Origin of the sequence: Mesorhizobium sp. WSM4906 (assembly GCF_029674625.1) — a bacterium.
Lineage (GTDB): Bacteria > Pseudomonadota > Alphaproteobacteria > Rhizobiales > Rhizobiaceae > Mesorhizobium.
Genome location: NZ_CP121355.1, coordinates 4,919,096 through 4,975,386 on the forward strand (window position 1 = coordinate 4,919,096; position 56,291 = coordinate 4,975,386).

Consider the following 56,291-nt stretch of genomic DNA (forward strand, 5'->3'; position numbering starts at 1 on the left):
CCGCCATAGGTGTCGAAGCGGGTGACGATGGGCGCATACATGGCATCGGCCGCGGTGAAATGGCCGAACAGGAACGGGCCGCCCTGGCCGTGTTGCTCGCGGCACTGCCGCCAGATTGCCTCGATGCGCGCGCGCTGCGCCTCGCCCTCGGCATCCAGCGGCTTATGGGCCTTCGGCCGGCGCAGATTCATCGGCCAGCCATAGCGGACCTCGCGGAAGCCGGAATGCATCTCGGTCGCCACCGAGCGCGCCAAGGCACGGGCGCCGAGATCGTCCGGCCACAGCTTTTTCTCCGGAAAGAGGTCAGCCAGATATTCAAGTATGGCAAGGGTTTCCCAGACGATCCTGCCGTTGTGATTCAAGACCGGAACCAGGCCAGTCGGCGAGACCTTGGCGAGATTGGCCGCGGTCTCCGGCGTACGCAGCCGCACGAAGCTCTCCTCGAAGGGTATTTCCAGGTGCCGCATCGCCACCCAGGGCCTGAGCGACCAGGACGAAAAGCACTTGTTGCCGATGTATAGGGTGAACTCAGCCACGGTGTCTCCTGATGCCGATTGCGGCGTCAAGCTAGAGCAATTCCAGAAAAAGTGTGAAACGGTTTTCCGCCCGCAATTGCGTAAACAAGAAATAGCTTAGGCTTCCCGCCGAAAGTCCTTGCCGCGAGCCGGCAGGCCGGCGGAACCCGAACGTTGTCGGTTCGTTGTCGTGTCGGATGCGGCCTTCGCATCCATCTCCATTCCAGGCCCAGGAGATGCGGATATGGTGAACAGGGATCAGGTCGTCGGGGTTGCCAAGCAAGTGAAGGGCTCGGTCAAGCAGGCGGCCGGCAAGGCCACGGGCAACCGGCGCATGCAGGTGGAAGGCGTGTCGGAAAAGATCGCCGGCAAGGTGCGCAAGGCCTATGGCGACGTGAAGGACAAGGTCCGCAAGGCGCTCTGATCCCGAAAAAGGCCGCCTTCAGGCGGCCTTTTTCATGCCTCGGATTGCTTCATGCCTCGAACTGCTTGGAGAACGCATTGGTGAAGACGACCTCGCCATGGTCGCCGGCCGCCTCGCCCAGCACGACATCGAGGTTGTCATCGGTCACCCGCGCCAGCGCGAAGCCGCCCATATAGGCGGCCTTCGGCTTGATGAGGTCCAGCCCGTCGCGCCGGTAGATCATCGGCACCTCGTGCTGATGGCCGTGGAAGATGGCAATCACATTGTAGCCTTTCAGCACGCCGACCAGCGCCTGGCGGTCGGCCTCGCCCCACCAATGCGGGCGGCCGATGCCGTCGTCGTCATAGGCGCGTTTTGCCGGATCCCAGCGCTCGATTGAGAAGGGGTCCCAGCCGTAATGCTGGAACAGGATCACCGGGCGGCCGTCGCCGGCATAGGTCGCCAGATCCTGCTTCAGCCAGGGCAGGCTGCTCAGCGCGCCATGGCCGGTATCGCCGGCGAAGCGATGCGTCTGGACGAGGTGCAGGCCGCCCCAGTCCCAGGAATAGCAGTCGGTGTCGACGTCGTAGTTCGTCGCCGGCACCGGCGGCTTGAAGAAGACGCCGGGGCGATGATTGACCTCGACATAGTCGCGCATCTCGCGACGGTACCAGTCGACATGGCGCTTCGGTCCATTCTGGTCGAGATCGTGGTTGCCGAGCCCGACATAGACGGGAATATGGACGCGGTCCGGCCCGACGCCTTGCTGGTAGCGCTGGCTGAACTGCAGGAGTTGGGTGCCCTCGCTCGGCTGGGTGATCTGGCCGCCGCCGTCGTCGGTGATGTCGCCGCCGGTGACGAGGCCGAGCGGCGTGCCGATGCGCCTGCCTGCCGAATGCAGGCCGGTGACAGCGCCGCTGATCTCGACCGGCCACTCTTTGTCCTCGATTGCGTTCAGCGCCGCCACATTGCGCAGCAGCGCGGCATCGGTCTTGCCTTCCTGCTCGCAATTGGGGCTCAGCTTGCGCGCCATGCGGCAGGCATGGATGTCGGCGATGAACAGGAAGGTTGCGCCGATCGGCTGAATGCGCCGGCCGGTCTGGGCGAAAGCCGCGCGCGGCAAGCTGGCGGCCACGGCGAGGCCTCCCACCAGGAAAGCGCGGCGCGAGGTGGTTGCTGGCAAGCGGCGATTCATCGTCACACGATTGAACATCGCCGATCACGCTTCGTCCAGTTTTGCCCTCTGGTTTTGCCCCTGGAGACGTTTCATGCGAGGGCATCAAACGCTCCTAGGTCGACAGGGCGGCCGCTGTCTGCCATTGCTTCAGGAGGCAGCCAGGGCGGGCAGAGGAGGACGCCATGAAGACCATCACGATCGGTTTCGTGTTTGCCATGCTGGCGCTGGCCAGTTCCGCCAAAGCAGCCGACTGCATCGATCCCAAATCGGCCAAGGCCGGCTTCGTGCTGGAGAAACCCGGCATCCGCAGCGAGTTCCGGCCGGCGCCGGGCGGCATGGTCGCGGTCGTCAACGACTACCAGTCGCAATCGCCGCAGACGCAGTTTCTCTATGCCGGGCTGATCGAGGTCTTTCGCGACAGCGATACGGGGCGGCTGTCGATGATCCCGCTCGGCGACATCAAGAAGCTGTTTCCGCTGAAGGCCGGCGCCAAGAGCAAGACCGAGTTCGTGCGGCTCTCGGCGAAGAAGACGCCGAAGGGCACGGAAATGCTGGCGCTAAACGTCAAGGGCAAGGAAACCTACAAGCTCGGCGACTGCAAATACAACGTGCTGGCGGTGAACGAGACGATCACCGGCGATTCCGGCGCGGTGGTCGACAGCTTCACCGCGCTCTATTCGCCGGATCTTCGGGCAGTGCTGGCGCGGCGCTATGACGAAGGGACGAGCGCTGAGAGCGAGGTGGGATTCGAGACGATCAAGCCGCTGAAGGAGTGAGGCGCAAGGCGCGAGGTAGAATACGGCTACGCTGGCGGGACAGCGCCCCCCTCTGTCCTGCCGGACATCTCCCCCACTTGGGGGGAGATTGGCAGCTTCGGCGCCGCGCCCTTCTTTCAACGTCGACAACTAGCGAAAGCGGCGCGACATCTGATCTCCCTCCTTGTGGGGGAGATGTCCGGCAGGACAGAGGGGGGCGCGAAGGAACGGGGCGTCCGCGATGTACCGTCAGAGCCGCGCCAGCCCCTCCAAACACTCCCGCAACACCCCTGCATCCTGCGCCGTCTTGGCCATCGACATAGCGCCGGAGTAAGCCGCGATGGTGAGCGCCGCGAAGCGGTCGGGATCGGTCCCGCCAATCTTCTGATCGTCCCGCACCTTGTCGGCGATCGCCTGCCGCCAGCCGGCGAAGATGTCGGCCAGCGCCAGACGGAAATCGGCGTCGGCGAGCGACAGCTCGTGCGCCAAGTTGTTGAGCGGGCAGCCGCGCACATAGCCCTGCCGTTCGAGCTCGGCCGCTACCGCTTCAAACACTGCGCGAACTCCTTCGAGCGCCGACGGCGCCGCCCGCACCGGATCGATCCAGGTTTCCTGAACCGCCGCCGCCACGCGTTCCTCGATCACCGCCAGCGCCAGCGCCTTCTTGGTTGGGAAATGATGGTGCAGCGCGCCGCCGGTGACACCAGCCGCGGCCATCAGGTCGCCAAGGCTCGAGGCGTGGTAGCCGCGCGCTTGGAAGGAGTCTTCCGCCACGTCGAGCACGCGGCGGCGCATGCCTTCGGGATCGTTGGTGCGCTTCTTGCGCCGCGATCGCGACGGCGCTGCAATCTCTCGTGACATCCCAGCAAGATATCAGATTGACAAAACAGGACAACCGGTTTGTTTTGTCAAACAGGACAATCACCCTGTTTTGGAGTCGACGATGAATCTCGCTCGAAATGCCCCTCGCCTTGCATCGCCGGTCGTCGAGCTCCGCCAATACACGCTGAAGCCCGGCCAGCGCGAAACGCTGATCGCGCTGTTCGACCGGGAGTTCGTCGAGACGCAGGAGGCGACCGGCATGACTATCATCGGCCAGTTCCGCGACCTCGACCGCCCCGACATGTTCGTCTGGCTGCGCGGCTTCGCGGACATGGAGGCGAGGAAGAACGCGCTCACCGCCTTCTACGACGGCCCGGTCTGGGCCAAGCATCGCGACGCCGCCAACGCGACGATGATCGATTCCGACGACGTGCTGCTGCTGAAATCTGCATGGCCGAGTGCGGGCTTCGACCTGTCGAGGTCGAAGCGACCGAGCGTGAGCGAAACCGGAAAACCAAGCCAGGATGCCGGATTAGCCGGAATTGTTGAGATTTCGATTCATCATTTGCGCCCGGGCACCGAGGCCAGCTTCGCGGAACGTTTCCGGACGGAGGCGGTTCCGCAGCTCACGGCAAATGGCGCTCGGCTGCTCGGCGCCTTCGTCAGCGAGCATGCCGAAAACACGTTTCCGCGCCTGCCGGTGCGAGCCGGCGAAAATGTCTTCATCATCGTCGCCGGTTTCTACGACGATGCGGCACAAGCCGGAAGTCGAAGCAACCTCGCTTCGTCCGATCTGGTCCGCACGGAAATCCTGCGGCTTTCACCGACATCACGTTCCCTGCTGCGCTAGTGGTTGTTTCATCCCAGGCTTTAATGGTGCAGTTTTTTCCCCTGATTGGAAGGAGGCACGATCGACGGCGGCTAGAGAGCTTCTTCCTTCTCCCCTTGTGGGAGAAGGTGGCCTCGCGAAGCGAGGTCGGATGAGGGGTGCTCCAGGGAACGCCAGCGTCTCACTCCGCTGGAACACCCCTCATCCGTCTCGGCGCTATCGCGCCGATCCACCTTCTCCCGCAAGGGGAGAAGGAAGAGGCGCGCTCCTTCAACCGATTTGCACCTCGCTCACCTTCAATCTCCGCTTGATGCCATTTGTGCAACGCGATACGCCCTTGCGCAAATCGACAGGAGATTTCCCGTGAGCGCTGAAAAGACCAGAACCGAAACCGACACGTTCGGTCCCATCGAGGTAGCGGCCGACCGCTATTGGGGCGCGCAGGCGCAGCGTTCTCTGGGCAACTTCAAGATCGGCTGGGAAAAGCAGCCCGCCTCCATCGTGCGCGCGCTCGGCATCGTCAAGCGCGCGGCGGCCGAGGTGAACATGGAGATGAAGCGGCTCGATCCGGCCATCGGCAAGGCGATCGTGGACGCCGCGCAGGAGGTCATCGACGGCAAGCTCGACGACCATTTCCCGCTGGTGGTCTGGCAGACGGGTTCCGGCACGCAGTCCAACATGAACGCCAACGAGGTGATCTCGAACCGGGCTATCGAGATGCTCGGCGGCGTCATGGGTTCCAAAAAGCCGGTACATCCGAACGACCACGTCAATATAAGCCAGTCGTCGAACGACACCTACCCGACGGCCATGCACATCGCCTGCGCCGAGCGGGTCGCGCATCATCTGATCCCGGCGCTCCACCACCTGCACAAGGCGCTCGACGCCAAGGCCCGCGCCTTCAACCATATCATCAAGATCGGCCGCACCCACACGCAGGACGCCACGCCGCTCACCCTCGGCCAGGAATTCTCGGGCTATGCCGCGCAGGTCTCCTCGTCGATCAAGCGCATCGAGCAGACGCTGCCCGGCCTGCAGGAGCTGGCGCAGGGCGGCACCGCCGTCGGTACCGGCCTCAACGCGCCGGTCGGCTTCGCGGAGAAGATCGCCGACCGGATCGCGTCGATCACCGGCATCGCCTTCGTCACCGCGCCGAACAAGTTCGAGGCGCTCGCGGCGCACGATTCCATGGTGTTCTCGCATGGCGCGATCAACGCGGCCGCCGCCGCGCTGTTCAAGATTGCAAACGATATCCGCCTGCTCGGTTCAGGCCCGCGTTCGGGCCTGGGCGAGCTCTCGCTGCCGGAAAACGAGCCGGGCTCCTCGATTATGCCGGGCAAGGTGAACCCGACCCAGTGCGAGGCGCTGACGCAGGTCTGCGTGCAGGTATTCGGCAACAATGCGGCGTTGGCCTTCGCCGGCAGCCAGGGCCATTTCGAGCTCAACGTCTACAACCCGCTGATGGCCTACAACTTCCTGCAGTCGGTGCAGCTGCTCGCCGACGCTTGCGTGTCCTTCACCGACAATTGCGTGGTCGGCATCGAGGCGCGGGAAGACAACATCAAGGCGGCGCTCGAGCGCTCGCTGATGCTGGTGACGGCGCTCGCCCCCAGCATCGGCTACGACAACGCCGCCAAGATCGCCAAGACCGCGCACAAGAACGGCACCACGCTACGCGAGGAGGCTCTCGCCACCGGGCTGGTCAGCGAAGCCGACTACGACCGGCTGGTGCGGCCCGAGGATATGACGCATCCGGGGTAGCTTTTGCGGCGCGGGAAGGCCTACGAGGTCGTCATTCCAGGGCGAAGCAGGAGCGAAGCTCCGTCGCGGAGACCTGGAATCCATGCCGTTACCTCAACCAAAGGGCGCAGCGGAGCAGAATTCTGCACCCCCGCAACGCTTGAATGTCACGGCATGGATCCTCGGGTCTGCGCCGCGTCGCTCCGCTCCTTGCTCCGCCCGAGGATGATGAAGTGGGGGGCGTCTCGGCCAATCTCCGAAGCCTGCGACTGCTGAGCCAAACCTCTGACACCTAGCATAGCCATTTGGCGGCAGCATAATTTGCTCCCCGCACGCGATCCGCCGACATGAATTTCGCGTCAGCCGCAAAACCCTAGAATATCAAATCTGTGAACGATGTGTCGCCGCATAAGCGTCTTTGGTGAACAGTCTCCATCGTCTATCTGACTGGGCATTCAACCCCGCTCGGAGACTCGCCATGTCCATCAACACTTCTACCGCCGGCACCGGCACCGCGTCCAACAGTTCCGTCACGATCCTGCTCGGCCGCATCCTGCTCGCCGTCATCTTCCTGCTTTCCGGCTTCGGCAAGCTGACCGCCATTTCCGGCACTGCCGGCTACTTCGGTGCCCTCGGCCTGCCTTTGCCGACCGTGACGGCCGTTGTCGTCGGCCTGATCGAACTGCTCGGCGGGCTTGCCATCCTCGTTGGCTTCCAGACCCGCGTCGCCGCCTGGGTGCTCGCCATCTTCACGATCGCCACCGGGCTGGTCGCTCACACAGGCTGGGCCGACCAGATGCAGATGATTCAGTTCCTCAAGAACCTCGCCATCACCGGCGGCTTCATCCTGCTCGCCTCCTCGGGCGCCGGCGCCTATTCGATCGACGCCAAGCGCGGCTGAAGGTTTGCTTGACGCAATTGTGAACGGAAGGCGACGGCGAAGTCGCCGCGCCTAACCGCTTCACACTTTTCCTGGAATTGCTTGGCCCTCCCAAGCCTGAAAATGAGGGCGGCGCGGAATTTTCCGCGCCGCCTTTTCGTTCTCCAGTGCAGGCGTAGACTGCGCCCGCAGCCGGCATGACGCCGGCAAGGGAGGTGGCAAATGCCCCGCAACGCACTGCTTCTCATCTCGCGGCTCCTGCTTGCCGGGCTTTTCGTGCCTTCCGGCTTCCAGGCGCTCACCAACATCGCCGGCACGACGAGCTATTTCGCCGGCCTCGGCCTGCCGCTGCCGACTTTAGCCGCCTGGGGCACCGGCCTGTTCGAGCTGATCGCCGGATTGCTGATCCTGATCGGCTTCCAGACGCGGATCGCAGCACTTCTGCTTGCCGCCTTCTGCATCGTCGCCGGCTTCATCGGCCATTACGGCCAGGGCGCCGACGACGCGACGCTCGCCTTCCTGCACCAGCAGATGCTGATGAAGGACGTCGCGATTGCCGGAGGGTTCCTGGCGCTCGCCATGGCCGGCGCGGGCGCATGGTCGGCGGACGGGCGCGGCTTCGGTATCGGCGCCGAGGTAACCTGAGGATTTTAACGTCAACAGCCGCTCAGGCGCGCAGGAAATTGGCCAAAATTATCTCGCGCCAGACGCGAGTCGGCGTCACCCAGGCGTCCCAGGCGTTGTATTTCCCGGCATAGATCACCGCCGCAATGTCCGCCTCGGGCATCAGCCAGAGCCGCTGGCCGCCATTACCGAAGCCGCCACGCCACGGCTTCGGCACGGAAAATGCCGGCGCCGGCGCGTCGCCAATGAACCACAGCCGGCCGTAACCGAGGCCGTCGGGCGTCGAGGTTGCCGACGTGAAAGATGCCTCGATCCAATCTTTCGAGATGACCCTCTTTCCGTCCCAAAGGCCGTTGCGAAGAAGCAGCATGCCGATTTTCAAGAGGTCGGGCGCGGTCAGCCTGAGCCCTGAAGCGGCGGAGGCGACGCCGTCGTCACCGGCCGACCAGTGGAACCGGTCGATGCCGAGCGGGCGAAAGAGCGCTTCGCGGGCGAAGTCCGGCAAGGTTTGGCCGCTGCCGCGCTCGATGATCGCGCCGACCAGCGCAACGCAGCCGCCGGAATAGATCCAGCGGCTTCCAGCTTCGGCGACGATCGGCCGATCGAGGATGAAGCGATAGCGGTCGGGTGCGTTCTCCATGGCGATCTCGCTGTTCAGCGGATCGCTGTAGGGGCGGTTTTCGTCCCACTCCATGCCGAGCGTCATCGTCAGCGCATGGCCTATGGTGATCCTGACGCGGGCCGGATCGGCGGCGAGATCGGCATATTCAGGAAACTGCGCGAAAAGCGGCGCCTCGGGCGGCGGCACCAGTCCTTTGTCGAGCGCGATGCCGTAGAGCAGGCTGACGATGCTCTTGGTCACCGAGCGCAGATCATGAGCGTGCCGGCGTCGAAGGTGACATGCCCGAGAGGGCGCCCCCATTCCTGATCGTTGCCCTCCGCATAGTGCTCCAGGAACACCCTTTCGGAGCGGGCAGCGAGAACGATATGCAGGTCATGCAGCAGGCCGGACTCAACGCCGGCAAGCAGCTTGCGGTGGATCGCCGGATCGAAGCCGAGAGATTCGGCCGCGGCGGATCCGGACCGGGTCGGGGACGATTTTGCGATGGCCATGGGTTTTTCGCTCCGCGTTTTGCTTCACCCTCACGAAATCCCACCCGATTCAGCGCGCCTCATACGATCGAGACGCCCTATTTTACCGACATGCTCGGACCGCCTTCGACCGCCAGCACCAGGCGACGGTTGGTGATGCGCGCGAGCTGCGCCAGCCGGCCGGCCGGGCGCTCGCCATAGAGGTCGGCAAGCGAAGCCGGCAGCACGAGCGCCAGCGCGCCGTTGCCGCGGCTCTCCCATTTCAGCCGGGGCATCACGCCCGGCATTGCCGCCGTCAGCAGATAGATGACGCGCATCATCGCTGCCAGCACGCGGGCGCGCTCGAGCATGCGCGGCGGCGCCAGCGCCTTGATCTCCGGGGCGATTCCATCGTTGAAGACGCCGTCATGGCGATAGGCGCTGGCTAAAGCCAGATAGGCGCGGCCGGGGTGGTCGACGCCGATGAAGGAGGCGTGCGCGATGATGTTGAGAGACTGCCTGCCGCGATATTCGGGATGCGCGCGCCAGCCGATATCGGCAAGCAGGCAGGCGGCATGGCGATAGCGCGCCTCGTCCACAGTCTCGTCGATGCCGAAGGCCTTGAAGGCCTTGCCGGTCCATTCGACGAGGTCATGCGCGTGATGGACCGAACGCGAACGCAGCACTGCCAGCTCTTCGGCCGCCGAGATCAGCGGATCGGCCTTCTGCTCGGCCGCGTCGAGCAGCGAATAGAGGAAGCCCTCGCGCACGCCCTGTGCCGAGACGACGATCTTGGAGGGCTGCATCGCCGCCATGATCTCCTGCAGCACGACGGCGCCGTAAGGCAGAAGCGAGCGGCGGTTCTTGGAGACACCCTCGATGCCCCTGACCTTCTCGACCTCGCCCTTGGCCACCTGCCTGAGGAAGTTCTGGGCACTGTCGGCGGCTATCTCGTAATGATGCATAACGCCGAGCGGATAGTTGCTCATCTCCATATGCAGCCGGGCGAGGTTTCGCCAGGTGCCGCCGACGGCATAGAAGACCCTGCCCTGCCCGCCCTTGAGCAACTTCGCCCGCGCCAGTTCCTGGCGCGCGATCTTCTGCGCCTGGACGAGCGAGTTCTTGGCCATGTCCTGCAGGCGCAGGCCGCCGAGCGGCAGCGTGATGCCGTCGCCGATCGTTTCGCCATTGATGTCGATGAGCTCAAGGCTGCCGCCGCCAAGGTCGCCGGCGATGCCGTTGGCCGGGTGGAAGCCGGATATGATGCCGAGCGCCGAATAATGCGCCTCCTGGCGGCCGGAAAGCACGCGGATCTCGGTCTTGAGCACGTCCTCGGCGCGGTGGATGAAATCCGGGCCGTTGATCGCCTCGCGCGCCGCCGCTGTTGCCAGCACATACATGTGCTCGGCGCCGGCCTGATCCGAAAGCGCGCGAAAACGGCGGAACTCCTCCATGGAGCGCGTCACCGCCTCGGGATCGAGCTTGCCCGTCGAAACGATGCCGCGGCCGAGGCCGGCCAGCATCTTTTCGTTGAACAAAAGTGTCGGCGAGCGCGCCAGCCCTTCGTAGACGACGAGGCGGATCGAGTTCGAGCCGATGTCGATGATCGACAGCGGCCGCCGGTCCTGGAGCCGGCCCTGGGAGACTGAAATCACGCGGCGGCGTTCTTCTTGCGGCGCTTGAACTGGGCGATGCGCCTGGGCGCATGCGATTTCAGCGCGTCACCCCGTCCGGAGAGGCTCGGATTGGTCATGAAATATTCCTGCGCGTTGAACGGTTCCTCGCCCTCCTCCAGCACGACGCGCCGGGAGGTGCCGTCAGCCAATACGTCGAAACTTTGCTGGTTGTCCATGACGTTGCCGAGCATGATCTGGCCAAGCACCTGTTCATGCACAGTTGGATTGGTGATCGGCACCAGGGTTTCGACGCGGCGGTCGAGATTGCGCGGCATCATGTCGGCGGACGAGATGTAGACGATCGCTTCGTCGGATGGCAGGCCGTGGCCGTTGCCGAAGCAGAAGATGCGGCTGTGCTCCAGGAAGCGGCCGACGATCGACTTCACCCTGATGTTCTCGGACAGGCCCGGCACCTGCGGCCGCAGGCAGCAGATGCCGCGCACGACGAGGTCGACCTCGACGCCGGAGCGGCTGGCGTCATAGAGCGCGTCAATGACGATCGGGTCGACCAGCGCGTTCATCTTCATCCAGATGCGGGCCGGCCGGCCCTCGCGCGCATGGACGATCTCATCGGAGATGTGTCTCAGGATTCGGTTGCGCAGCGTGAAGGGCGACACGGCAAGGCGCATCTCTTCGGCCGGCTCGGCATAGCCGGTTATGAAGTTGAAGATCTGCGCGACGTCGCGCGCGATCGTCGGATCGGTGGTGAAGAAGGACAGGTCGGTGTAGATGCGCGCCGTGACCGGATGATAGTTGCCGGTGCCGAGATGCACGTAGTTGCGCAACCTGCCGTCCTCGCGGCGCACGATGAGCGACATCTTGGCGTGGGTCTTCAACTCCAGGAAGCCGAAGACGACCTGGACGCCGGCGCGCTCGAGGTCGCGCGCCCAGCGGATGTTGGCCTCCTCGTCGAAGCGCGCCTTGAGCTCGACAAGCGCCGTCACCGACTTGCCGGCCTCGGCCGCGTCGATCAGCGCGCGCACGATCGGGCTGTCGTTCGAGGTACGGTAGAGCGTCTGCTTGATCGCCACCACTTCCGGATCGGCCGCCGCCTGGCGCAGGAACTGCACCACCACGTCGAAGGATTCGTAGGGGTGGTGGACGATGATGTCCTTCTCGCGGATAGCGGCCAGGCAGTCGCCGCCATGCTCGCGGATGCGCTCGGGAAAACGCGGATTGTAGGGCGTGAATTTGAGATCGTCACGCGGGATGGCGACGATCTCGGAGATCTGGTTGAGCGCCAGCGGACCGGTCAAGACGCTGATGCGGCTTGCCGAAACGCCGAGTTCGCCGGCGACGAAGTCGCGCAACTCGGCCGGCATCAGCGTGTCGAATTCGATGCGGATCACGGACCCGCGACGACGGCGTTTCAACGCCGTCTCGAACAGGCGCACGAGATCCTCCGACTCTTCCTCGACCTCGATATCGCTGTCGCGAATGATGCGGAACGTGCCGGAGCCCTTGACCTCATAGCCGGGGAACAGCTTGGAGATATAGATGCCGACCGCTTCCTCGAGCGGGATGAAGCGCACGTGGTGCTTGCGGTCGGGCAGACGGATGAAGCGCCGCAGCGCCACCGGCAAGCGCAGCAGCGCGCTCATCTCCTCGCCATTCTTGCGGTGGCGCAACTGCAGCGCCATCGAGAAACCGAGATTGGGGATGAACGGGAACGGATGCGCCGGGTCGATGGACAGCGGGGTCAGCACCGGGAAGACCTGTTCCTGGAAATGTTCTTCCAGCCAGGCCTTCTCGTCCTTGCTGAGCGCGTCGCGGGTGATGCTCTCGATGCCTTCCTTGTTGAGCAGCTCCATCAAGGTCGACAGGCTCTTCTGCTGGTCTTCCTGCAGTCGCTCGACCTCGCGCAGCAGCTGCTCGAGCTGCTGCTCGGGCGTGCGGCCGTCCGGACTCTTCAGCACAATGCCCTCGCGCACCTGGCCGGCGAGACCGGCGACGCGGACCATGAAGAACTCATCAAGATTGGCGGCCGAGATCGACAGGAAGCGGACGCGCTCGAGCAGCGGATGGTGCTCGTTCAGCGATTCCTCCAGCACGCGCCGGTTGAACTGCAGCCAGGAGAACTCGCGGTTGACGAAACGGTCGGGATTCCCGCCGTCGGGGCTTGCCGCCTCGACGGTGACGAATTCGCTCTGTACCGGTTTCAGTTCATTCATGGTTCCTTGCCCGCAACCGTCCCTTTTGGAGCGCCATACACCGCCGGACGCGTGACCGACGCTCTAACACGCTTTCATGACGCATGATGTCACGGAATCGGTAGTTCCCCGAGGTCATGCGCTTAACCGGCTCAACTTATCCTCTGCCAGCCTTTTGCGACAGTTTCATTTCATCGATCTTGCAAACTGGCAGGTTATGATCCAGATGCAAACGGGTCCGAACTGAAGGAGACGACGATGGCAGGCGGTTCCATTCCCCATTTCCAGAACGATGCGGGCCATCCGGTCATCGACATCGGCGTCAAGGAATTCATGTGTACCGGCGCCAATCCGCCTTTCGACCATCCGCATGTATTCCTCGACATGGGCGACGACGATGAGAAGGTCTGCCCCTACTGCTCGACGCTCTACCGCTATTCGCCGAAGCTGAAGGCGACGGAAACGGAGCCTGCCGGCTGCCTCTATATCGACCAGGCCGCCTGACTAGCAGGTCGCGGATGATTGCCAGATCATGACTGAAGCGCGGTCCCGGCAGGTCGTCATCGCCGGGGCCGGCATAGCTGGCCTGACTGCGGCGCTCGCCTTTGCCGAGCGCGGTTGCGTCGTGACCGTGCTGGAACAGGCCAGGCAGCTCGAAGTGGTGGGCGCCGGGCTCCAGCTTTCCCCCAACGCGACCCGCATCCTGCGCCGGCTCGGCGTGCTCGACCGCTTGGCGACAAGCGCCGTCAGGCCGGAAGCGGTGGTGCTGAAGGACGCCGCCACCTTGCGCGAGCTGGCGCGGGTGCCGCTGGGCCAGGCTGGGGAGAACCGCTGGGGCGCGCCCTATCTGGTCGCGCATCGCGCCGATCTGCACACTGCGCTGACAATGCGGATGGCCGAGCTGCCCGAGATCCAACTCGTCACCGGCGCGCGGGTGACGGACATCACTGTCGAGCCGCAAAACATCGCCGTCACAGCCGAAACGGATGGCGGAAAGATCGAGGCCGCCGGACACCTGCTGGTCGGCGCCGACGGCGTCTGGTCGACTGTTCGCAGGCAGCTTGCGGGCATCGATTCAGCTTTCGGGAAGAACCGCTTCTCCGGCGAGCTCGCCTGGCGCGCCACGGTGGCGGCGGAAAGCGCCGCCGGCCAGGCCTTTGCGGCGACCGGCGCGGGCGACTGCGTCACCACCTTCCTGCACCCGGGCTTCCATATGGTCGCCTATCCGGTGAGCAAGGGCAGCGCCGTCAACCTGGCCGCCTTCACCAAGGGCGAGCGCATCGCGGAAGGCTGGTCCGGCCATGCCGACCCCGCCATTCTTGCCGGCGCCATGCGCGGCACGTCGGCGGCCCTGGCGCGGCTTGCCGCGCTCGCCGGACCATGGACAGCGTTTCCGATCCACACCGTCGAGCAACGGCGTTGGACGATGCCGGAGGGCATCGCGCTGATCGGCGATGCCGCGCATGCCATGACGCCGTTCGCGGCGCAGGGCGCGGCGATGGGAATTGAGGACGCCTCGATGCTCGCCAACCTGATCGCAGCCAGCGATCCGAAGCAAAGCCTCACCATCTGGGAAAAGCTCAGGCGCCCGCGCATCGAAAAGGTGCTCGGGCGCGGCGCGCTCAACCGCCTCGCCTGGCACGCCTGGGGCCCGGTGGCCATCGCCCGCAACCTGGTGCTGGCGACACGGCCGGCAGAGAAGCTCGCCGCGGATCTGGATTGGCTTTACGGGTGGGAGGAGAAGGTTGTGAGGCGGTAGGGGCTTTTAGTGGGTGGCCGACAAAATTGGATTGGCCGGCGGGACAGCACCCCCCTCTGTCCTGCCGGACATCTCCACCACTTGGGCTACGACATGCACACATTTCCAAGCGGCTGGTCTTTGGCGATAGCGTGCATGGCTTGGCGCATGACTGTCCAACGCAGCGCTGGTCGACCCCCACTCCGTCTCGGCTTCGCCGAGCCACCTCTCCCCCGATCGACGGGGTAGAGGAAAGGCGCCAAGCGTTTTACCGCCAGCGCTCGTCCAGCAACGCTCCCTTCCTTTCCCTCCGGAGGGGGGAAAGGTGGCGCTGCGAAGCAGCGACGGATTGGCGGAACCACGTGGCAATCAAGCCTCCAGCCCGATCAGTCACGCCGGTCACAGAAGATGTGTGCATCCCCTAGACCACTTGGGGGGAGATTGGCAGCTTCGGCGCCGCCGGCCGGGCTTCTCAAAATCGCTCTCCGATCGCTCAGTGCAGGATCTGCGACAGGAACAGTTTCGTGCGCTCATGACGCGGATGGTCGAAGAACTCGGCCGGGGTGTTCTGCTCGACGATCTGTCCCTGATCCATGAAGATGACGCGGTTGGCGACCTTGCGGGCAAAGCCCATCTCGTGGGTGACGCAAAGCATGGTCATGCCTTCCTCGGCGAGGCCAACCATCGTCTCCAGCACTTCCTTGATCATTTCGGGGTCGAGCGCCGAGGTCGGCTCGTCGAACAGCATGATGCGCGGGTTCATGCAGAGCGAGCGGGCGATCGCCACGCGCTGCTGCTGGCCGCCGGACAGCTGGCCGGGGTATTTGTTGGCCTGCTCCGGGATCTTGACGCGCTTCAGGAAATGCATGGCGATTTCCTCGGCCTGCTTCTTCGGCGTCTTGCGCACCCAGATCGGGGCCAGCGTGCAGTTCTCCAGGATGGTGAGGTGCGGGAACAGGTTGAAGTGCTGGAACACCATGCCGACCTCTCGGCGCACCTCGTCGATCTTCTTCAGATCGTTGGTGAGTTCCTTGCCGTCGACGATGATCTTGCCCTTCTGATGCTCTTCCAGCCGGTTGATGCAGCGGATCATGGTCGACTTGCCGGAGCCGGACGGACCGCAGATGACGATGCGCTCGCCGCGCATCACCTTGAGGTTGATGTCCTTCAGCACATGGAACTCGCCATACCATTTGTGCATCCCGATGATGTCGATGGCGACATCGGTGGTCGAGATATGCATCTTCTTGGCATCGACCTTGATTTCTTCGGCGCTGACGGCGTTTTCGGTGGCCATGGCCAATTCCCCTTTTATCGTTCGATTTGATGCATGTCGTTGTCCCAAAACCGCTACGGGCTTTTGGGCGACATGCATCAGCGTTTGTAGCCGGTGTCGAGCCGGCGTTCGGTGTACATTGAATAGCGCGACATGCCGAAGCAGAACAGCCAGAACACGAAGGCGGCGAAGATCAGCCCGGACCTGGCGGTCTGCGGCGTCGCCCAGTTGGCGTCGGACAGGTTCTGCTTGACCACGCCCAACAGGTCGAAGATCGAGATGATGAGCACCAGGCTGGTGTCCTTGAACATGCCGATGAAGGTGTTGACGATGGCGGGGATGACCAGTTTGAGCGCCTGCGGCAGCACGATCAGGCCCATCTTCTGCCAATAGCCGAGGCCGAGCGAATCGGCGCCCTCATACTGCCCCTTCGGGATCGCCTGCAGGCCGCCGCGCACCACCTCCGCCATGTAGGCGGCGGCAAACAGCGACACGCCGATCAGCGCCCTCAGGTACTTGTCGAAGGTGACGCCAGCCGGCAGGAACAGCGGCAGCATAACGCTGGCGAAGAACAGCACTGTGATCAGCGGTATGCCGCGCACCGTCTCGATGAAGATCACGCACAGCATCTTGACGATCGGCATCTTCGAACGCCGGCCGAGCGCCAACACGGTGCCGAGCGGCAGCGACACGGCGATGCCGACGAAGGAGAGGCTCAGGGTGATCAGCAGACCGCCCCAGCGCGCCGTCTCGACATACGGCAATCCGAAGACGCCTCCGACCAGCAGGAAGAAGGCGACGATCGGCAGCACCAGGAAGAGCAGGATGGCGTTCAGCCCCTTGCGCGGCACGCGCGGGATCAGCATCGGCACCAGGAGCGCCACGAACAGGATGGCGACGAGGATCGGCCGCCAGCGCTCCTCGATCGGATAGGTGCCGAACATGAACTGGCCGAACTTGGCGTTGACGAAGGCCCAGCAGGCGCCGGTCCAGCCGTCGGGCTGGACGCCGCCCTGCGAGACCGTGGCGCAGACGCTGCGGTTAGGCCCGGTCCACTGGGCGTTGATGAAGGCCCAGTTGATGACCTGCGGCAGGATCCAGGCCACTATGGCAATGCCGAGGACAGTAAGGATCGTGTCGCCCACAGACGCGATCAGGTTCTTGCGCACCCATGCGTAGAGGCCGCGCTCACTGGGTGGCGCCGGCTGGGCGAGAGCCATCTCGGTGCGCACCCAGGACATATCGTGTTCCTGCATGGCCCTACCTCTCCACCAGCGCCATTCTGGCGTTGACCACGTTCATCACCGCGGAGGTGACGAGGCTCAGCACCAGATAGGCGATCATCATGATGAACACGCCCTCGACCGCCTGCCCCGTCTGGTTGAGCACCGTGCCGGCTGTGGCGGTGAGATCGGGATAGCCGATGGCGATCGCCAGCGAGGAGTTCTTGGTCAGGTTCAGATACTGGCTGGTCATCGGCGGGATGACGATGCGCATCGCCTGCGGCACCACGACCAGGCGCAGGATCGGCCCGGAGCGCAGGCCGAGCGCTGCGGCAGCTTCGGTCTGGCCCTTGTTGACGCCCCTGATGCCGGCGCGCACGATCTCGGCGATGAAGGCGGCCGTGTAGAAGGAGAGCGCCAGCAAGAGCGACAGGAATTCCGGTTTGACCTGGAAGCCGCCGGTCAGGTTGAAGGTCGACTGTTTCGGAAAATCGAAGCTGAGCGGCATTCCGCCAAGCAGGAAGGCGAGCACAGGCAGGCCGACAATCAGGGCGACGGATGTCCAGAACACCGGGAACTGCTGCCCGGTCGCCATCTGTCGCTGGTGCGCCCGGCGGGCGACGAACCAGGCCATGGCGAACGCCACGAGGAGCGCGACCAGGATCAACCACGAGCCGTCGCCCCATATGGCGCGCGGGAAATAGAAGCCGCGCTGATTGAGGAAGGAGCCGAAAGGCAGATGGATGCTTTCGCGCGGCGGCGGCAGCACGGCCAGCACGCCGGAGTACCAGAAGAAGATGACCAGCAGCGGCGGGATGTTGCGGAAGATCTCGACATAGACCGTGCAGATCTTGCGGATCAGCCAGTTATGCGACAGCCGGCCGATGCCGATGATGAAGCCGACGATGGTGGCGATGACGATGCCAGCCAAGGCGACGATGATCGTGTTGAGCAGGCCGACGAGGATGGCGCGGAAATAGGTCGAGTCCGAGTTGTAGGCGATCGGCGTGTCGGAGATATCGAAGCCTGCCCTGCCCTTCAGGAAGCCGAAGCCGGACGCGATATGCAAGCGCTGCAGATTGTCGATGACGTTATGGACGATCCACCAGATCGAGCCGAACACAAGGACGATGACCAGCGTCTGGAAGAAGAGGCTGCGTATTTTCGGGTCATTGATCAAGGAGCCGCTGCTCGGCCCCTCGCGAAGGATTTCCTGCGATGCCATGCGACAATCCCCTGAAAAGAGAAACCCGGGAGGCAGACGACCTGCCCCCCGGATCACATTTCGATCAGCGGATCGGCGGAGCGTATTGCAGGCCGCCCTTGGTCCACAGCGCATTGATGCCGCGCGCGATCTTGAGCGGGCTGCCGGAGCCGACATTGCGGTCGAACATCTCGCCGTAGTTGCCCACGGCCTTGACGATATTGACGACCCAATCGTTGGAGACGCCGAGATCAGTGCCGATCTTGGTGTCGGCCTCCTGGCCGAGGATGCGCTTGATCTCGGGATTGTCCGAGTTCTTCATCTCGTCGACATTGGCCTTGGTGATGCCGTACTCCTCGGCGTTGATCAGCGCAAAGAGCGTCCACTTCACGATGTGGTACCACTGATCGTCGCCCTGGCGCACGGCCGGTCCGAGCGGCTCCTTGGAGATGATCTCGGGCAGCACGACATGGTCGGCCGGCGCACCCAGCGTCAGGCGGATGCCGTAGAGGCCCGACTGGTCGGTGGTGTAGACGTCGCAGCGCCCGGCATCATAGGCGGCGTTGACTTCTTCCAGCTTCTCGAACACGACGGGGTTGTACTCCATCTTGTTCGACTTGAAGTAGTCGGCAAGGTTGAGCTCGGTCGTGGTGCCGCTCTGCACGCAGACGGCGGCGCCCGAAAGCTGCAGCGCCGAGTTCACGCCCGGCAGCTTCTTGGCGTTGATCATGAAGCCCTGGCCGTCATAATAGGTGACGCCGACGAAGTTCAGGCCGAGCGCGGTGTCGCGATTGATCGTCCAGGTGGTGTTGCGCGACAGGACGTCGACCTCGCCCGACTGCAGTGCAGTGAAGCGTTCCTTGGCGCTGAGCGGGGTGAACTTGACCTTGGTGCCATCGCCGAACACGGCGGCCGCAACGGCGCGGCAGAAGTCGGCGTCGATGCCCTGCCATTCCCCCTTGTCGTCCGGCGCGGAGAAGCCGGCGAGGCCGGTCGAGACGCCGCACTGGATGAAGCCCTTCTGCTTCACGGTATCCAGCGTGCCGGCCGAAGCTGCCGATGCCGTGAACCCGAGCGCGGCGGCGCCAAGAATGCCGATTGCAATGTGTTTCATGACCCTCAGACCCTTTTCTGCTTTACAGGCGCCCCTGCTTCCCAGGCAGCCCTGATCTTTTTTCATGCGTGAATGCAGCTCCCACTTCGACCCACTCCCGGGCCCGCATCGTTGCGATGCACTGCCTCCCATTCACGAAACGCATCGAAGGCGATTATTCCTGTGAGGTCAAGGGAAATGACCGAATTGCGACACGTTTGAAAACCGATTGCCGCGAATGCCCGAATTGCAGCCAAAAGCGCCCGCGAACTGGTCAAGAGCTGCAAACGAAACCGGCAAATCTGGCCACATGGAAATTTCCCACGTTACGTGAATTCCAGCCGGTTACTACTGTCGCCCCGAAAGGAAGGACTGGCATGATTCATGGCTGGAGGATGGCAGGCCGGGACGCCTTCGGCAAAGGGCGCACGCGAAGCGCGCAACGGGCGCAAAACGATCAGCCGGCGATCTTCATTTGGCCCATCCAAACACCGTCGCTTGGCGGGTGCCGAGCAGTTGCGCCGCCAGTTCCGCCGCTCTATGGCTGGCCTCCTGACACACTACGACAGGCGACGAACCATGGCGACAGACGGCAGCAAGATCGGCATCAACACGCGGCTTGCCCATTCCGGCAACAATCCGCGCGACTATTTCGGCTTCGTCAATCCGCCGGTCGTGCATGCCTCGACGGTGCTCTACCCCGACGCCGCCGCGATGGCTTCGCGCAGCCAGAAGTACACCTATGGCACGCGCGGCACGCCGACCATGGATGCCCTCACGCTCGCCGTCGACGCGCTCGAAGGGTCGGCCGGCACGATCGCGGTGCCGTCAGGCCTCGCGGCGGTGACTGTCCCCCTGCTCACCTTCGTCTCGGCCGGCGACCATCTGCTGATCGTCGATTCGGTCTATCACCCGACGCGGAATTTCGCCGACACCATGCTGAAGCGCCTCGGCGTCGAGGTCGAATACTACGATCCGCGCATCGGCGCCGGCATCGCCCGGCTGATCAAGCCCAACACGACCGTTGTATTCACCGAATCGCCGGGATCGAACACCTACGAGGTGCAGGACATTCCGGCGATCGCCAAGGCGGCGCACGCCGCCGGCGCGATCGTCATGATGGACAATACCTGGGCGACGCCGCTTTATTTCAAGCCGCTCGATCACGGCGTCGACATCTCCATCCATGCTGCGACCAAATATCCGGCCGGCCATTCGGACGTGCTGCTCGGCACGGTGTCGGCCAACGAGGCCTGCTGGAAGAAGCTCTATGAGGGCTTCTGCACGCTGGGTTGCTGCTCCGGCCCGGACGACGTCTACCAGGTGCTGCGCGGCCTGCGCACCATGGGGGTGAGGCTCGAGCATCACCAGAAGAGCGCGCTCGATATCGCGCGCTGGCTGGAAGAGCAGCCGGGCGTGGCTGAGGTTCTGCATCCGGCGCTGCCGAGCCACCCCGACCACGCGCTCTGGAAGCGCGACTTCTGCGGCTCGAGCGGTATCTTCTCGATCGTACTCAACGGCGGTGGGCAAAAACAGCAGCACGCCTTCCTCGACGCGCTGAAGATATTCGGCCTCGGCTATTCCTGGGGCGGCTATGAAAGCCTTGCCGTGCCGGTCTTCCTCGGCGACCGTACCATCGCCAAGGGCTCCTATGCCGGGCCGCTGATCCGCCTGCAGATCGGGCTGGAAGATGTCGAGGACCTCAAGGCCGACATCCAGCGCGGCCTGAAAGCGGCGGCCGAAGCCTGAGTAACCGGGCGGGCGCTCATCAATTGAGTCCGCAAACGCCCTCAACGCCTTGGCGTAATTGAGAAAGCGGAGGCCGCTGACGGCATGCCGCACGCGCCTCATCGCGCAATAATATTTTCCTCGGTCGCGAATTCGCGGATTGGTTTGGCTTCCAAATCCGTGGCTTCGGCGGCATTGCGGGCGACCGCAAAAATCACCACTCTTCCCAGGACCCGCCATGGCGTTCCGCCTCTTCGTTCCGATCCTTGCCGGCGCCACGCTTCGCGAACGGCTCACCGCCTGCATCGGCGCCACCATCGGCATCGCATTGACCGGTGTGATCAGCGGGCTCGCCATGGGCAGCGGCCCGCATGTGGCGATGCTGGTGGCGCCAATGGGCGCATCCGCCGTGCTGTTGTTTGCTGTGCCGTCGAGCCCGCTGGCGCAGCCCTGGTCGATCATCGGCGGCAACACGATCTCGGCGCTGGTCGGCGTGACCGTGGCGCATTTCGTGCACAACCCGGTGATCGCCTCCGGCCTCGCCGTGGCGCTCGCCATTGCCGCCATGTCGTTCACGCGATCGCTGCATCCGCCGGGCGGCGCCGCGGCGCTGACCGGCGTGCTCGGCGGGCCGGCCGTGGCCGCCGCCGGCTTCCTGTTTCCCTTCGTGCCGGTGGCGCTGAACTCTGTCATCCTGGTGACGCTGGGTTTCCTGTTCCACAAGCTGTCGCGGCGCAACTATCCGCATGTGCACGTGCCAGTGGCCAACAGCCACGGCACCGCCGACCGGCCGCCGGCGGAGCGCGTCGGCTTCCGACCCGAGGATGTCGATGCCGCCCTTGCGGCGCTCGACGAGACCTTCGACATCGACCGCGACGACGTCGAAAGGCTGCTGCGCCAGGTCGAGCTGCAGGCGATGGTGCGTTCGCACCGCACGCTGCTTTGCAAAGACATCATGTCCCGCGACGTGATCTCGGTGCCGGAGAACGCCACCGCCGACGAGGCGCGCAAGCAACTTCTCGACCACAACATCCGCACCTTGCCGGTGGTCGACGCCGAGGCGAAGCTCGTCGGCGCCGTCGGCCTACGCGAGCTGACGAGAGCGACCGACACGGTGAAGGGCGTGATGTCGAAGGCCGGCACCGCCTCGCCCGACACGCCGGCGATGAGCCTGCTGCCGGTGCTGACGGACGGGCACAGCCATGCGGTGGTGATCGTGGACGCGGGGCGGCATATTCTCGGCCTGATCACGCAGACCGACCTGCTGGCCGCCGCCGCGCGCGTGCAGGCTGCAGACAGGCCGCCGCTGAAAGCTGTAGCATAGCGCCTGACGGGTCCGGAAACCCGGGAACCTTTTGCCGGCAACCGCGTCCAATTGTCGGATGCAACGCCTGTCGGGAGATAGGGGCGCGATGAGAAAGTCCGCACTGCAGGCCGCCGCGATTTCGGCGGCGGACGCTATCGCCAGCGATATGGCGCTGGTGCGCCGGGCGCTTGCGCGCGAGGCGGGAGCCTTCCGCGCAATCATCAAGACGCACAACCAGCGGCTCTACCGCATCGCACGCGGCGTGGTGCGCAACGACGCCGAGGCCGAGGACATCGTGCAGGAAGCCTATATGCGCGCCTTCGCCGGCCTCGATACGTTTCGCGGCGATGCCTCGCTCTCCACCTGGCTGTCGCGAATCGTCATCAACGAGGCGCTCGGCCGGTTGCGCAAGCGAAAGCATGTCGTGGTGATGCCTGAAAACCCGGAGGCGCAGATCATCCGGTTTCCCCTGAATCAGAGTGGTTTGAACCCAAGTGATGATCCGGAGCGGACGATGGCGCAGCGACAGATCCTCGGGCTCGTCGAACGGGCGACAGACAGCCTTCCCGATGTCTATCGCAGCGTCTTCGTCGCCCGCGTCATCGAGGGGCTGAGCATCGAGGAGACGGCGGAGGTGCTGGGCATCCGGCCGGAGACGGTGAAGACCAGGCTGCACCGGGCGCGTAGCCTGGTGCGCAAGGCGCTGGACGACGAGATCGGCCCGGTGCTGCTCGACGCCTTCCCGTTCGCCGGCCGGCGCTGCGACAGGCTGACGGCAGCGGTGATGAAGAGGCTGGGATTCGGCGATTGAGTTCGTCATCCTCGGGCGTAGCGGCAGCGAAGCGGACGCGCAGACCCGAGGATCCATGCCGTTACGTCGACCGGGGATGCGACGGCCGAGAATTGAGGCCGGGCCTGATCGTCGATAGTATAATTCTGCACCGCTGCAGCGCTCAGGCGTCACGGCATGGATTCTGGGGTCTGCGCTGCGTCGCTTCGCTCCTTGCTCCGCCCCAGAATGACGAAGTGAGGGGCGTTTCGGCCGACCTCCAGCGTGTGTCGTTAAAGAGCCGCCCGACATCGTTTCGTTTCGAGACGTCCCGCGCTTTTCCCGGGAACGTTTCGCTCCTCTCCGCATCCAATCTCCGTCAACCCCCAGATGAAGCCCGCTGCCGATGTGCCGGGCGAAGGAGATGCCATGTTTATCCGACCGACCGCAGCTCTCGCCGCCTTCCTCCTCGTAAGCGCCGCGCCTTATGCGCAGGCCGCCGAGAAGCCAACCGACCCGCAGATCGCGCATATCGCCTACACGGCCGGCACGATCGACATCGAGGCCGCAAAACAGGCGATCAAGAAATCGAGGACCAAGGAAGTGGTCGACTTCGCCAAGGACATGGAGCGCGACCATGAGGCGGTGAACAAACAGGCGCTCGATCTGGTGAAGAAGCTGAAGGTCACACCGCAAGACAACGCCACCAGCCAGGCGCTGGTGAAGGCGGCGAAAGAGGAGCGCGCGAAGCTCGCCAAGCTCAAGGGCGCGGCCTTCGACAAGGCCTATATCGAGAACGAGGTTGCCTATCACAAGCAGGTCGACAGCGCGCTCGAAACACTGCTCATCCCCTCGGCCAGCAATGCCGAGCTGAAGAGCCTGCTCGAAACCGGGCTCAAGATCTTCCAAGGGCATGAGCAGCATGCCGAACATGTCGCCGGCGCGCTGAAATGAAAACGAGTTTTCTGCCACTCTCGGTCGCGCTGGCGCTCGTCGCTTCGCCGGCGCTCGCCGCCACCATCGAGGTGACGATCGACAAGCTGGTCTTCTCGCCGGCGAGCGTTAAGGCCAAGGTGGGCGACACGATCGAGTGGACGAACAAGGACGTGATCGCCCACACCGCGACGGTGACGGGCGATTGGGACGTGATGATCCCGCCGAAGTCGAAGGGGAAGGTCACGCTCAAGCAGCCGCGAGCGGTCGACTATTTCTGCCGCTTCCACCCCAACATGAAGGGTCATGTCGAGGTCTCGCCTTGATCCGCCGCCCGGTCCAACGCGAGCGCGGCGCGCCGCGCCTCGCTTGGCCGGGCGACATGCATCGATGAACCGTCGCAAGCAGGCTGGCGGCCGCAAAGGGATCAGCTTTCTCTTGTTTGTATATTCACTGGTCGGTATACTTCGCGGATGAGCGAAAAGGCCAATCCGACCAGAAAGCGCCTCGTCGACGCGGCGGCGAAACTCTTCTATGCCGAAGGCATCGGCCGCGTCAGCGTCGACGCTGTGGCGGAAAAGGCGGGGCTGACCAAGCGCACGCTCTACTACCATTTCAAGAGCAAGGACGAGCTGATCACGGCCTATCTCGACAGCCGCGACCAGCCGAACCTCAAGCAGATGGCCGGCTGGTTCGAGGCCGCGGAAGGCGGCGCGGACAAGAAGGTCACGGCGATCTTCACCCACCTGGCGCGTGTGGCGCGGCACGTCAAATGGAAGGGCTGCGGCTTCTTGCGCACGGCCGCCGAGCTCGCCGCGATGCCCGGCCACCCGGCGGTGAAGGCCGGCTCCCGGCACAAGAGCAATTTCGAGAGATGGCTGGCGGGCGAGCTTTCGAGCCATGGCGTGCGCGAGCCGAAGATGCTGGCACGCGAGATCGTACTTCTGATGGACGGCGCCTTTTCCAGCATGCTGATCCACCACGATCCCGACTATATCACGGCCGCCGGTCACGCCGCCGCGACGCTGGTGCGGGCGCGTATGCAAGCGGCCTGAATCCCGGCTTCGAACCGGGCAGCGCAGCACCGCCGCCGTGCCGCTGCATGGCTGCGTCGGGCTTGGCCGGCTCGTTGCGAGCCCCCAACCTCGTCATCCCAGGGCGAAGCAGGAGCGAAGCTCCGTCGCGGAGACCCTGGGATCCATGCCGTTACCTTGATCGAAGGGGGCAAGCGGAGCAGAATTCTGCATCGCTGCAGCGCTCTGAAGTCACGGTATGGATCCTCGGGTCTACGCGGTACGCTTCGCTTCCCGCTCCGCCCGAGGATGACGAAGGATAGGCATTTCGGCCAATCGCCAAGGCATGCGCTCTGCCAATGCAGGCACCGGTCTAAATGTCTATGCTAAGGAACACCCAGCGCGCTGGACCAAAATCCGAGGCAAGGATTAGGGCCAACCCGCCTGACTTCGATGGTGCAACGCAGGAAGCGGATGGTCATTATAAGGAGAGCCTTTATAACGGTCGATCTGATCATGACCACCAAGGGGAGACGATGCGCTACATACGTCCGCAATCAATGGAAGATGCCGTGGGCCTTTTGGCCGGCGCGGCCGGCCCGGCCGCAATCCTTGCCGGGGGCAGCGACCTGCTGGTCAGGATGAAGGGCGGCTTTGTCGAGCCCGAGCTGATCGTCGACATCAAGGCGATCGCCGGCTTGAGCGACATTACCGAAACGGCCGACGGTTTCAGGATCGGCGCAGCGGTGCCCTGCGCGGTGCTGGGCGAGAACTCGGCGCTGAAGAAGGCATGGCCCGGCGTCGTCGAAGCCGCCAAGCTGATCGGCTCGAAGCAGGTGCAGGGACGCTGCACCATCGTCGGCAATCTGTGCAATGCCTCGCCCGCCGCCGACAGCGTGCCGGCGCTGGTGGCTGCCGGCGCCAAGGCCGTGGTGGCCGGGCCTTCGGGCAAGCGCACCATTGCCGTCGAGAGCGTGCCGACCGGGCCTGGCCGCACCTCGCTCGCCAAGGGCGAGATCATCGAGGCGATCCTGCTCGACAAGCGCGCGCCGCATTCCGGCGACGCCTATCAGCGCTTCATTCCGCGGACCGAGATGGACATCGCAGTGGTGAGCGCCGGCGTGAACCTGACCATCGATGAGCAAGGCATCATCAAATCGGCCCGCGTGGCGCTGGGCGCCGCCGCACCCACGGTGCTGCTGGTCGAGGAGGCCGCGGAAGTCCTCATCGGCAGGAAGCCGGACGAGGCGACGCTGGAGCGGCTCGCCAAGGTGTGCTCGGGCGCCTGCCGTCCCATCGACGACAAGCGCGGCACCATCGAATTCAGACGGAAAGTTGCGGGCGTGCTGGCCAAACGGGTCGCAGAGCTCGCCTACAAGCGTGCAGGAGGCAAGTGATGGCCGGTGTAGCGGTTTCAACGACAATCAACGGCGATCATGTCGAGTATCTGTGCCAGCCCGACGAGACGCTGCTCGAAGTGCTGCGCGACCGGCTGGGGCTCACCGGCGCCAAGGAAGGCTGCGGCACCGGCGACTGCGGCGCCTGCAGCGTCATCGTCGACGACCGGCTGGTCTGCTCCTGCCTGGTGCTGGGCGCGGAAGCCGAAGGTCGCCAGATCGAGACCATCGAGGGCATGGCGCATGGCGACCAGCTGCATCCGCTGCAGCAGAAATTCCTGGAGCATGCGGCATTGCAATGCGGCATCTGCACGCCAGGTTTCCTGATTGCGGCGAAGGACCTTTTGGCGAAGAACCCCTCCCCGACCGAGGAGGAAATCCGCTTCGGCCTCGCCGGGAACCTCTGCCGCTGCACCGGCTATGACAAGATCGTGCGCGCCGTCCAGGATGCGGCAAACGTGATGAAGGGAGCGTAAGCCATGAATTTCGATCCGCGCTTTTCAGGCCGAAAATTCGCTTCCGTCGGCACGCGCCCGATCCGCCCCGACGGCGTCGACAAGGTGACGGGACGCGCCCGCTACGGCGCCGACTTCAACATGGCCGGGCAGCTTGTCGGCCGCGTGCTGCGCAGCCCGCACGCCCATGCGGTCATCAGGAAGATCGACACCTCGAAGGCGGAAAAGCTCGCCGGCGTGAAGGCGGTGATCACCGCGAAAGACCTGCCCGACCTGACCGACGGCGATGCCGCCATGTTCGACATCCTCGACAACTGCATGGCGCGCACCAAGGCGCTCTATGACGGCCATGCGGTGGCCGCGGTCGCCGCGATCGACGCCCGCACCGCCAGGCAGGCGCTGAAGCTGATCGAGGTCGACTATGAGGTGCTGCCGCATGTGACCGATGTCGACGAGGCGATGAACCACCACGCGCCGCTGATCAACGACGCCATCTTCACCGAGGGGCTGGAAGAAAAGCCGGTCAAGCCCTCCAACGTCTCCAAGCGCACGCAATACGGCCATGGCGACGTCCATCAGGGCTTCGCCCAGGCCGATTTCGTCGTCGAGCGCTCCTTCAAGACCGAGCAGACGCACCAAGGCTATATCGAGCCGCATGCCTGCGTGGCGAGCGTCAACGCGGACGGCACGGCGGACCTGTGGGTCTGCACGCAGGGCCATTTCGTCTACCGCCAGCACTGCGCCCAGCTGCTCGGGCTGGAGGCCTCGAAGCTGCGCGTCACCTCCTCCGAGATCGGCGGCGGCTTCGGCGGCAAGACGCATGTCTGGGCCGAGCCGGTGGCGCTCGCGCTGTCGCGCAAGGCCGGCCGGCCGGTGAAGCTGGTGATGACCCGCGACGAGGTGTTCCGCGCCTCAGGCCCGACCAGCGCCACCTCGATCGACGTCAGAATAGGCGCCAGGAAGGACGGCACCATCACCGCTGCCGAAGCGACGCTGCGCTATAGCTGCGGCCCCTATGCCGGCATGTGGGCGGAGATCGGCGCCATGACGGCCTTCGCCTGCTACAAGCTCGAGAACGTCAAGACGGTCGGTTACGAGGTGCTGGTCAACCGGCCGAAGACCGCGGCCTATCGCGCGCCCTCGGCGCCGATGGCGGCGTTCGCGGTGGAAAGCGCGGTCGACGAGCTCGCCAAGGAGATCGGCATGGATCCGGTCGAGTTCCGCATCAAGAACGCGGCGCAGGAAGGTACCCGCGCCTCCTACGGACCGGTCTACGGCCCGATCGGCATCGGCCCGACGCTGGAGGCGGTGAAGAACCACCCGCACATGAAGGCGCCGCTGAAAGCAAACCAGGGGCGCGGCATGGCCTGCGGCTTCTGGTTCAACTTCGGCGGCCAGACCTGCACCGACTTGAACATCGGCATGGACGGCTCGGTCTCCTTGGCCGTCGGCACGGTGGACGTGGGCGGTTCCCGCGCCTCGCTGTCGCTGGTCGCGGCGGAGGAACTCGGCATCGACTACGCCCATGTCAAGGCGATCGTCGCCGACACCTCTTCCCTCGGTTACAACGACATGACCGACGGCAGCCGCGGCACCTTCTCCTCCTCGATGGCGACCATCTCGGCCGCCCGCAACGCGATCAAGGTGCTGCGCGAGCGCGCGGCGCAGATGTGGGACATTTCGGTCGACGACGTCGCCTGGGAAGCCGGCCACGCCGTCGCCAAGGGCGAGAAGCACGGCAATCTCGGAAAACTGTCGCTGAAGGAGATCGCGGCGCAGTCCGGCAAGACCGGCGGGCCGATCGCCGGCCATAGCGAGCTCGTCGCCGACGGCGCGGGCGTCTCCTTCGCCACCCATATCTGCGACGTCGAGGTCGACCCCGAGACTGGCTCGACCAGGGTGATCCGCTACACGGTGGTGCAGGACGCCGGCAAGGCGGTGCACCCGACCTATGTCGAGGGCCAGTACCAGGGGGGTGCGGCGCAAGGCATCGGCTGGGCGCTCAACGAGGAGTATATCTACGGCAAGGACGGGCGGCTGCAGAACCCGGGGTTCCTCGACTACCGCATCCCGGTGTGCTCGGACCTGCCGATGATCGACACGCAGATCCTGGAGATCCCCAACCCCAACCACCCCTATGGGGTGCGCGGCGTCGGCGAGACCTCGATCGTGCCGCCGCTGGCGGCGATCGCCAATGCGGTGTCGAACGCAGTCGGCGTGCGCATGAGCCACATCCCGATGTCGCCACCGCGGATTCTTGCGGCGCTGGAGGCCGAACGGGAGGGCTAATGCCGAAAAGCGCGAAGCGGTTTTCAGCTGGCATCACCATCCCGATGAGGATCTGGGGATAATGGTCGAAGTCACGCTCTGGGGATCGCTAGGCGCGCTCGCCGGAGGCCAGAGCAAGGTCGAGGTCGAGGCCAAGGACATCAGGGAGCTGTTCCGCAAGCTCGCGGAACAGTATCCCGGCCTCGAACCGCTGATCGATCGTGGGATAGCGGTTTCGATCGACGGGACGATTTATCGCGATACGTGGAGTAAGGAACTGCCGCAGGGAGCGGAGATTTTTCTGCTGCCGCGGCTGGCGGGGGGGTGAGGCGGGACCTCCCTCGCCTGCTCGGTGGTGACCACGACAGCTGAACCGGCTGGCTCTTTCCGCCTCGCTGCATGGCGTGTCCTCGCGCTGCTACCATTTTTTGCCTTCGCGCTTCCCCGGTTTGTCCAAAGAGAAAGCGACAGCTTTCTGTTTGGAATTTGGATTCTGGCTTATGGATTATGGGGCTTATCCCCGGCCTTAACCCGTGGCTTATCCAAAACCAGCATTTCCCAGTCTTTCCAACGGCTTCTGCCTCGACCCCGACAGCGCATCGAGCTGCTGTTGGAGGTGCCCGTTGAGCACGATCATTTCCTTGAGCGCCTTCACGGGATCTCCCTTGTGAAGGGCAATGAACTTGTCGGCCGTGGCCTGAAGCGCGGCCTCTTGGCGGCTGTCGAGCCTGACAATGTGGTCCATTTCCGACACTCCTGATGCTGGAAGCTCGCAGTGAACAAAAGAGGAACAAAATTGTCAAGGTCGAATTGACTCGGCAAGGAATGGGTTCCTATCCGTATCTCATGCCGGAACCGAGTAGCAGAAGCAGACGCTTTGTCCAGACGTTAAGCCGCGCCCATGAGATCGGGCAGTTCGTTCGCGTCCGGTGCATCAACTGCAACATCACGCGCTACTACCTGCCGGGCGACCTCCTCAAGCTGATGGGGGACATTCCGTTCTGGGACGTCGAGCGGCGCATGCGGTGCGAACGATGCGGGCGGCGAGAGTTCGATGTGGACATTCTGCTGCCCAGCGCCGTCCAAGGCGTGAAGATACGCATAAGGCGACTTGTGGAGGTTCGCATGGTGCGGCGGGTGATCTGGCGTGACGATCTTTAGTTTTGTATCCTATTGCCCTGCGGCTCCCAGGGCTGCGGCAACAGTCTGCTCAATAATTTGGATGTTGTCGTCCGCCACCTTTAGAGAAGAAGCCGCCTGCGAACCACGCAGCGTGCAAGTCGCAACATCGCTCGTATTGCTCGCAGCCGCTCGGGACAGTTCAATTCCGGTGTTAGTTGACGATTTTACATCATTCAACCTATTGGAAATATTCGTAAAATATCCCTTAAACAATGCCTTCTGAGCCAGACAGGCATCCGCGTCGCCAAGCTTCGCTATTGAGTCCGTCTGCAGCTTGTTTGCTCGCTCGTTAGCATCTTTCAGGTCGCTTATGAGCTTGCCATTTTGAATGTTAAGAGCATCAATGCTTTTGTTGGCGTCTAGCAGTTTCTGCTCTAGGTCCTGTTTAGTCTGCAAAAGAGGGGCGTGAGCCTCATTGTGCTTTTGCGCATTGGGAACCGTTATCCACATAATCGCCCCAAATATCGCCGCCCCACCAGTAGCCTTTAGCCAGCGCAAATCAAGCGATGCTGAAACCGGCAAAAATACAAAAAACGAACCGCATGCCAAAGACAAGAGTGTCAGAAACATGACATCGTATTGGGCATCTTTATCGTCATGTCCCAACTTGATAAGTATTAGCAAGAAACCTACAGAAATCGCAAATTGCACAAACTCGAAATACGAAAATTGTTTCAGCTTTCCCGCATAACCTTCACCGTCCCCGCTACTCAATTTAACCTCCCCGCGCCGCCGATCCCAGCAGAAAGAGACAATACCACTTCCAACGGCGGATTTTAAGCCTACAGTCTAAAATAACGAGCCTTGTGTGGAGATATGCTGCGGAAACTTGATCTGCGTGGCGGGCTTCTCGACAATCACCAGGGCATCGTCCGGGGCTGGCCGCTGCATGTGCCGCGCTTCCGACCACGGAACTGTGAGCCAAGCCTCAACCTCTTCCCGCGTGGTGAGGATCACCGGCATGGCCTTCTCATGGATCGGCGCTATGAGGGCATTGGGTTCGGTAGTCAGAAATCCGTAGACTTCGTGGTCGGCCGGATCAGCCTTCGCTTTTCGCATGCCGTGCCAAGCCGTCCAAAGCCCGGCAAAAAAGAACAACGGGCGATCCTCGCTCAGGGCAAACCAATAGTTCTTCTTGATGCCTGTCTCGGGGTCTTTCACGTCAACCGGGCTGGGCTCCGCGAAGCTCGTCACCGGCACCACGCAACGGTGCTCGACCCCGAGATACTGTTGCCAATGGAAGTAGTTGGTCTTGCGAACGTTGGTGGTTCCGTAATCCGCTTTGCCCTTCACTCGCTCGGGCGGCGACGGCATTCCCCACAGGAGATTGGCAAGCTCACGTTGGCCATCGGCGGCATTGCGGACCACCGGACCGGGCGTGTTGGGATAGATATCAATGGATGGTTCAAGGTTGCCCATGATGTCCCGCATGGCGCGGGTCCATTCGCGAATGGCGTCTTGGCTGGTGGTGATATTATAAAGATTGCACATACCTTCGAATGTGCATCAACGAGGCGGCGTTCGCCAGTGGAGGAACAGTATCCGGCATCGAGCCTGGATCGACTGCGAGATCGCGGTGGCGATCGACGGAGCGATCTACCATGTTACGTGGTCGACGGAACTACCGCCAGAGACGGGGATTTTTCTGCTGCCGGGATTGGCGAGGATGACAGGTAGTGTCTATGGCGGAGCGAAAGCAGCGCAATGGAAATCGCTCATGCTCCTACGTTTTCTTGTCCGGAGCATTTCGCCCACTTCGACGAGTTCTATTCTCCTTTGGTTCCGGAAGTGCCAAGCTGCGCTGAAAATTGCCCCCTTGCTCCTCAAGCCGCTCGATGCGTTTCTGTAGATTTTGCAGCGCAAAGTCCAAATCCTGCAGACTGCGTCCGTTCCTAACTCGGTCAGTCGAGTTCCGTGTCGATTCTGCTTTGGGAAGAGCTAAGTTGGGAGAGGTGATATCGCTGCGGCCATAAGGAAATGCGCTCGTTACCCCCAACACCAATTCAACGGATAGGACACGAGCGGACGCGCCACGTACATCGAGCTTGAGTGACCTACCCGGTGTGATCCACCTAGAAAGCTCCTCGTAAGCGATGTCACAGGAAGGACGCCCCTGAAAGTCATCAGCTGCGAGGAGGCCCTTTGCAACGAGACGACCTAACCCCCCTTGATCGGACATCACGCGCAGGGGTGTCATGGCACCGGCAAATGCACCTTGCCAGATTGGCGCCAGCGGTAATGCACGGGCGTGCCGGCGCAACAACTCCGGCGCAACCGCCACTCCCGGATCGACAAAGCTTGCTCCTAGGCCAAGAAGAGCATCGATAGCGGGAGAGCGAGGTCCAGATGCCAAACGTTCAGCCAGTCGATCAAGCGCTCGAACCCGTTCGACCTGAGGCCCTTGAGCACAGAAGGTCAGTTCTGGCAGGTCAAAGTAATCTCGAGCTTGCATAGCCGTCCTCGCGACAAGTTCGGCCGTTTCCAATTCCCCCGATTGCTGAGCTATATGCGACAGAATACTGATCAATGGCTCCAGAGCCTGTTGGCTGCTGTACATGGTTTTGCCGACGCGCCCGCTCAGCACAAACCACAGAGGGACTAAAGCATCAGCCGCGAGGGGGCGGCTGCCTTCCCGTAGACTTTGCGAAAGCTCGTCGTGGCGACGTGCTAGCTCAACGAAATTGACGTCGTTGCTCCACACTGCGGCGGCTCGTCCGGCCGCAAAGCTGGCGGTTGACGCGGCGGCTGAACCGGGTACATCTCGTAAGTTTTGGATTCCCCCAGCTTGTACACTGCATTCGGCCAGAACTACGCCAACCCATGCACCCAGCATACTTCCAAGAGTTACGGTCGGAGGTCGGCTGGCTATGCGTTCAGCTTGGGATTCCGGAAGGATGCGGCACCATTGACTTACGGGTGACAGCGCCGGGAAGTAAGAATTGAGCCACGCCAGAGTGTCTATGAAGTCCTCATCGCGAACCACCAACACCTCTGCCAATGGGTCACCCAATGTGGCACTCCAACTCCCAACTGCCCCACCGCGAGCGGGAGGTCGTTGACGCACGAAACGCTCCCAAATCTTCGGCTCCACTGGCAGGCGCGCAAACTGCGTCATCGCCTCCGGGAGGGCGTCGCGCTCGAAATGGCCACCACGAAAGGTTTCAGGCATGTTATATCTCAGAACAGAGTGGATAGGTCGGTCGTCAGTTCGCCGCTCGCCGGCACCATGTGACCGAGAAGTGGGCCGACATGATAGACGGACACTTCTGTTTTGGCACGGGTGACAGCCGTGAAGGCCAATTCCCTGTTGTGCGACTTGAACTCCTCTCCTTCGAAGAGATGTACAGCTCGAAATTCCGACCCTTTTGCCGCATAGACGGTCATAACACGAACACGGCTGCTATCGTTATAAGCGTGATAATCGTTGCTCTTTTGGCGCACCGTGATTGATGAAAGTAAGGGATCGGCACTGGCGGCCGCCATGAACCTGTCTAAGGAATCGTTGAGCGGCCCGATCACACCAATAGGCTCTTCCGTTATGTAGCGAAGCTGCTCCTTCACCTTCGCAATGCATTTTTGAATCATTTCATTTTCATCTGCGCACGGAATCGCTTCGACTGACGACGGACGAAGCCGTTCAGGATAGTTGCATCCTTCCAGAAGCGGCGCTTGGTCAGCCTTGGGAGGCAGTATCTGATCAGCATATTCGCATATCTTCTCGCCAATTCGATAGTGGCGACTCAGCTCCATGGTCTCATCGGCGATAGCCGTTGCGGCTTTGAGACCCTCTCCTTTCCAAATTCGCTGTCGTATGTCGCCGGCAAAGTTGACGCGACTAGCAAGCCGATGAATTAGCTGCAGTTCGCTCTCCCAGAAATCCTGTACCTCATCAACGAAAATGACATCATAAAGCTTACCAAGTCTTTGGTGCTCCACTGTTTCCTCAAGCGCATCGACAACGGAGCGGCGCTCCTCATCGAAACTATCGCTGTCGTCCGGCAAGGTCCCACCATGATTCCGGATCGTAGCTCTCGCCCATGCCATGAAGGTGGATATCTCTCCCCTCTGAATTTGATCAGCACGACCTACATTCGGGCCTGACCGCAGGTGCTCAGCAAGCGCGCGGGTAAAGGTCAAAACCATTTGCCGCGCTCCTATCGGACGAACATAGTTAGCCCTCAACATAAGGATGTTGGTCTTTCCGGATCCGGGCGGACCTAAGATCAAAAGCGAGCTGTCTGCAGTGGCAGTCAGAATAGCCTTTTGATCATCATCCAACTGTGACGGATCGACCCACCAAGTTTCGTTCACGAAATACTCCCCCTATGCCTATGCCTATGCCTATGCCTATGCCTATGCCTATGCCTATGCCGATGCAGACGTGGCCTGGCCGGTTAGCGCGATGTCTAGTGCATAAAGATACTGAGCCGCCAAAACACCGGGAATGCCAGTTTCAGGCAGGTCGGGGCCATCGGCATAAATCGTCAGCACGGCAGGGGTACCTTCCGTTTCAGGAGCACTGATGACCCGCACAGACAAGCCATCGTCAATTCGTGCCAAGTCCAAATAGATGGGAACGTCAGCAGAAGCAAAATTGAGTTGCCACCGGACTCCCTGTGAAGCTCTCTGTTCTTTCATGGTAACTGCGCCTAACGTGTCGGATTCGAGCTTCGCCGCTTCCATGCCCCAAGACCTGACCTTTTTGCTCCAAACCGCTATAGATGGACTTGCTGCGACCGCTTCACCTCGTCTACCCCGGCCAACTCGTCGACGAAGTGCGTCTAGATGGTCAGCGTCAGCCAAGAAATCGTCGAGCTGAACGCCGGCGGCACGAATCGTCGGATCTTTCTCTAGTGCGGCCAAACAAAGGGCAATCAATCGTGGAGGTACTGATGCGCTTACGACTCGCGGCCGCTTTTCGGTTACCGCCTTGAATAACTTGAACTTGTTCTTGGTAGCCTTTTCTTCCGCGAATATAGGCGCCTTTGTAATAAGGTCGTGCAGCACTGCCCCGACCTGGTAAAGATTGATTGCTCTAAATCCGGTCTCTCCAGGAGCCTCATCTCTTGATAGGAATTCTGGTGGGCTGTACTGCGCAGTGGCTATGAACTTATTCCCGTCGGTTCCATTTCCTTCGTCATATGCTATGCGACGCACCACTCCAAAATCCAGAAGTTTCAAATGATCGAAATCATCAGATACCACAATGTTGGCAGGTTTTATATCGCGATGAACTAAGCCTTTGGCATCCAAGAAATTCACCGCTTGCACAAGTTGCTTTACAAGGTGGTGGACCTTGTTGTCGGGGACATCTTCAAGTCGCCTTTCGAGCGATTTCCACGGGCAGAACTCCATCAGAAGATACCAAGTTCCGTCTTCCTTAAGTTCGCCTGCATCGAGAACTTCGACTAGGAAGGGGGATCCATGGCCTTTCAGTTCGCGCTGTAGATCGATCCTCTTTGCCTCGATAAGGGCGTTCTCCCCTTCGAAGAACTCAGGATCGTAGATCTTGAGAGCTGCAGGGCCATCGGCAGTCACTACTTTGAAGACCGCTGCCGACGCCCCGTTATCGATGTATTCAGGTGCCGTCCAACCACGCGTGCTGCAGAGCCTTTTCGCTATCTCTGTTACGTTTACGAGATTCAACGCAATGTTCCTCTATAGTCGGCAGAGCTGACGTAATCTGCCACCCAATTCGCAGCATTTATTACTGCAAAGAAGTCTTGACCGGAAGTAGTCAAATGTAAAAATGACACTTTGAGACTGACCGAGCAAGGCCGAATCACCGTCGTTGTGAACATTGCCCTAAACGCCGTTAGTTCATCGCATTCAGACCAAGCTCGACTCCGCGACCGCCCTTGCCCTCCCCAAAGCGCATGCTTTCACCCGCAAACCGCTGCCCGGCGCCCCTCGATCTCCGCGACTATGCCAACGCCATTCACTGCGCCCTTGCGTCGCGCGCCGAAGCAAGCTCCACCTCCCTTTGCGGATCAGCTAAACGTCTCCAACGAGCTTCGCTTCGCCCCTCAACGCTTGGGCGCCTCTGCCTCGAGCCGACCTGCCAATAGCCAAAGGCGAACTCTTCCGAAGGCCCCCTACACCCCCAGCGTCGGCTCCGTATTCACCTCCAGCGCCTCTTCCGCCTCGTCCTCCTCGCCAAGCTCCTCGCCGTTCACCTCAAGCGCCCGGCCTATCCAGATCGGGTCGACCAGATGGTCGCACTTGGGGTTGGTGGTGTTGGGGTGGATGCTCGGGCCGCCGAGGTTTCAGTATCAGCCACGGGGCGAGCGTCGCGAAAACCTCGTTGGCGAAGGAGATCTGGTACACGGCCTGCTAACGCGAGCCGGCGGGCTCGTCGCCATTCGATCAAACGCCGAACCGCTCTAAGTCGCCACCGAAAGGCTCGCCGGCGGCGACGCGCCGGGGAACGGACCGATCCTGGCCGGGCGATGCCCGGACTGGAACAGGTTGCTGTGGAGGTTGGCGATCCACTGCTTGCCTTCGGTCGTCAGCTCCAGATAGCGCAGCGCGTCGCCGATATAGGGCTCGACCTCGAGCGTGAAGAAATCGGTGAAGATGGCGCCGAGATCGGCGGCGGTCCGGCAGCCGAGCTTTTCCACCATGCCGGTCTCGGAGAACTCGGCAAACAGCGCCGTCAGCTTGCGGTGGTAGAAGGGATCGGCGAGCTGGCCGATCAGGTCCGCGGCCCTGACCAGCGCCGGCTCGGTGTTGGTGACATGGTAGGCCGGATCCTTCGGCACCGGAAAGCGCGTCATCTCGATCGCCGCGACAATGCGCTCCTCGTCGATGAACTTCGAGGACTTGAAACGCTGGCGCACATACATCTTGGCGCGGTCGACATGATAGGGCCCAAGCACCGCGTCGGAGGCGCCGCGCGGCGGCGTGCAGCGGTCGCCGGCCTCGTTGATGACGAAACTGTCGTCGGTGTCGCCCTCGCACACGCCATGCACCATGCCGATGTCGTGGACAAGCAGCGCGCAGGTGTAATGCAGCCAGTCCTCGGGGGTCAGGGCTTGCGAAAGCAGCCGGCCGCGGATGATCTGCTGGCCGGCGAGCGTCACCATCAGCGTATGCTCGATGTCGTGATAGAGCGCGTTCGAACTGCCGATGCGCTCAAGCACAAGGCGGGCCGCCCCGCCCAGGTAGCTCGCATATTCCGGATTGCGATGCGAGAAATACTGAAGGTAGAGTTCCGACAGATAGTCGCCGAGCCGGTTGGCCATGATGGAAATCGGATTGAGCATGACAATCGTTCCTGACCGCCTGGAAGCATGACAAGTCGCGCCGCGCGGGTATCCTAGCACGGTTCCGTCGCAGATTTATTCCGGGACCAAGGCCCCAAGACCGCCCCTAATTCAGGCCCCCAGCGTCGGCTCGGTATTCACCTCCAGCGCCTCTTCCGCCTCATCCTCGTCGCCGAGCACCTCGCCCTTCACCGCCAGTGGGCGGCCGATCCAGATCGGGTCGACGAGATGGTCGCGCTTGGGGTTGGTGGTGTTGGGGTGGATGAGGATGCTTAAGCCCCCGTGGTTCAGCATCAGCCACGGGACGAGCGTCGCGAAAATCTCGTTGGCGAAGGAGACCTGGTACATGGCCTGCCGGTGCGGACCGACCGGCTCGTCACGCCAGTTGCCGAGGCGCACGCGGAAACGCTCGCCGATGCGCAGGCGCAGCCATTCGGCATGTCGCCGCTCGGCCTCTCCGCCATAGTAGATATGGGCGTGATAGCTGGCGATCTCGGCGATCGGCCTTGGACTGGTATGGCCGGGACTGACTTCGTTCACGATGTTCCCCCTTCGATTGTGTAGCGCCCGGCGGAATTCTAGCCGAAGCACGGATGCCTTGGCAGGGGCGACTTCTCGATGTGCGTCGTGCCGAAGGGGTGGATAATCGCAAATGGCGGCGCTGCCCCCGCTCCGTCTCGGCGCTGCGCGCCGAGCCACCTCTCCCCACTTCGTCTAGGGGATGCACACGTTCCAAGCGGCTGGTCTTTGGCGATAGCGTGCATGGCAGCTTGGCGCATGGATTGTCTAAGTAGCGCTGGTCGACCCCCACTCCGTCTCGGCTTCGCCGAGCCACCTCTCCCCCGATCGACGGGGTAGAGGAAGGCGCCAAGCCTTTTGCCGTCAATGCTTGTCCAGCAGCGCTCCCTTCCTTTCCCTCCGAAGGGGGGAAAGGTGGCGCTGCGAAGCAGCGACGGATTGGGGGAACCACCTGGCAATCAAGCCTCAGGTCGATCAGTCAATCACAGAAGATGTGTGCATAGCGTAGCCCACGTTGTGGGGGCGAGGAAATGCGCCTCGCTCCTCCCGCTTGCGCAAGTAGGTTCGGACGAGGCCGCGAGGTCCCGAGGGCCGCGGCGGCGCAGCCGGACCCGCCGCCCCCGCTTGCCGCAGTGCCGTTATTGGCCGCAATGGCGGCCATTCACCGTCGTCGGCGCCTTCGGCGGCCTGCCGCTTGCGTTGGGTATGTCCGCGCTTGCGCCCTGCGGGCCTGCCGGGCAATTTTGATCGGCATTCGAATTCATATAATCCGAGCTCATCCCACCGCCGCTGATACTGGAGGTGGTGCCTGGATCAACGACTGCCTTTCCTGCGTTGTGCGCTGTCTTTCTTGCATGGTGCCTTGGGTGGTGGATCACCGAAGTTGCCCCGGCGTCTGCGTTGGCGGCGCTCGCATTCTGGGCCAGCACCGGCGTCGCAAGGCCGATGGCGAGAACTGAGGCTGCAAGGATTTTGGTAAGCATGGCAGATACTCCATTCCGTTTTTTGTTACGGCTTTATCGGACTGTGTTCGACGGGGGTAGAACCCATCGACCACGCCGACGTTCCGACACCTTTTTTTGAGCGATAAAGTGAGGTCGCTGTCATAAATCTGTTGTCATCGAGCGCAGGGTCGCTTCATCCCGCTCGATGACATCGGCAGCATTCCGACGTGCCAAAATCGAGAGCCGTGCGGTGGACACGGCATCACAAGCGGAGACGGGACGCCGGCCAATCGAGACATAGTCGAGCTGACGGAATGGCGGCGCGAGCCGGCGGCCGGCCTGGCGCTATATCACCGTGGTGACCTTGCCCGCCGCATCGAGGCGGCAGCCGACTTTGGCCTGGCGGACTTCGATGCCGCCTTGTCTGTCGTAGTCTATGCGCACCTCGATCGGCGCCGTCAGTCCGCCCCGACGCTGGCGCACGAGGCCGGCGCTGGCCACGTATACATGCACGGCGCCAAGGGGCTTGGCGGAAGCCGTGATCGCCGCGCGGCAAGCGCGCACCACGGCGGCCGGCGTGCCGGGTATCGTTTTCAGCGGCGACAGGAACACAAAGGGATAGCCCTTGGCGATCCGCCGCAGGTCGCCGCTGGCGATTTTCGTGGGCCTCAGCACGGGCGGCAGAGCGACGGGTTGCTGCGTGGTCTTGGCCAAGGCAGTGACCGGCGTGACCGCGGCGGTGCTGCGGGGAGAGGTCGCGGCCGATCCGGCGGAAGGATCGTCGCCGGCAGCGACACCCGTCGAGACGCCTCCGCCTGTGTCGACACCGGCGCCAGCCGACACGCCTCCGCCCGTATCGACACCGACGCCGGCCGACACGCCTCCGCCCGTATCGACACCGACGCCGGCCGACACGCCACTCAGATTGCCGCTGGTGCTGACGCCGGCGCCGAGCGATCCGTCGGTGCCGACCGATGTCCCGACATTTGCCCCGCCGACGCCATCGACGCTCGCGCCCACTCCCACCGAGACGCCGCCGGAACCGGCGCTCACTCCAGCGCTCACCCCGAGACCGCCGACCTTGCCGCCAACGTCAAGAGCCGCGGCAGGCCCGGTCGTGATCCCGATCGCCAGCGCGGCTGCGAGGTAGTTTTTCATGGGTCTACTCCTCCTGCGGCATGGATTTCGGCGCGCATGCTTCACCAGCGAGGGTCGAGCTTCGGTGGCCGCGTCGGAAGCAATGCGGCGGGAAGAGCTATGGTCGCCACCACATCAGAGGCCGCCCGATCGAGCTGGGGCGGCTTCTGAACCTGCTTGCGCGCGGAGCGCCCCGACACAGTTGCAAGTGGGCTCGGCGAGATCAGGGCTTTCGGCGCGCGCTTCATGCTCATCGTGCGGGCACGCTCCTTGAAGATGTCGATCGCCCCTCGCGCCGCGCTCAGGCCGCGGGCCAGGCCGATCGACCTTTCACGCTCCTGCTCGAGCGCGGCGCTCAACGCCGCCGCGGCCCGCTGCGAAGCGTCGCGTTCCCTGCGCATGGCGTCGAGATCATGCGCGGCGGCGTCCGCCCGCTGGCGTTCCAGCGCCAGCGCGTCGCCGGCCTGCTTCGCTGCTGCCTTGGCCACCTGCCGGTCCTTCATGGCGCCGGCCTGCCCGGCCGCGGCCTCATCCGCGCGCGTCTCGAGAGCGTCGATGGTTTGGCGGGACGCAGCGAGTTCCTGTTCCAGGAGCTCGACCTTGTGCCGCTCCTCGGCAAGCGCCTGGTCGACCGCAGCCCGGGAAGCGTCCGCCGCATGCCGCGCCTTAAGCATCGCGGCCTTCTGGTTGTCCCAGATGATGGCCCTGGTCTTGAAGCCTTCGATGACGTGCCGCGCCGCCTCCAGGTCGCGCGCCTGCGCATCGGCCGTTTGCCGTTGCTCTTTCAGGGCCTGTCCCTGCCTGGCCGCCGTGTCAGCCACCGCGCGTGCCTGCGCACTTGCGTCGCGCGCGCCGCGCTGCATGACGTCCAGCGCCGCTCGTGCCGCCGCCAATTCGCGGCGCAAGGTCTCCTCCTCATGCCCGCCGGGCAAGGTTTGCGCGGCTTGCCTCGGTGCCTGCGCCGCCTTCAGGGCCAGTTCCCCGGATATCGGGGGCTCGCTCACCGTTGCCGCGCCCGGTCCGTTCTCGATGTCGGCGCGCTCCGGGGCCGACGCATTGCCGTTGATGTCGGCCACCGCCGACGGTTCGGGCGCTGCCTTGTCGCCGGTGGGCTCGACGGAAGCCGTCGTTTCCGTGGCCGGTTGGCCGCCTATGCGTTGGACAGTCGTATCCGGCCGCTCGGATCCGCCGCTCCTGGCTTGCAGTCGATCGGCAATCAGCCTTGCCAGCTCGTCGGCGCGCAAGCCCGCGGCTGCGATGCCGCCGATGTTCGGAAGATCGAGCGTGCCGGTCGCGTCGATGCTGAAACTCCGGTTGAGCTGCAATCCTTCCACGGCGCCGTCGCGCAGGGCAGTCCAGCGCCAGACGCGCAGTTCGATCCTGTCTCCCGGGCCTAGCTTGTCGTCGGTCGTCGACTGCGCCCTCGCCGGAAATCCCGGCAGCAGAACGAGGCATACGAGGCATAGCATGGCGCCCCGGCCGCGCATTCCAGGAAGCAGAATCAAAAACCGTCGTTTGAGGGAAGTGAAGTCACGATGGAGGCAAGTTGACTGGGTACTTTGCACCTGATTCATCACTGAACCTCGCCGGCTGCGCGACCCTTGCCGCTATTCATTCTCCACGAAGTGGGCGGCTGGATGCCGCACCAAAGCACCGATGATAGAAAAGCGCTCACGGCCACGCCAAGCACCGCAAAAGGCGTAGGGACTGTCTCCTTTCAACTTAGCCGCCATCGATCGGCCGTGACTCGCCGGGCGCCGGCCGGCACCGTGCCCGTCGTGGCCGCAGCTCGCGGATCGTCTTGAAGTACGAGGCTGGCGAACAGGGCGATCTTGCCCCGGCGGCCGTCAAAACCGCCGTCTGCTGAGCGGCCGCTTGGTTGCAAAACGGGCCAGATTGTCGAGCGTGCGCGGTACCGGCGCATCCTCGATCGCCTCGATGGCGCCTTTCTCCGCGGCTTCCCGCCGAAAGCGCTCTACCCAATCCTCGGTGAGGTCGTCCCGCTGCACGGTGTATTGGGAGACCGCCACCGTTGCCGGAACCGGAACATCCAGCATCTCGGCGACAGCTTCGACGTAAGGCCGCGGGTCCGGCTGGAGATCCTCGTAGACGAACCGCCGATAGGGCAGTTGCGAAAGGCTCAGGTAGGCCCGCCAGAACGCGTAGCTCTGCTCGATCTGGAAGAAGGCCCGGCTGATACCGGCAAAGCTGTAGGGCACAGGAGTTCCGGCCCCCTCGTGCCGGCTCGTCCACAAGAGCGAAGCGCTGGCGCGGTAGAAGGAAATGGCTTGGCGAAGACGATCGCGGCGTTCAAGCAGGATGAAGCCGAGATCGTTAGTCCTTCTGACCTCGAACAGGAAATCCTTGCCGCATTTGCCCTTCGACCAGATCAGATGGCGCGGAAACACTTTTATGGCGAAGCGGCCGTTTTCGGTCGAGGATTCCTTGATGACCACGTCTTCAAGAACATCGTAGCTGCGAGGCTCCAGGCCCAAATAGGCCGACTTGAGCCATTCGCCCGAACAGCCCATGGTGCCCGTCGCATTCGTGAGGCTTCCCAGCCAGCTCGAACCGCTTCTTCCCTCGGTCAGGACTGCGACGCCCTTCAACATGACCCCCTTTCGAGGGCTTCCAGTAAAGCGGCAAAAACGCGCCGGCTCAACAGGCAACAGGCGCCGGCCACTGCCTTGATGCCCGAGGGATCGGACAGGCTAGCCTGTGTCGCCACGCCGCGCTCCGTTCCGCCTCCCGCTTCCCCACAAGGCGCGCTGGAACACGTTGCGCCTCCGCTTCTTCGGCATGAGCTCGACATCGCTGACCAGCTTCGCCCCGCCCTCGCGCCGCTCCAGCGTGATCTTGCGGCTGTGAAAGGCTTCCAGCTCGGCGCGGTGCGCCACGCTGATGATGGTGACCTTCGGCAATGCGCGGATCACCGTCTCCATCATCCTGTCCTGGCTCTTCTCGTCGAGCGCCGAGGTCGCTTCGTCCAGCACGACGATGTCGGGGCAGTGCAGAAGCAGGCGCGCGAAGGCGAGGCGCTGCTTTTCGCCGCCGGAGAGCGTCTGGTCCCAGGGCGCCTCTTCCTTGAGCCGGTCCTTCAGGTAGTCGAGGCCCACCTTGTCGAGGGCGGCGTTGATCTTCTTGATCGTCCAGTTGTCGGCGGCGGCGGGATAGGCGACCGCGCGGCGCAGCGAGCCGGTGGGGATGTAGGGGCGCTGCGGCAGCATGAACAGCCGCCGGCCGGCGTGGAAATTGACGCTGCCGCCGCCCCATGGCCACAGCCCCGCGATCGCCCGAACCAGCGTCGACTTGCCGGTGCCGGATTCGCCGGCCACCAGCACCCGCTCGCCCGGCTCGATCTCGACCTCGGTTTCCTTGACCACGCCGGTGCCGTCATTGAGCGTCACAGAGAGGTCGTCGAGCGAAAGCATCGCGCCGTTTTCCGTCTTGCCGTGCCTGATGCGGCCGAAGGCCTCGCTCTCTTCGGCGCGCTCCAGCCCGTCGAGCGACATCATCAGCGAGGCGATGCGGCGGGCCGACGCGTTCCAGTCGGCGAGACGCGGATAATTGTCGACCAGCCAGCCGAACGCGGCCTGCACGATGGCGAAGGCGGAGGCCGCCTGCATCACCTCGCCGAGCGACATCGAGCCTTCGAGGAATTTCGGCGCGCAGAGCAGCACCGGCACCACCGGCGCGAACAGGCTCGACCCTTGCGAGACCAGCGCCGTGCGCATGTGCTGTCCGGTCAGCAGCGCCCATCGCCTCAGCACCTGGCCGAAAGTATTGTCGATGCCGCTGCGCTCCTCCTCCTCGCCGCCGAGCAGGGCGATGCTCTCGCCGTTTTCGCGCACGCGCGTCAGCACGTAGCGGAATTCGGCTTCCGTCTGGTTCTTCTCCTCGGAAAGCTGCACGAAATGGCGGCCGATCACCACCATCGAGGTCGAAGTGATGGCCGCATAGATCACGGCCGTGATGACGAGGAAGCCGGGAATGGTGAGGCTCTCGCCGTCGAGCGGCAAGGTGAGCGCGCCGCCGATCGTCCACAGCACGACGATGAAGGTCGAGGCCGCCAGGAAGGCGGAAAGGACACCGGCAATGAAATCGACGGGCGACTCGGTGGCAATGCGCAGATCCTCCGAGATGCGGGCCTCGGGGTTCGTGTGGTCGCCGGCCACAAGGTTGAGCTGATAGTAGCGGCCGTTGGCGAGCCAGCGGGCTATGACCGCCGTGGTCAGCCAGGAGCGCCAGCGGCGCTGGATCGTCATGCGCAGATAGACCTGCGCGACGACGAGGCTGATGCTGCCGGCGACCAGAGGCAGGAAGACGGCGCTGAGCGTATAGACGGTGTGGACATCGCGCTGCTCGATGGCGTCGAAAAACGCGCGGTTCCAGACATTGATGCCATACTGGAAGCCGACATTGGCGCAGATCAGCACCAGCAGCCCGAACGTGAACGGCAAGGCGAGCTTGTCGCCGCGCCGGCCCCAGTAGCCGCGCCCGCTGATCCAGAAACGCTTCAGCAGGTATCTCTTGCGCGCCTGCTCGGCCTGTTGCGGCGTCAGCTGCGGGTCCGGTTCGACGGCATCGGGCGGCGGCGCGGGTTCACCGACGGCCTCCGGCGCGGCTTCGGCGGGGGATTCCTTCTCTTCCTCTTCGCCCTGCTTTTCTGAGCGCAGCTTTTTTTCGGGCCCGTCAGGGCGCGGCATTTTTGGGCGCGGCTTCCGCCGACGCGACCGCTGCGCACCGTCTGTTTTGGTCCCGTCGGCCGGCTTCAGTTTGGATTTACCCTCTGCCATCAGGCCGACAACGGCTCAATATTCAGAAGGTTTCCTGTGTCGATGTGGAACCCAGTGGGCGGCGTGCCGGGCCACCTGCCGCTATTCGGTCGCGGGCGGCGCGTCGATGGCCCACTCGGGATCGGCGCCGAACGGGTGGTCGATGAAGAATGCCCATGTGCCGTCGGGCAGCCTGCGATGCACCTCCATGCCGTGATGATGCACTTCGATCGGCTTGCCGCCGCCATCGGTGCCGCGGATCAGCCATTGCGAGCGGGTCATGGCGAAGTCGCCCGACACGGTGGTGTGATGGGTGACGACATCCATATGCGGCTTCATGCCGATATAGGCCGACATCGTCTTGCGGATGCCGGCGGCGCCGCGTGCGGTCGTCGTGCCGCCATGGACCTGGTCCACCTGCACGATCGAGGCGTCAGGATGGTACATCGCCGCCGCCGCCTCCACGTCCTGTGCGTTGAAGGCTCGCGCAAGCCAGAGGTTGCAGAGTTCCGGTGAGGGTGCGCCCATGCTCAGGGTCTCCTTCCTGCCTATGGTGGATGGGTTGACGCGCTGGCAGCGCGAGCGCGCCGTCCCTTCACCTAGGTCATCGATCCTGCCCGGCAACCGGCCGGTGCACCGCCCGGCGTCACCTCATCCGCTGATGCCGCGGCGCGCGGCGGCCATGCCCTCCCACATCAGCTTCAGGCCGAGCACGCCGACGACTGCGCCGGCGGCGCGGTCGATCCAGTGCTTGGTGCTGAGATAGGCCGAGCGCGGCTTGCTGGAGGAAAAGGCGAAGGCGACGACTGCGTACCAGACGAACTCGTTCAAAAAGAGCAGCGGCGGCAAGACGAAGAGCATCCAGAGCGGCGGCGAGGCCGGCAGCATGGCCGCGAACATCGAGGCGTAGAAGATCGCGGTCTTCGGGTTGGCGAGCTGCACCAGAAGCGCGCGGCGAAGCGCCCGCCAGAACGAGCCGACGCGCGCCGACACATCGTTGGCGATCTCGATCGGCTCGTTGGCGCCGCGCCAGATCTTTATGCCGATCCATAACAGATAGGCGCCGCCGGCAATGCGCAGGAAAATGTCGAGCCAGGCGACCTGGACGAGCAGCGCGGTCAGGCCCGCGACCGCGATGGTGGCGAAGATGAAGCCGCCAATGCCCATGCCGATCGCCGCCGCCAGGCCGTCGGTGCGCTCGCCGGCCACCGCGATGCGCGAGACGACGACGAAGCTCGGCCCGGGGCTCATAGCGCCCAGCAGGAAAACGCCAAGGATGGACAGGATGGTTGCAAGCTCGGACAAGGTTTCCTCCCCGGTCGGTGCAGGTTTCGGCGCAACACAATGCACGCGCCGCGCGCCTTGTCACTACCTCGGCGGAACCGATCGGCCAGAGGAGCACTGCTCCTTCCAATTCCTGCCAAATACGGAGCGGTGCCTAGCGGCTCTGACGGCCGAAGCGGTCGCGATATTCGGCCGGCGCGCCTGGCGGACACGGCGTCTGGTCGGGCCGGAGCCGCGCCCTATCTTTTCCCCAGCCCGTCCAGTCATCGGGCAAAGCCACCTCTGCGGGACAAAGGCAACTGCCAAAGTCAGGTGCTCCGTCCAGCAGCCGGGTGGTGTCTGGCGGAAGTGTCTCAAAGTCTGCATCCGGGGAGACTTCAGATGAAAGATGCCGCAGAGCGCGCCCCTGACCGAGGCGAGTTCCTCAAACGCCGAGCCGTGCCGCCGGCCATCGCGTCCCGCCGACATTTTCCCGCCGCATGATCCGTTCCAGTGTTTTCGCTCGGTAAACCAAGGCAAGGCCGCCCGCTCTTCTGGATAACCGCGATGGCAACGCTCTCCGGCTGCGCGGGCGGCGTGCTCGACCCGCAAGGCCCGATCGGCGCCGGCAACCGCACGATCCTGCTCAACTCGCTGGCGGTCATGCTGGTCATCGTCATTCCGACGCTGGTGGCGCTGCTTTTGTTTGCCTGGATGTTCCGCGCCTCCAACCGCAACGCCCGCTATGATCCGGGCTTCACCTATTCGGGCCGCATCGAGCTGATCGTCTGGTCGATCCCGACGCTCACCATCCTCTTCCTTGGCGGGCTGATCTACTACGGCTCCTACCATCTCGATCCGCGCAAGCCGATCGCTTCCAGCCAGCCGCCGCTCGACATCCAGGTGGTGGCGCTCGACTGGAAGTGGCTGTTCCTCTACCCCGACCAGGGCGTCGGAACGGTGAACCAGCTGGTCATCCCGGCCGGCGTGCCGGTGCGTTTCAAGCTGACCTCTGCCAGCGTGATGAACACCTTCTTCGTGCCGCAGCTCGGCAGCATGGTCTATGTCATGAACGGCATGCAGACCGAGGTCAATCTGCAGGCCGACCGCGAGGGCGACTATCTCGGCCTGTCGGCGCATTTCAGCGGCGACGGGTTCTCGGACATGAACTTCCGCGTGCGCGCCGTCCCGCCCGACGCCTTCGCCGGCTGGGCCTCGTCGCTGCACGCCGGCGGCGGCGTGCTCAACGCCAGCGCCTATCGCGAGCTTGCCCGGCAAAGCATCCACGTGCCGCCATCCTCTTTCGGCCACGTCCAGCCAGGCCTGTTCGAGGCGGTCGTGCGCCAGGCGCTGCCACCAGGCCCGGGACCGGCCGAGACCGCCGCCGGCGAGGCGCAGGTGAGCCCGAGGGCCGAGCCGAAGGCGGGAACGCCTCCCGCGGCCCAACAGCCCAAAGTGGGAGGATGACGATGCTCGGCAAGCTCGACTGGTCGGCCATTCCCTTCGATCAGCCCATTCCGCTGGGTGCCGCCCTCATCGTCTTCCTGGCGGCGGCCGCGGTGTTGATCTGGATTACGGTCAAAGGCTACTGGCCCTATCTCTGGCACGAGTGGATAACCTCGGTCGACCACAAGCGCATCGGCGTCATGTATATCGTGCTGGCGGCGCTGATGCTTTTTCGCGGCTTCGTCGACGCCCTCATGATGCGCACCCAGCAGGTGATGGCCATCCACGGGCCGGGCTACCTGCCGCCGGAGCACTACGACCAGGTGTTTTCGGCCCACGGTACCATCATGATCTTCTTCGCCGCGATGCCCTTCGTCATCGGGCTGATGAATTTCGTCGTGCCGCTGCAGCTCGGCATCCGCGACGTCGCCTTCCCGACGCTGAATTCGGTCAGCTTCTGGCTGACGGCGACCGGCGCGCTGCTGGTCAACATCTCGCTCGTCGTCGGCGAGTTCGCGCGCACCGGCTGGCTGCCCTATGCGCCGCTGTCGGAGAGCACCTATTCGCCGGGCGTCGGCGTCGACTACTATCTCTGGTCGATCCAGATCTCCGGCGTCGGCACACTGCTCACCGGCGTCAACCTGGCGACGACCATCCTCAAGATGCGCGCGCCCGGCATGGGGTATCTGCACATGCCGATGTTCTGCTGGACCTCGCTCGCCTCCAACCTGCTGATCGTCGCGGCCTTCCCGATCCTCACCGCGACGCTCGCCATGCTCACGCTCGACCGCTATCTCGGCTTCCATTTCTTCACCAACGAAGCCGGCGGCAACCAGATGATGTTCGTCAACCTCATCTGGGCCTGGGGCCACCCGGAAGTCTACATCCTCGTGCTGCCCGCCTTCGGCATCTATTCCGAGATCTTCTCGACCTTCTCGTCGAAGCCGCTGTTCGGCTACCGCTCGATGGTGGCGGCGACGCTGTTCATCTGCATCGTCTCGTTCATGGTCTGGCTGCACCACTTCTTCACCATGGGCGCCGGTGCCGACGTCAACGCGGCCTTCGGCATCGCCACCTCCGTCATCGCCGTCGGCACCGGGGTCAAGATCTACAACTGGCTCTTCACCATGTATGGCGGGCGCGTGCGCTTCGACACGCCGATGCTGTGGGCGCTGGCCTTCGTCACCACCTTCGTCATCGGCGGCATGACCGGTGTGCTGCTTGCCGTTCCGCCGGCCGACTTCATGTTGCATAATTCGCTTTTCCTCGTGGCGCACTTCCACAACGTCATCATTTCGGGCGTGCTGTTCGCAGCCTTTGCCGGTCTCACCTACTGGTTCCCGAAAGCCTTCGGCTTCCGGCTGCATGAGGGCTGGGGCAAGGCGGCGTTCTGGTTCACGCTTGCCGGCTACATGCTGGTCTTCGTGCCGCTCTACATCGTCGGCCTGCTCGGCATGACGCGCCGCCTCCAGCATATCGACTTGGACCTGTGGACGCCGTGGCTGGTGGTGGCGGCCTTCGGCATCGCGGTGATGATCGTCGGCGCGGCGTGCCAGGTCGCGCAGCTCGTCGTCTCGATCAGGCATCGCGACGAGCTGCGCGACGAGACCGGCGACCCCTGGGACGGCCGCACGCTGGAATGGTCGACGTCCTCCCCGCCGCCTTTCTTCAACTATGCGCGACTGCCTTATGTCGAGAACGAGGAGCCATACTGGACCGTCAAGCAGCGGGCAATCGAGGGGCAAAGCCCGGCCGAGGACGAAAGCTATGAGCCGGTCGAGATGCCGCGCAACAGCCCGACGGGCTTCGTCGCCGCCTTCTTCAGCACGCTGATCGGTTTCGCGCTGATCTGGCACATCTGGTGGCTGGCGATCGTCGGCTTCATCGGCGCCTACATCACCTTCGTCGTCTTCGCCTGGCGCGAGCATGGCGACTACGAGATTCCCGCCGACCAGGTCGAGCGCATCGACCGCGACGGCAAGGCGGCGCAGCTTGCCTGGATACGCAGACGGGAGCGTGTGGCATGAGCGACATCACGGCCGGCAGCGCAATCCGCGAACCATACCGACCCGGACAGTCCGGTGGGCATGGTCATGGCCTGTTCGCGGCGACCGGCCACGGCCAGGGCGGCCCGGCCTCGAAATTCGTCACGGTCGCCTACGGCTTCTGGATCTTCCTGTTGTCCGACATCATCATGTTCTCAGCCTTCTTCGCCGCCTTCGCGGTCCTGTCCAAGGCAACCGCCGGCGGGCCGACAGGCAAGGAGCTGTTCGAGCTCACCCGCGTCGCGGCGCAGACGGGGCTTCTGCTCACCTCGAGCTTCACCGGCGGCCTTGCGACGCTCGCGACGCACCGACGGTCGATGGCCGCCACCCAGTTCTGGCTGCTCGTCACCGGCCTGCTCGGCGCCGCCTTCCTGTTCCTCGAGGTGCAGGAATTCGCGGCGATGGCGAACGAGCAGGCAGGCCCTTCGCGCAGCGCTTTCCTCTCCGCCTTCTTTGCGCTCGTCGGCTGCCACGGCACCCATGTCGGGCTCGGCCTGCTCTGGCTCGGCACCATGATGGCGCAGCTCTGGGTGAAGGGCTTCCGGCCGGAGCTCTTGCGGCGGCTCCACTGCTTCGGCCTGTTCTGGCACGCGCTCGACATCATCTGGATCGCCATCTTCACGCTGGTCTATCTCCTGGGAGCATCGCCATGAGTGAAATCGACAGCCGGATCGAGGAAGAACTCGACCGCCGTGATTCAGCGCCGGGCGAAGAGCGCATCACCGAGCACGAGCTGGCGGGAGGACTGTCGGGCTACCTGCTCGGCTTCGGCCTGGCGATCCTGTTGACCATCGCCTCATTCCTCGCCGCGCAAACCGACCTGATCTACCAGCCGGCGGTGATCTCGGCCCTGGTGGTGCTGGCCATCGCGCAGATGGGCGTGCACCTCGTCTTCTTCCTGCACATCACCACCGGGCCCGACAACACCAACAACGTGCTGGCACTCGCCTTCGGCGTGCTGATCGTGGCGCTCGTCGTGATCGGCTCGGTCTGGATCATGGCCCATCTCAGCGTGAACATGGCGCCGATGAGCGCCCACGAGGCGGCGATGATGCCTTAGACAACTGCTTGGCGTTTTCCGGCATGGTCGCCGTGGACCGCGCTGGCGGTCGACCGTTATAGGGCCAGCGAAGGGCGAGCCCGATCGGCTCCGGCCGACGAGCCCCCAGTAAAAGCGACGGGTCTACGCAGCATCAACCTGTTCGACCTTTGACACTTTGATCATTTCGCGCGCCCATTTTTTGGCAACGGGCAACCCTTGTTTATAGTCGTCTGCTGCCATGGAAAGTGACTCGGGAGACGTGGCCCGCTCAAGGTCATCGGCAGACCAATCGTCAGACAAACGCTTGCTAATGGCGTAGCAAGTTACCTTTCCGACGCGAAAAGCAGCAGAGCGACGCGCTGCCCGAAGAGCTTCTGTTCGTACGATCTCAGGCTCACCTGTACCCGTCAACTCCAGTTCAAGCTCAGCCGCCATCCGCTCTATAATAGGGTATAATCCATTCACAAACAGCGTTTGCGACTCGCTGAAATATAGGCCCGCGCGACCCTTCATGCCTTTGTCAGAAATCTCATCGGGGTCGATCAGAATCGTTATTGTCGGCACGCGTTCCAGCGTTTGCATTGCTTTCGAAGGCTTGGAACCCGCCGGTGCTTTTCGAACCTTCACCGACGACGCTCGGGCACCACTGTTATTTGATTGACGGTCGCCGCGATCGAGTTCGATTTCGGTTTCGATTTCGACATCCAGATCGATGTCAGCGCGCTCGGTCGTATCTCTGCCTTCCGAATGACTCTCCATGGCGATCGCGCCAAAGGCTCTTGAAGGTTTGAAAGCCAATGTCGGCACGCGGAACTCGTCTAGCAATCGTTGAAGATCAGTCTGTAGGTCGTCGAGATTATCGTCGGACTCCGGTGATTCAGATCGAATGACGTCTTTAACCCATTGCGGCATCAATTCGCGAACGTAGTCCACGAAATCGTCCGCACTTAGAGGCGCGCGATCCTTGGGCCACAGCAGGCCATCGCGGTATTGGTTAGGAAGTGCCATAGCGTCAGGAATTTCAATCTCGACAGTGAGCACCTTGGAGCCAAAAGGAATGCCAAATTTTGGCGCGGCTGCAGACCACGCTTTGCTAGTCTTTATGTCGTAGCGCTCGCCCTTGTGAACGACAGCACAAAAGGTAGTCGAAGACGTTGCCGGATTAGCTCGAGCACTCAAGGAATGGCTCGAAAGTGGATGCTTTGGGTCGTGGATATAGTGAATGGTCAGCCCGGAATCTGGCTCGGTTACACGCTCCGCGTTCGGCAATTTGTCCAGAACATCGGCGAGCGGTCTCAGCTGACGGTATTTGCCGGTCTCGTCTTTGCCACCTCCTTTAGTCATCGCCACGTCGATCCGAACTTCGACGCCCTCGGAAAAGCTTGCAAAGCGCCGAAAAATTGCGCTCGGCACATAGCTTCGATCAACAGATTTTCCCTTGCCCATCGGTTCGGCAACCGTATCGTGGTCATCACTTTCCCCGAACAGGATAACCTCCGTCCAGTCCTGCTCTGTTCCCCTTCCTTCCGCGATTGCGGCAGCAGTCACGTCATATACGGTTTGGTAGGTTCCATCCGGCAACAACACAGGAAAACGCACATAGGTACCTTCGCCTTCGTCGTAGCCAATTGTGACCTCAGAGACCGCACCGTTTTTGCATGAGCGATACCGGATGCCCGACTTGGACATCGTCAATCCAGAAACCTTTGCACCAATCCCGAAATTCGCGTCGAGAGCCATATCTTTGCCGATGGAGGAAGACAGGTCCGTCGCTTTTTTCAGTTCCGCTCCGTCCATCCCTGGGCCGGTGTTCCAGAAGGCAAGCTTACGAACGCCATCGAACTCGACCGGATAAATCTCGATGCGACGGCTGCCTACCGGCGCCAGCGCTGCGCTTTCGTCGGCGTTCTTGAAGAACTCGCGAATAAGGGTGCTAACTGGCGCCTGCTCTATTAGCCGATTGATAAGGAAGCGCTTGTCATTGATATTGAGCGGCTCGGCCTTCAAAGCGCTACCCCTTCAGCTTGAACTTGTTAAAAGTCTCACTCGTCGTAGAGCTGAACTTACGCTCTATTTCTGTCGTCGCTTCACGCAAGGCTTTCACAATAGCTTTCACATCTGCGTCTGTGTATTCGTAGGCGCGGCTATTTGAAAGATTGCCGATTTTTCTGATAGCGTCCAGCGCAAGCTGGGTCCGTCCTTCGGCAAGCCTGACGAAATTCTCCCGCCTCTCATTCTTTGATGTCATGACCCTTCCGCGAAATTCCTTTCATTAGCAGATAGATGAGTGCGCGATATTCGTCAAACATATTTCGATGAAATTCACCAAAATATTCAGGGAGCTATCCGAGACGCATTTTCAGCGTGAGCGCGTAGTGGTCGACATTCATGGATTCATAGGCGAATGGCCGCCTCGTCGGTTCCGCCAAGTCGAAGGTCCGCTCCGCAGCCCTTGACGAAAATCGGCGCGCCTGTTTGAGACTCCGGGGGCAGGTGGGGACATTTGCTCCATGGGGAGATGAGCAGGCGGTGGGCAAGCTGTGAGGCGCGTTTTTCGATTGCTCGCCGCTGTGGTCATGGCGTCCGGCGTCGCCGGGTGCACCAGCGTTTCCTATTACGCGCAGTCGATTGAGGGCCATGTCGAGATCATGGCAGCGCGCAGGAATGTCGGGAGGCTGATCCGCGATCCTTCGACGCCGGAGGCATTGCGCGCCAAGCTGACGTCGGCGAGCGCCATACGCCGCTTTGCCACGGACGAGTTGGCGCTGCCCGACAACAGCAGCTACCGCAGCTATGTCGACGTCGGCCGGGACAATGTGACCTTTGCCGTTTTTGCCGCGCCGCAATTTTCGCTCACGCCGATAACATGGTGCTTTCCGGTCTTCGGCTGCGTTCCATATCGGGGCTACTTTTCGCAAAAATCCGCGGCTGAAAGCGCTGCCGAGCTGCAGCGGCAGGGGCTGGACGTTTACGTGTCGGGCGTCACCGCCTATTCCACGCTGGGGTGGTTCAGCGACCCGCTGCTCAACACCATGCTGCGTCAGGACGACACCTATATCGCCAGCCTTGTCTTTCACGAACTGGCGCATCAGAAAATCTATGTGAACAACGACTCTGCGTTCAACGAGGCTTTCGCGGTTGCCGTCGAAACCAGCGGTGTCCGGAAATGGCTCCGCGCCACGGGAAACCGCGCCGGATTGCGCCGCTACGAAGCCAATCGCAAGCGCAACGCCGATTTCCTCGGACTGATATCGAAAACCCGGGACGAGTTGAGGCAGGTCTACGGAAGTCCCCGTGCCCCGGAGCAGATGGCGGCCGCCAAAACAGCCACGATCGACAGGCTGCGGATGCGCTACCGCCACATGCGCGACACGCGATGGGCCGGATACCGGGGCTACGATGCCTGGTTCAATAGCCCAATCAACAACGCAAAGCTCGCCGCGACCGCCGTCTACGGCGAACAAGTTCCGGCGTTTCTTCGCCTGTTCGACTTGTGCTCCGGCGACTATCCAAGATTCTATGCTTCCGTTCGGCGGATGGGGGCCTTACCTGCAGCTAAGCGGGCGCAGGCGCTGAAGGCGGCGGCGACGTGCGATTGACGTTGACAGCCGGAGGGCATCCCCGCCCCTGCGCGATGCTGGCTCGAGCGTCATGCAAGGAAATTTCATATGGCAGCGAGACGGAGTGGGGGAGCGCCATATGCGATTGCCCCCTGGGCAGCCAAGTGAGGGAGCGCCAGGGCCGCAATAGCTTCCGGGCCTTGTCCGGCGCCCGGTCGGTCGCTTTGCCCTACTGGCTCGAAAACGTCACGGTCACGCCGCGCTGCCGAAAATAAGCCTGCATCAACTTGCGGCCGGCGCGGTTGTTGTGTGCCAATTTAGCCGGATCGAACACCGCCTCTTTTAGCCCATCTCGTGCCAGCGCCGCTTTGAGCGTCGCGATATGCGCGTCGATGTCGGCATTGTCGGCACGGAGCGAGGCGTAGATGCTTTCGGTCGCTTGGGCCACGGTCGGTTCGCTCACAGATGTCGTCCTTTGGTTGGTGGAGCGGCGGCTTAACACAGATTCGCGGCTCCGCCGATACCGATGAGCCCGTCAGCGCACAGCGCCTGGCCCCCAAAAAACAAGGCCCCTCCGAGGGGCCTTGCCATATCACCTTGGAGTCTTCGCACCCTGCCGCTATTTGCCGGCCAGCTGCTTGGCGTTCTCCGGCGTGATCGCAGTGGTGTCCACCGTCACGGTCGGCTCAACGGAGGTCGCGCAGTCGAGCAGGATCTTCTTTGCCATGTCGATCGCTTCCTTGGCGCCCGTCGGATAGGTGAATGTCGCCGCCCAATCACCCTTGGCGACGGCCTCGATGCCGCCGGCCGGGCCTGGCAGGCCGTCGGTGCCGATGATCTTGACGTCCTTGCCGGCGCCCTTGGCGGCGAGCAACGCGCCCGCGGCCATCATGTCGTTCGAGGCATAAAGCACCTTGATGTCGGGATGCGCCTGGAGCATGGCGGAAAAGGCGGTCTGGGCTTTATCCGGAACCCAGTCGGCGGCCTGCTCGGCGACGATCTGGATCTTGGCATTGGCCTTCACGCCTTCCTTGAAGCCGTTCAAGCGCTCCACCGCCGGCGTCGAGCTCGGCAGGCCCTCCAGCACCGCCGCCTCGCCGCCATCGGGCAAAAGCTTCGATGCCGTGTACTTGCCGGCTTCCTCGGCGATCTTGAAATTGTCGCCGCCGATGAAGGCCGTGTAGTCCTTGCCGGGGTCGCCCACCGTCTTGCGGTCGAGCTCGATGACCGGGATGCCGGCATCCATGGCGCGCTTCACGGCAGGCGTCAGCGGGGCGGCCTCGAAGGGCGAGATCAGCAGAAGATCGACCTTCTGGGTGATGAAGTTGTCGACCTGCGAGGTCTGCGTGTTGACGTTTCCGGCGCCGTCGGCGATCTGCAGCGTGAAGCCGGGCACTTCCTTGGCCGCCGCCGTCAGCTCGTCATTGACGTGCTGGCGATAGGGCTCGGCATTGTTGGCCTGCGAAAAGCCGATGACGAACTGGCCGTCCTTGGCGCAGGCCTTGACCATCGGGTCCGCCGCCTGCGCGGCGCCTGCAACGCACAGGCCGGCGCTTGCCAGAAGCGCGACCCGAAGGACGCGCGATCCTCTCAGTGTGGTTCTCATACTCAGTCTCCTCCTCGTCCGGCTCGGGGTGCCAGACCTTTGGTTGCTCTTTCGGGATGCTGCCGCCGACCTCCTATCGTCCCAAACCCTCGCGGCGGCGAACGAGGGATTGAAGCACTGCCGCGAGCACGATGATCGCGGCGGTCGCGAGCAGCTGCATGGCGGGGGTGATGTTGTTGAGCTGAAGGATGTTGGCCAACGCACCTAGCATGATGGTGCCGGCCACGGTGCCGACCATCGAGCCGGCGCCGCCGAACAGGCTGGTGCCGCCGATGACCACGGCGGCGATCGCGGTGAGCTCGTAGCCCATGCCGTCATTGGCGCTGCCGAAGTTGAACTGGCCGGCATGCACGATGCCGGCAAGGGCGGAGGCAAAGCCGGTGATGGCGTAGACCGAGACCTTCACCATCGACACCGGCACGCCGGAAATGCGCGCGGCGCGCTCGTTGCCGCCGACGGCAT

General features: G+C 63.1%; 55 protein-coding genes (2 of these 55 running past the window's edge). 24 read left to right on the top strand and 31 right to left on the bottom strand.

From position 1 onward, the window contains the following. Positions 1–536 carry the 5' portion of a glutathione S-transferase family protein gene (locus QAZ22_RS23645; protein WP_278203144.1) on the bottom strand. It extends 124 nt beyond the left edge of the window, so the window shows 536 of its 660 coding nt (coding positions 1–536); the start codon lies at positions 534–536; its stop codon lies beyond the left edge, outside the window. Positions 537–759: 223 nt separating this feature from the next. Between QAZ22_RS23645 and QAZ22_RS23650 the strand changes: the two genes are divergently transcribed. Further along, positions 760–939, top strand: a complete 180-nt coding sequence (locus QAZ22_RS23650; protein ID WP_278075833.1) for a CsbD family protein — start codon at positions 760–762, stop codon at positions 937–939. Positions 940–988: 49 nt separating this feature from the next. Here QAZ22_RS23650 and QAZ22_RS23655 read toward each other — a convergent pair whose 3' ends face one another. After that, on the bottom strand, positions 989–2,113 hold the full coding sequence (locus tag QAZ22_RS23655; RefSeq protein WP_278207922.1) for a metallophosphoesterase: 1,125 nt from the start codon (positions 2,111–2,113) through the stop codon (positions 989–991). A gap of 164 nt (positions 2,114–2,277) precedes the next feature. Between QAZ22_RS23655 and QAZ22_RS23660 the strand changes: the two genes are divergently transcribed. Continuing rightward, a complete protein-coding gene (locus QAZ22_RS23660) occupies positions 2,278–2,871 on the top strand; it encodes a hypothetical protein (RefSeq protein ID WP_278203145.1) in 594 nt (197 codons plus the stop codon). Positions 2,872–3,099: 228 nt separating this feature from the next. Here QAZ22_RS23660 and QAZ22_RS23665 read toward each other — a convergent pair whose 3' ends face one another. Next, on the bottom strand, positions 3,100–3,645 hold the full coding sequence (locus tag QAZ22_RS23665) for a TetR/AcrR family transcriptional regulator (protein WP_278203146.1): 546 nt from the start codon (positions 3,643–3,645) through the stop codon (positions 3,100–3,102). A 148-nt stretch (positions 3,646–3,793) separates the two neighbouring features. Between QAZ22_RS23665 and QAZ22_RS23670 the strand changes: the two genes are divergently transcribed. The 4 genes from QAZ22_RS23670 (at position 3,794) to QAZ22_RS23685 (ending at position 7,766) form a co-directional block, all read left to right on the top strand. Continuing rightward, positions 3,794–4,522 (top strand): NIPSNAP family protein, encoded by a 729-nt coding sequence (locus QAZ22_RS23670; RefSeq protein WP_278207923.1) that lies wholly within the window; start codon positions 3,794–3,796, stop codon positions 4,520–4,522. Between the two features lie 342 nt (positions 4,523–4,864). Further along, positions 4,865–6,262 (top strand): class II fumarate hydratase, encoded by a 1,398-nt coding sequence (gene fumC / locus QAZ22_RS23675; RefSeq protein ID WP_278203147.1) that lies wholly within the window; start codon positions 4,865–4,867, stop codon positions 6,260–6,262. 457 nt (positions 6,263–6,719) lie between these two features. Further along, the gene (locus QAZ22_RS23680; RefSeq protein ID WP_278203148.1) at positions 6,720–7,142 is read left to right on the top strand and encodes a DoxX family protein; all 423 of its coding nucleotides are present in this window, start codon (positions 6,720–6,722) and stop codon (positions 7,140–7,142) included. Between the two features lie 201 nt (positions 7,143–7,343). Continuing rightward, positions 7,344–7,766: a DoxX family protein gene (locus tag QAZ22_RS23685; protein ID WP_278203149.1), complete on the top strand. Its 423-nt coding sequence runs from the start codon at positions 7,344–7,346 to the stop codon at positions 7,764–7,766. Between the two features lie 22 nt (positions 7,767–7,788). Here QAZ22_RS23685 and QAZ22_RS23690 read toward each other — a convergent pair whose 3' ends face one another. From QAZ22_RS23690 to QAZ22_RS23705, 4 genes are all read right to left on the bottom strand, one after another. After that, on the bottom strand, positions 7,789–8,607 hold the full coding sequence (locus QAZ22_RS23690) for a serine hydrolase (protein ID WP_278203150.1): 819 nt from the start codon (positions 8,605–8,607) through the stop codon (positions 7,789–7,791). Beyond that, a complete protein-coding gene (locus QAZ22_RS23695) occupies positions 8,604–8,858 on the bottom strand; it encodes a hypothetical protein (RefSeq protein WP_278203151.1) in 255 nt (84 codons plus the stop codon). The genes QAZ22_RS23690 and QAZ22_RS23695 overlap by 4 nt, the downstream gene beginning before the upstream one ends. 77 nt (positions 8,859–8,935) lie before the next feature. Continuing rightward, a complete protein-coding gene (ppx, locus tag QAZ22_RS23700) occupies positions 8,936–10,471 on the bottom strand; it encodes an exopolyphosphatase (protein ID WP_278203152.1) in 1,536 nt (511 codons plus the stop codon). After that, the gene (locus tag QAZ22_RS23705) at positions 10,468–12,663 is read right to left on the bottom strand and encodes an RNA degradosome polyphosphate kinase (protein WP_278203153.1); all 2,196 of its coding nucleotides are present in this window, start codon (positions 12,661–12,663) and stop codon (positions 10,468–10,470) included. The genes ppx and QAZ22_RS23705 overlap by 4 nt, the downstream gene beginning before the upstream one ends. Before the next feature lie 237 nt (positions 12,664–12,900). Here QAZ22_RS23705 and QAZ22_RS23710 point away from each other — a divergent pair, with 237 nt between their 5' ends. Both QAZ22_RS23710 and QAZ22_RS23715 read left to right on the top strand, forming a co-directional pair. Beyond that, the gene (locus QAZ22_RS23710) at positions 12,901–13,146 is read left to right on the top strand and encodes a zinc-finger domain-containing protein (protein ID WP_278203154.1); all 246 of its coding nucleotides are present in this window, start codon (positions 12,901–12,903) and stop codon (positions 13,144–13,146) included. A 28-nt stretch (positions 13,147–13,174) separates the two neighbouring features. Next, a complete protein-coding gene (locus tag QAZ22_RS23715; RefSeq protein ID WP_278203155.1) occupies positions 13,175–14,401 on the top strand; it encodes an FAD-dependent monooxygenase in 1,227 nt (408 codons plus the stop codon). A 472-nt stretch (positions 14,402–14,873) separates the two neighbouring features. On the opposite strand, the gene QAZ22_RS23720 is transcribed toward QAZ22_RS23715, so the two are convergent. The 4 genes from QAZ22_RS23720 to QAZ22_RS23735 form a co-directional block, all read right to left on the bottom strand. Further along, positions 14,874–15,677, bottom strand: coding sequence for an amino acid ABC transporter ATP-binding protein (locus QAZ22_RS23720; protein ID WP_278203157.1), 804 nt, complete (start codon positions 15,675–15,677; stop codon positions 14,874–14,876). A gap of 77 nt (positions 15,678–15,754) precedes the next feature. Next, the gene (locus QAZ22_RS23725) at positions 15,755–16,912 is read right to left on the bottom strand and encodes an amino acid ABC transporter permease (RefSeq protein ID WP_278203158.1); all 1,158 of its coding nucleotides are present in this window, start codon (positions 16,910–16,912) and stop codon (positions 15,755–15,757) included. A gap of 4 nt (positions 16,913–16,916) precedes the next feature. Then, complete coding sequence (locus tag QAZ22_RS23730; RefSeq protein WP_278203159.1) at positions 16,917–18,104, bottom strand: amino acid ABC transporter permease; 1,188 nt, start codon at positions 18,102–18,104, stop codon at positions 16,917–16,919. 64 nt (positions 18,105–18,168) lie between these two features. Further along, a complete protein-coding gene (locus tag QAZ22_RS23735) occupies positions 18,169–19,197 on the bottom strand; it encodes an amino acid ABC transporter substrate-binding protein (protein ID WP_278203161.1) in 1,029 nt (342 codons plus the stop codon). A 558-nt stretch (positions 19,198–19,755) separates the two neighbouring features. Between QAZ22_RS23735 and QAZ22_RS23740 the strand changes: the two genes are divergently transcribed. The 10 genes from QAZ22_RS23740 (at position 19,756) to QAZ22_RS23785 (ending at position 29,373) form a co-directional block, all read left to right on the top strand. Beyond that, on the top strand, positions 19,756–20,925 hold the full coding sequence (locus tag QAZ22_RS23740; protein ID WP_278203162.1) for a cystathionine beta-lyase: 1,170 nt from the start codon (positions 19,756–19,758) through the stop codon (positions 20,923–20,925). 217 nt (positions 20,926–21,142) lie between these two features. Then, positions 21,143–22,228, top strand: coding sequence for an HPP family protein (locus QAZ22_RS23745; protein ID WP_278203164.1), 1,086 nt, complete (start codon positions 21,143–21,145; stop codon positions 22,226–22,228). A gap of 88 nt (positions 22,229–22,316) precedes the next feature. Further along, entirely contained in the window at positions 22,317–23,021 is a 705-nt protein-coding gene (locus tag QAZ22_RS23750) for an RNA polymerase sigma factor (RefSeq protein WP_278203165.1), read from the top strand. Between the two features lie 387 nt (positions 23,022–23,408). Next, the gene (locus QAZ22_RS23755; RefSeq protein ID WP_278203166.1) at positions 23,409–23,933 is read left to right on the top strand and encodes a DUF4142 domain-containing protein; all 525 of its coding nucleotides are present in this window, start codon (positions 23,409–23,411) and stop codon (positions 23,931–23,933) included. Beyond that, positions 23,930–24,238, top strand: a complete 309-nt coding sequence (locus QAZ22_RS23760) for a cupredoxin family copper-binding protein (RefSeq protein WP_278203167.1) — start codon at positions 23,930–23,932, stop codon at positions 24,236–24,238. Before QAZ22_RS23755 ends, QAZ22_RS23760 begins: the two co-directional genes overlap by 4 nt. Before the next feature lie 147 nt (positions 24,239–24,385). After that, positions 24,386–24,967 (top strand): TetR/AcrR family transcriptional regulator, encoded by a 582-nt coding sequence (locus QAZ22_RS23765; protein ID WP_278203168.1) that lies wholly within the window; start codon positions 24,386–24,388, stop codon positions 24,965–24,967. 494 nt (positions 24,968–25,461) lie between these two features. Next, positions 25,462–26,322, top strand: a complete 861-nt coding sequence (locus QAZ22_RS23770; RefSeq protein ID WP_278203169.1) for a xanthine dehydrogenase family protein subunit M — start codon at positions 25,462–25,464, stop codon at positions 26,320–26,322. Beyond that, positions 26,322–26,798 carry a (2Fe-2S)-binding protein gene (locus QAZ22_RS23775; RefSeq protein ID WP_278203170.1) on the top strand — a complete coding sequence of 159 codons (477 nt, stop codon included), beginning with the start codon at positions 26,322–26,324 and terminating at the stop codon, positions 26,796–26,798. Before QAZ22_RS23770 ends, QAZ22_RS23775 begins: the two co-directional genes overlap by 1 nt. A 3-nt stretch (positions 26,799–26,801) precedes the next feature. After that, positions 26,802–29,066, top strand: a complete 2,265-nt coding sequence (locus QAZ22_RS23780) for a xanthine dehydrogenase family protein molybdopterin-binding subunit (protein ID WP_278203172.1) — start codon at positions 26,802–26,804, stop codon at positions 29,064–29,066. Between the two features lie 61 nt (positions 29,067–29,127). Further along, the gene (locus QAZ22_RS23785; protein WP_278203173.1) at positions 29,128–29,373 is read left to right on the top strand and encodes a MoaD/ThiS family protein; all 246 of its coding nucleotides are present in this window, start codon (positions 29,128–29,130) and stop codon (positions 29,371–29,373) included. Between the two features lie 210 nt (positions 29,374–29,583). Here the strand turns inward: QAZ22_RS23785 and QAZ22_RS23790 are convergent, their stop codons facing one another. After that, positions 29,584–29,790 (bottom strand): hypothetical protein, encoded by a 207-nt coding sequence (locus QAZ22_RS23790; RefSeq protein WP_278203174.1) that lies wholly within the window; start codon positions 29,788–29,790, stop codon positions 29,584–29,586. A gap of 14 nt (positions 29,791–29,804) precedes the next feature. Here QAZ22_RS23790 and QAZ22_RS23795 point away from each other — a divergent pair, with 14 nt between their 5' ends. Then, positions 29,805–30,206, top strand: a complete 402-nt coding sequence (locus QAZ22_RS23795; protein ID WP_278203175.1) for a hypothetical protein — start codon at positions 29,805–29,807, stop codon at positions 30,204–30,206. Positions 30,207–30,215: 9 nt separating this feature from the next. Here QAZ22_RS23795 and QAZ22_RS23800 read toward each other — a convergent pair whose 3' ends face one another. The 14 genes from QAZ22_RS23800 to QAZ22_RS23865 all read right to left on the bottom strand — a co-directional run bounded on the left by QAZ22_RS23800 (position 30,216) and on the right by QAZ22_RS23865 (position 46,118). Then, positions 30,216–30,941, bottom strand: coding sequence for a hypothetical protein (locus QAZ22_RS23800; RefSeq protein ID WP_278203177.1), 726 nt, complete (start codon positions 30,939–30,941; stop codon positions 30,216–30,218). 75 nt (positions 30,942–31,016) lie between these two features. Next, complete coding sequence (locus QAZ22_RS23805; RefSeq protein ID WP_278203178.1) at positions 31,017–31,718, bottom strand: SOS response-associated peptidase; 702 nt, start codon at positions 31,716–31,718, stop codon at positions 31,017–31,019. Between the two features lie 232 nt (positions 31,719–31,950). Further along, the gene (locus tag QAZ22_RS23810) at positions 31,951–33,396 is read right to left on the bottom strand and encodes a hypothetical protein (RefSeq protein ID WP_278203180.1); all 1,446 of its coding nucleotides are present in this window, start codon (positions 33,394–33,396) and stop codon (positions 31,951–31,953) included. Between the two features lie 8 nt (positions 33,397–33,404). Next, on the bottom strand, positions 33,405–34,538 hold the full coding sequence (locus QAZ22_RS23815; RefSeq protein WP_278203181.1) for an AAA family ATPase: 1,134 nt from the start codon (positions 34,536–34,538) through the stop codon (positions 33,405–33,407). Between the two features lie 54 nt (positions 34,539–34,592). Beyond that, complete coding sequence (locus QAZ22_RS23820; protein WP_278203182.1) at positions 34,593–35,873, bottom strand: protein kinase; 1,281 nt, start codon at positions 35,871–35,873, stop codon at positions 34,593–34,595. A 737-nt stretch (positions 35,874–36,610) separates the two neighbouring features. Then, complete coding sequence (locus QAZ22_RS23825) at positions 36,611–37,492, bottom strand: metal-dependent phosphohydrolase (RefSeq protein ID WP_278203183.1); 882 nt, start codon at positions 37,490–37,492, stop codon at positions 36,611–36,613. 111 nt (positions 37,493–37,603) lie between these two features. Further along, entirely contained in the window at positions 37,604–38,032 is a 429-nt protein-coding gene (locus QAZ22_RS23830) for a DOPA 4,5-dioxygenase family protein (RefSeq protein ID WP_278203185.1), read from the bottom strand. Positions 38,033–38,649: 617 nt separating this feature from the next. Continuing rightward, on the bottom strand, positions 38,650–38,994 hold the full coding sequence (locus tag QAZ22_RS23835; protein WP_278203186.1) for a hypothetical protein: 345 nt from the start codon (positions 38,992–38,994) through the stop codon (positions 38,650–38,652). Between the two features lie 306 nt (positions 38,995–39,300). Then, entirely contained in the window at positions 39,301–40,113 is an 813-nt protein-coding gene (locus QAZ22_RS23840) for a hypothetical protein (RefSeq protein WP_278203188.1), read from the bottom strand. 41 nt (positions 40,114–40,154) lie between these two features. After that, entirely contained in the window at positions 40,155–41,666 is a 1,512-nt protein-coding gene (locus tag QAZ22_RS23845; protein WP_347566920.1) for a polysaccharide biosynthesis/export family protein, read from the bottom strand. Positions 41,667–41,939: 273 nt separating this feature from the next. Beyond that, entirely contained in the window at positions 41,940–42,704 is a 765-nt protein-coding gene (locus QAZ22_RS23850) for a Stf0 family sulfotransferase (protein WP_278203191.1), read from the bottom strand. Positions 42,705–42,803: 99 nt separating this feature from the next. Beyond that, positions 42,804–44,888 (bottom strand): ABC transporter ATP-binding protein/permease, encoded by a 2,085-nt coding sequence (locus tag QAZ22_RS23855; protein WP_278203192.1) that lies wholly within the window; start codon positions 44,886–44,888, stop codon positions 42,804–42,806. A gap of 81 nt (positions 44,889–44,969) precedes the next feature. Further along, positions 44,970–45,395: a nuclear transport factor 2 family protein gene (locus tag QAZ22_RS23860; RefSeq protein ID WP_278203193.1), complete on the bottom strand. Its 426-nt coding sequence runs from the start codon at positions 45,393–45,395 to the stop codon at positions 44,970–44,972. Positions 45,396–45,518: 123 nt separating this feature from the next. Further along, positions 45,519–46,118 (bottom strand): LysE family transporter, encoded by a 600-nt coding sequence (locus tag QAZ22_RS23865; RefSeq protein WP_278207924.1) that lies wholly within the window; start codon positions 46,116–46,118, stop codon positions 45,519–45,521. Positions 46,119–46,697: 579 nt separating this feature from the next. Here QAZ22_RS23865 and cyoA point away from each other — a divergent pair. The 4 genes from cyoA to cyoD are packed head-to-tail and all read left to right on the top strand — an operon-like array spanning position 46,698 to position 50,681. Beyond that, positions 46,698–47,597, top strand: a complete 900-nt coding sequence (gene cyoA / locus QAZ22_RS23870) for a ubiquinol oxidase subunit II (RefSeq protein ID WP_278203194.1) — start codon at positions 46,698–46,700, stop codon at positions 47,595–47,597. Positions 47,598–47,599: 2 nt separating this feature from the next. Further along, positions 47,600–49,603: a cytochrome o ubiquinol oxidase subunit I gene (cyoB, locus tag QAZ22_RS23875; protein ID WP_278203195.1), complete on the top strand. Its 2,004-nt coding sequence runs from the start codon at positions 47,600–47,602 to the stop codon at positions 49,601–49,603. Next, positions 49,600–50,274 (top strand): cytochrome c oxidase subunit 3, encoded by a 675-nt coding sequence (locus QAZ22_RS23880; protein ID WP_278203196.1) that lies wholly within the window; start codon positions 49,600–49,602, stop codon positions 50,272–50,274. Before cyoB ends, QAZ22_RS23880 begins: the two co-directional genes overlap by 4 nt. Continuing rightward, on the top strand, positions 50,271–50,681 hold the full coding sequence (cyoD, locus tag QAZ22_RS23885) for a cytochrome o ubiquinol oxidase subunit IV (protein WP_278203197.1): 411 nt from the start codon (positions 50,271–50,273) through the stop codon (positions 50,679–50,681). Before QAZ22_RS23880 ends, cyoD begins: the two co-directional genes overlap by 4 nt. 123 nt (positions 50,682–50,804) lie before the next feature. Here cyoD and QAZ22_RS23890 read toward each other — a convergent pair whose 3' ends face one another. Beyond that, the gene (locus tag QAZ22_RS23890; RefSeq protein ID WP_278203198.1) at positions 50,805–52,670 is read right to left on the bottom strand and encodes a hypothetical protein; all 1,866 of its coding nucleotides are present in this window, start codon (positions 52,668–52,670) and stop codon (positions 50,805–50,807) included. Positions 52,671–52,674: 4 nt separating this feature from the next. Continuing rightward, the gene (locus QAZ22_RS23895) at positions 52,675–52,911 is read right to left on the bottom strand and encodes a hypothetical protein (protein WP_278203199.1); all 237 of its coding nucleotides are present in this window, start codon (positions 52,909–52,911) and stop codon (positions 52,675–52,677) included. 328 nt (positions 52,912–53,239) lie between these two features. Between QAZ22_RS23895 and QAZ22_RS23900 the strand changes: the two genes are divergently transcribed. Continuing rightward, entirely contained in the window at positions 53,240–54,262 is a 1,023-nt protein-coding gene (locus QAZ22_RS23900) for an aminopeptidase (protein ID WP_278207925.1), read from the top strand. Between the two features lie 190 nt (positions 54,263–54,452). Here the strand turns inward: QAZ22_RS23900 and QAZ22_RS23905 are convergent, their stop codons facing one another. From QAZ22_RS23905 to QAZ22_RS23915, 3 genes are all read right to left on the bottom strand, one after another. Then, positions 54,453–54,686 carry a hypothetical protein gene (locus QAZ22_RS23905; protein WP_278203200.1) on the bottom strand — a complete coding sequence of 78 codons (234 nt, stop codon included), beginning with the start codon at positions 54,684–54,686 and terminating at the stop codon, positions 54,453–54,455. A 156-nt stretch (positions 54,687–54,842) separates the two neighbouring features. Then, positions 54,843–55,829 (bottom strand): substrate-binding domain-containing protein, encoded by a 987-nt coding sequence (locus tag QAZ22_RS23910; protein WP_278203201.1) that lies wholly within the window; start codon positions 55,827–55,829, stop codon positions 54,843–54,845. A 73-nt stretch (positions 55,830–55,902) separates the two neighbouring features. Next, positions 55,903–56,291 carry the end of an ABC transporter permease gene (locus QAZ22_RS23915; RefSeq protein WP_278203202.1) on the bottom strand. It continues 682 nt past the right edge of the window, so 389 of the gene's 1,071 nt are visible here — the last part of the coding sequence; its start codon lies off the right edge, out of view; the stop codon is at positions 55,903–55,905.

Excerpts from the sequence above, each read along its gene's own strand:
- QAZ22_RS23650 (WP_278075833.1), top strand. The coding sequence starts at position 760 with ATGGTGAACAGGGATCAGGTCGTCGGGGTTGCCAAGCAAGTGAAGGGC.
- QAZ22_RS23655 (WP_278207922.1), bottom strand. The coding sequence starts at position 2,113 with ATGAATCGCCGCTTGCCAGCAACCACCTCGCGCCGCGCTTTCCTGGTG.
- QAZ22_RS23660 (WP_278203145.1), top strand. The coding sequence starts at position 2,278 with ATGAAGACCATCACGATCGGTTTCGTGTTTGCCATGCTGGCGCTGGCC.
- QAZ22_RS23665 (WP_278203146.1), bottom strand. The coding sequence starts at position 3,645 with ATGCGCCGCCGCGTGCTCGACGTGGCGGAAGACTCCTTCCAAGCGCGC.
- QAZ22_RS23670 (WP_278207923.1), top strand. The coding sequence starts at position 3,794 with ATGAATCTCGCTCGAAATGCCCCTCGCCTTGCATCGCCGGTCGTCGAG.
- QAZ22_RS23680 (WP_278203148.1), top strand. The coding sequence starts at position 6,720 with ATGTCCATCAACACTTCTACCGCCGGCACCGGCACCGCGTCCAACAGT.
- QAZ22_RS23685 (WP_278203149.1), top strand. The coding sequence starts at position 7,344 with ATGCCCCGCAACGCACTGCTTCTCATCTCGCGGCTCCTGCTTGCCGGG.
- QAZ22_RS23695 (WP_278203151.1), bottom strand. The coding sequence starts at position 8,858 with ATGGCCATCGCAAAATCGTCCCCGACCCGGTCCGGATCCGCCGCGGCC.
- QAZ22_RS23705 (WP_278203153.1), bottom strand. The coding sequence starts at position 12,663 with ATGAATGAACTGAAACCGGTACAGAGCGAATTCGTCACCGTCGAGGCG.
- QAZ22_RS23710 (WP_278203154.1), top strand. The coding sequence starts at position 12,901 with ATGGCAGGCGGTTCCATTCCCCATTTCCAGAACGATGCGGGCCATCCG.
- QAZ22_RS23715 (WP_278203155.1), top strand. The coding sequence starts at position 13,175 with ATGACTGAAGCGCGGTCCCGGCAGGTCGTCATCGCCGGGGCCGGCATA.
- QAZ22_RS23720 (WP_278203157.1), bottom strand. The coding sequence starts at position 15,677 with ATGGCCACCGAAAACGCCGTCAGCGCCGAAGAAATCAAGGTCGATGCC.
- QAZ22_RS23725 (WP_278203158.1), bottom strand. The coding sequence starts at position 16,912 with ATGCAGGAACACGATATGTCCTGGGTGCGCACCGAGATGGCTCTCGCC.
- QAZ22_RS23730 (WP_278203159.1), bottom strand. The coding sequence starts at position 18,104 with ATGGCATCGCAGGAAATCCTTCGCGAGGGGCCGAGCAGCGGCTCCTTG.
- QAZ22_RS23735 (WP_278203161.1), bottom strand. The coding sequence starts at position 19,197 with ATGAAACACATTGCAATCGGCATTCTTGGCGCCGCCGCGCTCGGGTTC.
- QAZ22_RS23740 (WP_278203162.1), top strand. The coding sequence starts at position 19,756 with ATGGCGACAGACGGCAGCAAGATCGGCATCAACACGCGGCTTGCCCAT.
- QAZ22_RS23745 (WP_278203164.1), top strand. The coding sequence starts at position 21,143 with ATGGCGTTCCGCCTCTTCGTTCCGATCCTTGCCGGCGCCACGCTTCGC.
- QAZ22_RS23750 (WP_278203165.1), top strand. The coding sequence starts at position 22,317 with ATGAGAAAGTCCGCACTGCAGGCCGCCGCGATTTCGGCGGCGGACGCT.
- QAZ22_RS23755 (WP_278203166.1), top strand. The coding sequence starts at position 23,409 with ATGTTTATCCGACCGACCGCAGCTCTCGCCGCCTTCCTCCTCGTAAGC.
- QAZ22_RS23760 (WP_278203167.1), top strand. The coding sequence starts at position 23,930 with ATGAAAACGAGTTTTCTGCCACTCTCGGTCGCGCTGGCGCTCGTCGCT.
- QAZ22_RS23765 (WP_278203168.1), top strand. The coding sequence starts at position 24,386 with ATGAGCGAAAAGGCCAATCCGACCAGAAAGCGCCTCGTCGACGCGGCG.
- QAZ22_RS23770 (WP_278203169.1), top strand. The coding sequence starts at position 25,462 with ATGCGCTACATACGTCCGCAATCAATGGAAGATGCCGTGGGCCTTTTG.
- QAZ22_RS23775 (WP_278203170.1), top strand. The coding sequence starts at position 26,322 with ATGGCCGGTGTAGCGGTTTCAACGACAATCAACGGCGATCATGTCGAG.
- QAZ22_RS23780 (WP_278203172.1), top strand. The coding sequence starts at position 26,802 with ATGAATTTCGATCCGCGCTTTTCAGGCCGAAAATTCGCTTCCGTCGGC.
- QAZ22_RS23785 (WP_278203173.1), top strand. The coding sequence starts at position 29,128 with ATGGTCGAAGTCACGCTCTGGGGATCGCTAGGCGCGCTCGCCGGAGGC.
- QAZ22_RS23790 (WP_278203174.1), bottom strand. The coding sequence starts at position 29,790 with ATGGACCACATTGTCAGGCTCGACAGCCGCCAAGAGGCCGCGCTTCAG.
- QAZ22_RS23795 (WP_278203175.1), top strand. The coding sequence starts at position 29,805 with ATGCTGGAAGCTCGCAGTGAACAAAAGAGGAACAAAATTGTCAAGGTC.
- QAZ22_RS23805 (WP_278203178.1), bottom strand. The coding sequence starts at position 31,718 with ATGTGCAATCTTTATAATATCACCACCAGCCAAGACGCCATTCGCGAA.
- QAZ22_RS23810 (WP_278203180.1), bottom strand. The coding sequence starts at position 33,396 with ATGCCTGAAACCTTTCGTGGTGGCCATTTCGAGCGCGACGCCCTCCCG.
- QAZ22_RS23825 (WP_278203183.1), bottom strand. The coding sequence starts at position 37,492 with ATGCTCAATCCGATTTCCATCATGGCCAACCGGCTCGGCGACTATCTG.
- QAZ22_RS23835 (WP_278203186.1), bottom strand. The coding sequence starts at position 38,994 with ATGCTTACCAAAATCCTTGCAGCCTCAGTTCTCGCCATCGGCCTTGCG.
- QAZ22_RS23840 (WP_278203188.1), bottom strand. The coding sequence starts at position 40,113 with ATGAAAAACTACCTCGCAGCCGCGCTGGCGATCGGGATCACGACCGGG.
- QAZ22_RS23845 (WP_347566920.1), bottom strand. The coding sequence starts at position 41,666 with ATGAATCAGGTGCAAAGTACCCAGTCAACTTGCCTCCATCGTGACTTC.
- QAZ22_RS23850 (WP_278203191.1), bottom strand. The coding sequence starts at position 42,704 with ATGTTGAAGGGCGTCGCAGTCCTGACCGAGGGAAGAAGCGGTTCGAGC.
- QAZ22_RS23855 (WP_278203192.1), bottom strand. The coding sequence starts at position 44,888 with ATGGCAGAGGGTAAATCCAAACTGAAGCCGGCCGACGGGACCAAAACA.
- QAZ22_RS23860 (WP_278203193.1), bottom strand. The coding sequence starts at position 45,395 with ATGGGCGCACCCTCACCGGAACTCTGCAACCTCTGGCTTGCGCGAGCC.
- QAZ22_RS23865 (WP_278207924.1), bottom strand. The coding sequence starts at position 46,118 with ATGAGCCCCGGGCCGAGCTTCGTCGTCGTCTCGCGCATCGCGGTGGCC.
- cyoA (WP_278203194.1), top strand. The coding sequence starts at position 46,698 with ATGGCAACGCTCTCCGGCTGCGCGGGCGGCGTGCTCGACCCGCAAGGC.
- cyoB (WP_278203195.1), top strand. The coding sequence starts at position 47,600 with ATGCTCGGCAAGCTCGACTGGTCGGCCATTCCCTTCGATCAGCCCATT.
- QAZ22_RS23880 (WP_278203196.1), top strand. The coding sequence starts at position 49,600 with ATGAGCGACATCACGGCCGGCAGCGCAATCCGCGAACCATACCGACCC.
- cyoD (WP_278203197.1), top strand. The coding sequence starts at position 50,271 with ATGAGTGAAATCGACAGCCGGATCGAGGAAGAACTCGACCGCCGTGAT.
- QAZ22_RS23895 (WP_278203199.1), bottom strand. The coding sequence starts at position 52,911 with ATGACATCAAAGAATGAGAGGCGGGAGAATTTCGTCAGGCTTGCCGAA.
- QAZ22_RS23900 (WP_278207925.1), top strand. The coding sequence starts at position 53,240 with ATGGCGTCCGGCGTCGCCGGGTGCACCAGCGTTTCCTATTACGCGCAG.
- QAZ22_RS23910 (WP_278203201.1), bottom strand. The coding sequence starts at position 55,829 with ATGAGAACCACACTGAGAGGATCGCGCGTCCTTCGGGTCGCGCTTCTG.